The sequence below is a fragment of the Nocardia acididurans genome (assembly GCF_016741815.1).
Lineage (GTDB): Bacteria > Actinomycetota > Actinomycetes > Mycobacteriales > Mycobacteriaceae > Nocardia > Nocardia acididurans.
This window is the reverse complement of record NZ_JAERRJ010000004.1, coordinates 344,597-402,267: the sequence shown is the minus strand read 5'-3', so window position 1 is coordinate 402,267 and position 57,671 is coordinate 344,597. Positions and strand designations below refer to the sequence as shown.

Annotated in this window: 44 protein-coding genes and 2 pseudogenes (2 of these 46 running past the window's edge); 26 read left to right on the top strand and 20 right to left on the bottom strand. The window is 66.4% G+C overall.

The window, feature by feature from the left end; translation table 11 throughout:
* The 12 genes from JK358_RS12490 to JK358_RS12435 form a co-directional block, all read left to right on the top strand.
* Window positions 1–1,457, top strand: the 3' portion of a protein-coding gene (locus JK358_RS12490; protein WP_201946993.1) for a hypothetical protein. The gene continues 523 nt to the left of window position 1, outside the view; only the last 1,457 of its 1,980 coding nucleotides appear in the window; its start codon lies beyond the left edge, outside the window; it ends in the stop codon at window positions 1,455–1,457.
* Window positions 1,454–2,248, top strand: coding sequence for an ESX secretion-associated protein EspG (locus tag JK358_RS12485; RefSeq protein ID WP_201946992.1), 795 nt, complete (start codon window positions 1,454–1,456; stop codon window positions 2,246–2,248). The genes JK358_RS12490 and JK358_RS12485 overlap by 4 nt, the downstream gene beginning before the upstream one ends.
* A 216-nt stretch (window positions 2,249–2,464) precedes the next feature.
* Complete coding sequence (locus JK358_RS12480; RefSeq protein ID WP_201946991.1) at window positions 2,465–2,779, top strand: hypothetical protein; 315 nt, start codon at window positions 2,465–2,467, stop codon at window positions 2,777–2,779.
* A 9-nt stretch (window positions 2,780–2,788) separates the two neighbouring features.
* Window positions 2,789–3,277 carry a YbaB/EbfC family nucleoid-associated protein gene (locus JK358_RS12475; RefSeq protein WP_201946989.1) on the top strand — a complete coding sequence of 163 codons (489 nt, stop codon included), beginning with the start codon at window positions 2,789–2,791 and terminating at the stop codon, window positions 3,275–3,277.
* A 10-nt stretch (window positions 3,278–3,287) separates the two neighbouring features.
* A complete protein-coding gene (locus JK358_RS12470) occupies window positions 3,288–11,873 on the top strand; it encodes a WXG100-like domain-containing protein (protein WP_201946987.1) in 8,586 nt (2,861 codons plus the stop codon).
* Between the two features lie 100 nt (window positions 11,874–11,973).
* A complete protein-coding gene (locus tag JK358_RS12465; RefSeq protein WP_307817482.1) occupies window positions 11,974–12,282 on the top strand; it encodes a hypothetical protein in 309 nt (102 codons plus the stop codon).
* A gap of 4 nt (window positions 12,283–12,286) precedes the next feature.
* On the top strand, window positions 12,287–13,600 hold the full coding sequence (locus JK358_RS12460) for a hypothetical protein (protein WP_201946982.1): 1,314 nt from the start codon (window positions 12,287–12,289) through the stop codon (window positions 13,598–13,600).
* Between the two features lie 20 nt (window positions 13,601–13,620).
* Window positions 13,621–15,378 (top strand): hypothetical protein, encoded by a 1,758-nt coding sequence (locus JK358_RS12455; RefSeq protein ID WP_201946979.1) that lies wholly within the window; start codon window positions 13,621–13,623, stop codon window positions 15,376–15,378.
* A 4-nt stretch (window positions 15,379–15,382) separates the two neighbouring features.
* Window positions 15,383–16,159: an ESX secretion-associated protein EspG gene (locus JK358_RS12450; RefSeq protein WP_201946977.1), complete on the top strand. Its 777-nt coding sequence runs from the start codon at window positions 15,383–15,385 to the stop codon at window positions 16,157–16,159.
* Between the two features lie 42 nt (window positions 16,160–16,201).
* The gene (locus JK358_RS12445; RefSeq protein ID WP_201946975.1) at window positions 16,202–16,546 is read left to right on the top strand and encodes a hypothetical protein; all 345 of its coding nucleotides are present in this window, start codon (window positions 16,202–16,204) and stop codon (window positions 16,544–16,546) included.
* A gap of 67 nt (window positions 16,547–16,613) precedes the next feature.
* Window positions 16,614–16,940, top strand: a complete 327-nt coding sequence (locus tag JK358_RS12440) for a type VII secretion target (protein ID WP_201946972.1) — start codon at window positions 16,614–16,616, stop codon at window positions 16,938–16,940.
* The gene (locus JK358_RS12435) at window positions 16,940–18,172 is read left to right on the top strand and encodes a hypothetical protein (RefSeq protein WP_201946970.1); all 1,233 of its coding nucleotides are present in this window, start codon (window positions 16,940–16,942) and stop codon (window positions 18,170–18,172) included. Before JK358_RS12440 ends, JK358_RS12435 begins: the two co-directional genes overlap by 1 nt.
* Window positions 18,173–18,216: 44 nt before the next feature.
* Here the strand turns inward: JK358_RS12435 and JK358_RS12430 are convergent, their stop codons facing one another.
* The 15 genes and pseudogenes from JK358_RS12430 to JK358_RS12375 all read right to left on the bottom strand — a co-directional run bounded on the left by JK358_RS12430 (window position 18,217) and on the right by JK358_RS12375 (window position 38,820).
* The gene (locus JK358_RS12430) at window positions 18,217–18,645 is read right to left on the bottom strand and encodes a hypothetical protein (RefSeq protein WP_201946967.1); all 429 of its coding nucleotides are present in this window, start codon (window positions 18,643–18,645) and stop codon (window positions 18,217–18,219) included.
* A gap of 106 nt (window positions 18,646–18,751) precedes the next feature.
* Window positions 18,752–19,204: a TY-Chap domain-containing protein gene (locus JK358_RS12425; RefSeq protein ID WP_372440660.1), complete on the bottom strand. Its 453-nt coding sequence runs from the start codon at window positions 19,202–19,204 to the stop codon at window positions 18,752–18,754.
* A complete protein-coding gene (locus JK358_RS12420) occupies window positions 19,201–19,683 on the bottom strand; it encodes a DUF6301 family protein (RefSeq protein ID WP_201946963.1) in 483 nt (160 codons plus the stop codon). The genes JK358_RS12425 and JK358_RS12420 overlap by 4 nt, the downstream gene beginning before the upstream one ends.
* 20 nt (window positions 19,684–19,703) lie before the next feature.
* Window positions 19,704–20,465: a hypothetical protein gene (locus JK358_RS12415; protein ID WP_201946962.1), complete on the bottom strand. Its 762-nt coding sequence runs from the start codon at window positions 20,463–20,465 to the stop codon at window positions 19,704–19,706.
* 96 nt (window positions 20,466–20,561) lie between these two features.
* Entirely contained in the window at window positions 20,562–20,897 is a 336-nt protein-coding gene (locus JK358_RS12410; protein ID WP_201946960.1) for a hypothetical protein, read from the bottom strand.
* 126 nt (window positions 20,898–21,023) lie between these two features.
* On the bottom strand, window positions 21,024–21,239 hold the full coding sequence (locus JK358_RS12405; protein WP_201946957.1) for a hypothetical protein: 216 nt from the start codon (window positions 21,237–21,239) through the stop codon (window positions 21,024–21,026).
* A 150-nt stretch (window positions 21,240–21,389) separates the two neighbouring features.
* A complete protein-coding gene (locus JK358_RS12400) occupies window positions 21,390–21,788 on the bottom strand; it encodes a hypothetical protein (RefSeq protein WP_201946955.1) in 399 nt (132 codons plus the stop codon).
* Between the two features lie 151 nt (window positions 21,789–21,939).
* A complete protein-coding gene (locus JK358_RS12395) occupies window positions 21,940–22,320 on the bottom strand; it encodes a hypothetical protein (RefSeq protein ID WP_201946952.1) in 381 nt (126 codons plus the stop codon).
* 99 nt (window positions 22,321–22,419) lie between these two features.
* Complete coding sequence (locus JK358_RS12390; RefSeq protein WP_201946950.1) at window positions 22,420–22,974, bottom strand: SMI1/KNR4 family protein; 555 nt, start codon at window positions 22,972–22,974, stop codon at window positions 22,420–22,422.
* A 107-nt stretch (window positions 22,975–23,081) separates the two neighbouring features.
* Window positions 23,082–23,426, bottom strand: coding sequence for a hypothetical protein (locus JK358_RS12385; RefSeq protein ID WP_201946948.1), 345 nt, complete (start codon window positions 23,424–23,426; stop codon window positions 23,082–23,084).
* Between the two features lie 10 nt (window positions 23,427–23,436).
* Window positions 23,437–26,877 carry a DUF8616 domain-containing protein gene (locus tag JK358_RS40775; RefSeq protein WP_504739710.1) on the bottom strand — a complete coding sequence of 1,147 codons (3,441 nt, stop codon included), beginning with the start codon at window positions 26,875–26,877 and terminating at the stop codon, window positions 23,437–23,439.
* Window positions 26,878–27,501: 624 nt separating this feature from the next.
* Window positions 27,502–33,084, bottom strand: a pseudogene (locus JK358_RS40770) (toxin glutamine deamidase domain-containing protein); the annotation flags it as partial.
* Between the two features lie 842 nt (window positions 33,085–33,926).
* Window positions 33,927–34,439 carry an SUKH-4 family immunity protein gene (locus tag JK358_RS40765; protein WP_504739709.1) on the bottom strand — a complete coding sequence of 171 codons (513 nt, stop codon included), beginning with the start codon at window positions 34,437–34,439 and terminating at the stop codon, window positions 33,927–33,929.
* A 100-nt stretch (window positions 34,440–34,539) separates the two neighbouring features.
* A pseudogene (locus JK358_RS40760) lies at window positions 34,540–37,965 on the bottom strand (WXG100-like domain-containing protein); the annotation flags it as partial.
* Window positions 37,966–38,151: 186 nt separating this feature from the next.
* On the bottom strand, window positions 38,152–38,820 hold the full coding sequence (locus tag JK358_RS12375) for a hypothetical protein (protein WP_201946943.1): 669 nt from the start codon (window positions 38,818–38,820) through the stop codon (window positions 38,152–38,154).
* Between the two features lie 151 nt (window positions 38,821–38,971).
* On the opposite strand from JK358_RS12375, the gene JK358_RS12370 reads away from it, so the two are divergent.
* Window positions 38,972–39,529 carry a hypothetical protein gene (locus JK358_RS12370; RefSeq protein WP_201946941.1) on the top strand — a complete coding sequence of 186 codons (558 nt, stop codon included), beginning with the start codon at window positions 38,972–38,974 and terminating at the stop codon, window positions 39,527–39,529.
* Between the two features lie 38 nt (window positions 39,530–39,567).
* Here the strand turns inward: JK358_RS12370 and JK358_RS12365 are convergent, their stop codons facing one another.
* The 3 genes from JK358_RS12365 to JK358_RS12355 all read right to left on the bottom strand — a co-directional run bounded on the left by JK358_RS12365 (window position 39,568) and on the right by JK358_RS12355 (window position 42,180).
* Window positions 39,568–40,086, bottom strand: coding sequence for a YbaB/EbfC family nucleoid-associated protein (locus tag JK358_RS12365; RefSeq protein ID WP_201946939.1), 519 nt, complete (start codon window positions 40,084–40,086; stop codon window positions 39,568–39,570).
* 10 nt (window positions 40,087–40,096) lie between these two features.
* On the bottom strand, window positions 40,097–40,414 hold the full coding sequence (locus JK358_RS12360) for a hypothetical protein (protein WP_201946936.1): 318 nt from the start codon (window positions 40,412–40,414) through the stop codon (window positions 40,097–40,099).
* A gap of 101 nt (window positions 40,415–40,515) precedes the next feature.
* Window positions 40,516–42,180 (bottom strand): beta-propeller fold lactonase family protein, encoded by a 1,665-nt coding sequence (locus JK358_RS12355; RefSeq protein WP_201946934.1) that lies wholly within the window; start codon window positions 42,178–42,180, stop codon window positions 40,516–40,518.
* A gap of 165 nt (window positions 42,181–42,345) precedes the next feature.
* On the opposite strand from JK358_RS12355, the gene JK358_RS12350 reads away from it, so the two are divergent.
* The 12 genes from JK358_RS12350 (at window position 42,346) to eccB (ending at window position 52,108) form a co-directional block, all read left to right on the top strand.
* Window positions 42,346–44,226, top strand: a complete 1,881-nt coding sequence (locus JK358_RS12350; RefSeq protein WP_201946933.1) for a hypothetical protein — start codon at window positions 42,346–42,348, stop codon at window positions 44,224–44,226.
* A complete protein-coding gene (locus JK358_RS12345; RefSeq protein WP_201946932.1) occupies window positions 44,223–44,999 on the top strand; it encodes an ESX secretion-associated protein EspG in 777 nt (258 codons plus the stop codon). Before JK358_RS12350 ends, JK358_RS12345 begins: the two co-directional genes overlap by 4 nt.
* A gap of 139 nt (window positions 45,000–45,138) precedes the next feature.
* Window positions 45,139–45,450: a hypothetical protein gene (locus tag JK358_RS12340; protein ID WP_307817479.1), complete on the top strand. Its 312-nt coding sequence runs from the start codon at window positions 45,139–45,141 to the stop codon at window positions 45,448–45,450.
* 10 nt (window positions 45,451–45,460) lie between these two features.
* The gene (locus JK358_RS12335; protein ID WP_201946929.1) at window positions 45,461–45,760 is read left to right on the top strand and encodes a YbaB/EbfC family nucleoid-associated protein; all 300 of its coding nucleotides are present in this window, start codon (window positions 45,461–45,463) and stop codon (window positions 45,758–45,760) included.
* Window positions 45,761–45,870: 110 nt separating this feature from the next.
* Entirely contained in the window at window positions 45,871–46,185 is a 315-nt protein-coding gene (locus JK358_RS12330; RefSeq protein ID WP_232851165.1) for a hypothetical protein, read from the top strand.
* Complete coding sequence (locus JK358_RS12325; RefSeq protein ID WP_201946928.1) at window positions 46,182–47,543, top strand: hypothetical protein; 1,362 nt, start codon at window positions 46,182–46,184, stop codon at window positions 47,541–47,543. The genes JK358_RS12330 and JK358_RS12325 overlap by 4 nt, the downstream gene beginning before the upstream one ends.
* Before the next feature lie 25 nt (window positions 47,544–47,568).
* Window positions 47,569–47,889, top strand: a complete 321-nt coding sequence (locus tag JK358_RS12320) for a PE family protein (protein WP_201946927.1) — start codon at window positions 47,569–47,571, stop codon at window positions 47,887–47,889.
* A gap of 15 nt (window positions 47,890–47,904) precedes the next feature.
* Entirely contained in the window at window positions 47,905–48,936 is a 1,032-nt protein-coding gene (locus JK358_RS12315; RefSeq protein WP_201946926.1) for a PPE domain-containing protein, read from the top strand.
* Window positions 48,933–49,721, top strand: coding sequence for an ESX secretion-associated protein EspG (locus JK358_RS12310; RefSeq protein WP_201946923.1), 789 nt, complete (start codon window positions 48,933–48,935; stop codon window positions 49,719–49,721). The genes JK358_RS12315 and JK358_RS12310 overlap by 4 nt, the downstream gene beginning before the upstream one ends.
* Window positions 49,722–49,836: 115 nt before the next feature.
* Window positions 49,837–50,112, top strand: a complete 276-nt coding sequence (locus JK358_RS12305) for a WXG100 family type VII secretion target (protein WP_201946920.1) — start codon at window positions 49,837–49,839, stop codon at window positions 50,110–50,112.
* 41 nt (window positions 50,113–50,153) lie between these two features.
* On the top strand, window positions 50,154–50,486 hold the full coding sequence (locus tag JK358_RS12300) for a hypothetical protein (RefSeq protein WP_201946917.1): 333 nt from the start codon (window positions 50,154–50,156) through the stop codon (window positions 50,484–50,486).
* Window positions 50,487–50,599: 113 nt separating this feature from the next.
* The gene (gene eccB / locus JK358_RS12295) at window positions 50,600–52,108 is read left to right on the top strand and encodes a type VII secretion protein EccB (RefSeq protein ID WP_201946915.1); all 1,509 of its coding nucleotides are present in this window, start codon (window positions 50,600–50,602) and stop codon (window positions 52,106–52,108) included.
* Between the two features lie 4 nt (window positions 52,109–52,112).
* Here eccB and eccE read toward each other — a convergent pair whose 3' ends face one another.
* Both eccE and eccA read right to left on the bottom strand, forming a co-directional pair.
* On the bottom strand, window positions 52,113–53,786 hold the full coding sequence (gene eccE / locus JK358_RS12290) for a type VII secretion protein EccE (protein ID WP_232851164.1): 1,674 nt from the start codon (window positions 53,784–53,786) through the stop codon (window positions 52,113–52,115).
* Between the two features lie 502 nt (window positions 53,787–54,288).
* On the bottom strand, window positions 54,289–56,124 hold the full coding sequence (gene eccA / locus JK358_RS12285; protein ID WP_201946911.1) for a type VII secretion AAA-ATPase EccA: 1,836 nt from the start codon (window positions 56,122–56,124) through the stop codon (window positions 54,289–54,291).
* A gap of 102 nt (window positions 56,125–56,226) precedes the next feature.
* On the opposite strand from eccA, the gene eccD reads away from it, so the two are divergent.
* Window positions 56,227–57,671 carry the 5' portion of a type VII secretion integral membrane protein EccD gene (gene eccD, locus JK358_RS12280; protein WP_232851237.1) on the top strand. It continues 85 nt past the right edge of the window, so 1,445 of the gene's 1,530 nt are visible here — the first part of the coding sequence; the start codon lies at window positions 56,227–56,229; the stop codon falls past the right edge of the window.

The window sequence follows — 57,671 nt, the reverse complement described above, 5'->3', positions numbered from 1 at the left end:
AGGAATCCGTCGAGATCATCTGGGAGCCCCGGGATTCCATGCTCTGGGAGAACCTCTACTCCCTGGGGCAGGCGCTCCAGCCGGACAAGTACATGCGGGCCGCTTCCGCGTGGAACATCCTGGCCGCTTCGGTCGAGAAGCATCTCGGCACCTTCATGAACACGATCAACGGTCTCAGCAACGGCTGGCGCGGCAAGGGCATCGACGCGGCCAAGCTGGCGGCGAACACCTACTCCAAGGATCTGCGGCCGCTCATCGACACCATGAATGTCATGGGTGAACTACTCGAGTACGTCGGCAGGTGGATGAGCTCCACGAAGAACCACATGCCGAAGACGAAGAGCGATCCCAACGACTGCGAGATGACCGACACCGATCTCGAGGACTACCGCGAGCATTTCGAGAACGACTACCTCGCAGGCGGCAAGAACACCGCGACAATCCTTCCGGTCGTGCCGGGGCCGACCGCGCAACCGCAGCAGAAGCCGAAGCTGCCGACGGAGAAGGACCCTACCCAGAAGGATCCGAAGGACAAGGATCAGCGGGAGAACCCGGGCAATCAGAACCCGGGCAATCAGAATCCCGGCAACCAGAACCCCGGCAACCAGAACCCTGGTAAGCAGAACCCGGGTAACCAGAACCCGGGCAATCAGAACCCGGGCAATCAGAACCCCGGTAACCAGAACCCGGGCAATCAGAACCCCGGCAACCAGAACCCCGGCAATCAGAACCCCGGTAACCAGAATCCAGGGAGTCAGAACCCGGGCAATCAGAATCCGGGTAACCAGAACCCGGGCAATCAGAATCCAGGGAGCAACAACCCTGGCAGCCAGAACCCGAACAGCAACCAGAACAGCCAGAACTCCACGCAGCTAATCAGTGCGCTCGGCACCCTGCTCCAGGCGGCCACCACCGGCATGTCCACTCTGGCGCAGTCCCTTCCCACCGTTCTGAAACAGCTGGAAAGTCTGCTGGCGCAGGGGAACACCGAACAGCTGGCCCAGCTGCTCGGCGTCTCCGAGGAAAAGGTGCAGACAGCTTTCGCGGAGGTGCAGCAGTCGCCGGAGAAGCTCGCCCAGTTGGGTGAGCTACTGGGCCTGACAACCGGTCAGACCGAGATGGTGGTGGCCGAGGCGAGTCTGTCCGGCGAGGAAGTGTCCGCCGGTGGCGTCGCTCCGAAAGCCGGTCTGGCCGATGCGAGTTCGGTAGGGCACACGAATCTGTTCGGTGCTCGCGCCGGCGTCGACGCCGCCTTCACCGAGTCGGGATTCGGTGTGGTCGCCGGGGCGTCGGTGGGATTCGCCGACGGGGAATCGAATGGTTCCGGCACCGAGACGGTGGCTTTCGGCGCCTCGGTATCGGAGGACGGAGAGGCCGTCGGTTCGGTCGACTTCTTCCACGCCTTCACGCCTCCGGCAGCTGTCGCCGCCCCGGCCGATCCGGGGGCCGACGTATGAAGTGGGAATTCTCCGATATCGAGTTCAAAGTGCTGTGCAATCGATACCGGCAGAACCGGATACCCGCTCCGCTCGTGTACACCTGCCGGACCAGATCGGAGGTCGAGTACGAGCATCAGCTGGCGGAGGCGAATTCGCGGCTGCTGGAGCGGTTGCCCGCGGATTTCCGGACGGTCTTCGAGACCCTGGTCCGGCCGGATGTCGCCGTGTTCGCGCAGGTCTGGTGCGATCGGGAGATGAAGAACCCGGAGAAGCGCTTCCGGATCCACGGTGCCCGCCGCGGCCACCGCGCCTGCATGCTCACCCAGTCTCCCGGTGAAACCATTTGGCATACCTCGGGATTCACGCTCACCGAATGTGAACCGGATGAGCTTCCGGCGCTGCTGGTGTCGCAACTGCCGGCCGCGGAGGCGGCGAGCGGGCCCGATGTTCCGATTGTGATCGACTCCGGGCAACCCGAGGCCGACTACGCCCCGCGCCCGTCGGCGTTCGACTCCTTCGACGAGCCCGACTCCGCGCGCGGCCTGGCCTTTCTGTCCAAGCCCGCCGAGTGGACCGGTGGGTTCAAGATCCGGCAGGTGCGGTCGAAGTACGGGCCGCGCGGCATGACCGGGAAAACGTTGCTGTGGCGCGATCTTCCGGGCGACGGCCGCTATCTGATCGAGCTCGACGAGCTCGAGATGCGGGCGGCCGGGGCGAGTGCGCAGCGTATCGCGGAGCGGATCGGCGCCGGTGTGAGTCATGTGCTCGAGCACATGACGGCTCGGGGCGAGGGGGAGTTCGACGCCTAGGTCCGCGCGCGGACCGCGCGAGGTGAAGGCGGTGTGCCCGGAAGCGTTCGGGTGCACCGCCTTTGTCTTTAGGGGCCACCGGATCTCAACGGTCCGTTAATGTTCTGGCCACGGAATGGTCGCCCGCGCCTGGAAATGTCCGGCCAGGTCGGTTCCCTGATGCCGAATCGATTGCTGGAGTAGGTATTCGAACGAGGCGCTGGAGGCGACGATCCGATGAGTGGCCGGCTGGAGGCATACAAGGATCTACTTCGCACCGCGAAGTCGAGGACGACCACCGTGCAGGAGGGCCTCGAGTCCGTGCTGGCTACCCTGGAGGGCGCGCTCGGCGGCCGGGTTGCGCCGTGGGGCGACGATACGCTCGGCAACAACTTCTCCAACGGTCCGGAAGGCTATCTGGCCAGCAGGGACAATATGGTGCGAGGCGCGCGAAACATGGCCGGCACCTTCGGGAACGTGGCCGACGGGCAGGCCGACGCGCTGGAGTTGCTGTCTCGTATGGATGGCGGCAACGCCGGTGCCTACCGGTAAGCCGCCACGATGAGCAACGAGTACGCCAAGAACGACCTCCAGGACATTCTCGACGGCCTCTCGCTGCAGCTGCGCACCATCACGCAGCTGCAGCGAGAGCGGGCCGCGCTGACCGCATCGGCCACCGTGCGCAAGCGGGTCACGGTGACGGTGAACGCCGACGGCACGGTGATCGAAACCAAGTTCTCCGCCGATATCGACGATTTGGACTATCCGGAGATCGCGAAGGCGGTCACCGAGGCCGCGCAGCAGGCGGCGGCCGAGGTCGCGCGCAAGGGGCAGGCCGTGATGGCTCCGGTGTCGCGAAACCGCGATCGAATGCCCACACTGACAGATCTGATCCCCGGCATGCCCGACTTGAAGGGCGAGTTGTCGGTGCCCCCGGCGCCGCATGTGTCCACCGCGCCGCCGGGATCGACCGAACGCGGTGCCGCGCATACCGATTCCGCATCCGACGCCGAACGGCCCCGGGGCGGAGCCACGGACTCCGGGTGGTAGGGCAAGCCTCTTGGGAGACATAGAATTTCCCGAATCGCTCGAATGGGTCGGCTGGCTGGTCGGCATGGAATGGCCGGACGGCAGCGAGAGCGGTATGTGGGCGCTGGCGCAGGATTGGCACACCGCCGCCGAAGGGCTGCGGCAACTACTGCCCGCCATAGACGACGCGAAATACGCGACGCTGGCGGCCTATCCCGAGGGCAGGGGCATCGAGGAGATGTCGAAGCTGTTCGATGCCCTGCGCGGTGTCGGCGGCGGTGGCGAGGAGAGCATCTCCCTGCCCGACCTCGCGAAATACTTCGACGATCTCGGTGATTCGGCGTACTCGACCGGAACCGAGATCGAATACACGAAGCTCATGTTCTATTCGTCGCTGGCCCTGGCGGCGGCAGAGATTCTGGCGGCGTGGATCTGGCCGCCGACCGCGCCCGCGGTGCAAGCGGTGATCGTCGCCGCGACTCGCATCGCGGTGCGCATCATCGGTCGGCGCGCCGCGACGGCGATCGCGCAGCACGCGGCGCGCATGGCGGGCGCGGCGGTGGTCCGGTTCCTGTTGCGGCACGTGGCCATCGATTTCACGCTGGGCACGGCCCAGGAAATAGGTATCCAGCAGTACCAGGTCTCCACCGGCAAACGGAAGGAGATCAACTGGGACCAGGTCGCCGTCACCGCGATCAGTTCGGCGGCAGGCGGCGCGGCGGCCGGTCCCTTCGGGGACTGGCTCGGAAACAAGCTGGCGCGCAAAGGAATCGACGGTCTGCTCGGTAACGCGATCACCGGCGGTGCGGCCGGTCTGGTCGGTGCGGGAGCGGGATTCGTCGCCGGCACCGGCGCGCAGTTCGGGATCGACGTCTACCGGGACGGCTGGGACCAGGCGGTCGAAAACCTGGCCAACACCCCTCTCGACCCGCGCATGCTCACCTCGGGAGGGTTCAACGGCGCCGCATCGGGCGCGAGTCACGGTGCGGCGCGGCGGTTCTACGGTCCGGCAGGTCCGGGCGGCGGCGCTGGACCGAACGTCGACCCCGCGGGTTCCGGTGGTGACGGCACTCGGCCCGGCCCCGACACCAATGGACAGCAGCCGGGCGAAAGCCGGCCGCAAGCCGACTCGGGAGAGCCCGGCCGCGACGGTGCCACCGACCCGGCATCCTGGGCCGGCATGCCGGAAGCCGATCGGAACGCGCCGACCACACAGCCGGCCGCCGCACCGGCAGGCACGACCACGATGCACCCGCCACCCGCGAACGGACCGTCCGCCACTGCGCCGGTGTCGAGTGCGCCGGGTTCGCCTGCGCCGGTGTCGAGTGCGCCGGGTTCGCCTGCGCCGGTGTCGAGTGCGCCGGGTTCGCCTGCGCCGGTGTCGAATGCGCCGGGTTCGCCTGCGCCGGTGTCGAATGCGCCGAGTTCGTCCGCGCCGGTGTCGAATGCGCCCGCTTCGTCCACGCCGGTTTCGGGAAGCCCGAGTTCTCCTGCGTCCGCGTCGAATACGCCGAGTGCGAGCACTCCGGCATCGAATTCCCCGGGCAGCTCGCAACCCTCAGGTTCGAGCGCTACGTCGGATGCCGAGGGCGAATCCCGAGCCGGAGCGCCGACCGATGGCGCGATCCCACCGAACGCCGACGTCGGCTCGTCGGATCAGGCTCCCGGTGCCGGGCAGCCCGAGGCCCATCCACCCGCGGCGGGTATGCCCGAGCCCGCGGCGGGTATGCCCGAGTCCGACTCGGGCGCCCGCCCACACGGCGGCGTACCCGAATCCGCTTCGGGCTCGACCATGCTCGCTCCTGCATCGTTCCCGGATGCGGGTCACGTCCCGCGTGCGGACGGGATCATCGGCGGCGACCGCGACACGGCCTTCGCGGGCCTACCCGAGAGTGGACCTGTCACGCACGCCGCGAATCCCGTCAATCAACCTGCGGCAGCGGCGGATAGCCGCGGTCCGGTCACCGACTCGCGCCCCGACACCCGCGTGGGCTCGCCCTCCGCCTCCGACCTCACACGCCCGTCCGCCGGTCCCGGTCCGCGCCCGCCGCTGGGCACCGTCGTGGAACCGTCGCGGGTGGAAGGCGCCGGCCCCGCTGCCGACCACCGCGCCGGAATAGGCGACAGGACAGCGGGTCCCGGCGCGGCCGACCCGAATCCCAGTGTTCGCGCAAGCACCACCGGTGCAGAAGTCGACGCACACCAGCCCTCCGATTCCTCCGGCGACCACCGCACCCCGCACGCGACGACGCCCGACGACACCTCCGCCACACCTGTGAGGGAAGCCCCGGATGGTGCTCCCGCTGTGCCCGTGAGGGAAGCCCCGGATGGTGCTCCCGCTGTGCCCGTGAGGGAAACCTCCGATGGTGCTCCCGCTGTGCCCGTGAGGGAAACCTCCGATGGTGCTCCCGTCGTGCCCGCGAGGGAAACCCCGGACGGTGCTCCCACCACGCCTGTGCGGGAGATCCCCGACAACGCCTCGGACGCACCTGCGAAGCAGACGCCCCCGGCTACCGATCGGGGAGGGTCGCCGCGCGAACCCGCTGGCGACGAATCGGCCGCGCGCGATAGCGGCCTGCCTCCGCAGGACGCGCCGGGGAGGGCAGAAGGTCCGGCTCGGACGGATCTGCTCGCGCCCATCGTCTCGCCGCCGCCTGCCCAGGCCCCGGGACCTGCGCGGCGCGAGAACGGTCCGGCGGCACGTGCCGGACGCGGCGCGCTGCCGGACGGGTCGGCTCCGCATCCCGGCCGGGCCGGGGGCGGATCGCAGCCCGGCTCGGATTCCGGCCGGGCAGCGGGGGATCCGGAGCGACTGCTGTACGGGGGTGACGAACCACCAGCGGACGATTGGTCGGCACTGAGCCCCGAGGAAGTGGCCGACGAGCTGGAGCGGCGGTTCGCGGACCGGGAACCGCATGGCTTGCTCGTCGACGGTTTCGACGAGAGTATGCACCCCGATGTGGCTCGCGAGATCGCACGGGCCGTCGAGTTCGTGCTGTCGCAGTATCCGGAGATCGATCTGCGACGCGTGGCGATCGATCGGATCGGCGACCGGAACGTGTACGCGCACGCGGAACCGAACGCCGTGCACCCGCACACCGACCGCATCGTGTTCAACCGGCGTCACGCAACCAACCCGGTGCAATTCGCCCGGCGGGTGGCGGCCGACGAGGCCAACGGCGATCTGGTGCCGGGATCCGGTGCGCGCCCGGTGTATTCGACGATCGTGCATGAGCTCGCGCATGCCCTGGACTCCGCCGCCGATATGGTGGCCCGCGACCGCGCCTGGGATGCGCTGCTCGACCATTTCGAGGTGACCCGGGGCGTCCAGGACTGGACCGATCCGGACACCCTCCGCGAATTCGACGATTTCGTGCGGGAACTCAGCGGTTACAGCTTCGACGACAACGACATCTTCGAGCCCACGGAGGCCCTCGCGGAAGCCTTCACCGATGTCGAGATGAACGGCGAGAACGCTAGCGAAGCAGCACAGGTGCTGCACCGCGTGCTGGTCGACGCCGCGCGGGAATTCTCTGGGGGACAAAATAATTCACAGGTAGACGGCGGTCACCGTCCGTCGGAGCCGGCCGAACGCCGGGGCGCCGGCGAGCCGGAGCCGAGTCCCGGCGACGAGGGTGGCAGGGACGGCGGCGAGAACGGTCCGCCGAATCGTCCCCCCGCCACGCCGAGTCCGGACGATCCGGATGGCTGGTTCGACCGCATGCGCGCCGAGCAGGCGGACTGGGAAGCGCGGATGGATGCCGAACGCGCGCAATGGCTTCGCGGCCTCGCCGATCAGGACCCGTCCGACACTCCGGACGCGCGGACCGCGCGATTCGAGGCCGACAATGCCGAATGGCTGGCCCGGATGGCCCGTGAGCGGGCTGACTGGCTGTGGGACATGGCCGGTGGCCGGCCGGAGGGCGGCGAGCCGCTCCAACCAGCCGCGGAACCCACGCCGGATGCCGGGACCACGCCGGACAACGGGACCACACCGGATGCCGGGACCACGCCGGACAACGGAAGCACTCCGAACCCGGACGCCGACACCGATGCGGTTCGCGACCGGTACGACGAATTGCTGCAGCAGCGCAAGGAATTGGCGCGGGAACTGGAGTTCTGGCGCGCCAAACGGGACGCGCGCATCGGCCGCCTGCTCGACGGTGTGGATCCGGAAACGGCGCTGGGCACCCGGGAAGCGCTGGCGCAGACCATCCTTCGGCTCTACGACCGGCTCGGCATCCAAACGGTGGATATCTCGAGCGCGGGAGACGAAGGCGCACAGCAGGTTCGGGAATCGCTGTCGCCGGACGAATCGGCTCGCCGTCGCGAGGCGCTGCGCAAACTCGTCGACGCGGCGGAGCGAGTGCATCGACTGGACGAGCAGCTCGGCCATATCGACCGGGAGTTGCGTGCGCTGGAGCAGACCGGCGAGATCGGCCGTCGGCCACTCCCGGAGGAGGTGCGCGCAGAGCACGATCGGCTGGCGCGGGAGCGCGCCGGCGAACTGGTGGAGATCAAGCCGGTGCGACAGGAACGGGACGCCTTGGCCGCACGTTTCGGATTGGCCGATTCCGACGGCACGGTGAACGAGTCGGCGCTGAGTCCCGAACGGCTTCCGGCGACAATGGAGGAACTGCGCACGACCCATCCGGACGATCCCGCAGTGGCGGATCTGCGCCGCGCCGCCGACGAGGTCAACCTGGCGCACAACCGAATCGGGCGGCTCCAGGACGAAATGGAGCGCGTCTCAGCGGCGTACCGGCAGCTGGCCGAGGCCGAGGGCGCGCGCATGATCACCGACCGGGTGGCCATCGCGGACGGCGATCCCCGCCGGATCATCGTCTACGGGCCGCGTGACGAACTCGTGCGCGGCCCGGACGGAGCGGTGCGCCCGCGCCCGAACGCCGACCTGGATCGTGCACTGGCACAAGCCCTCGACTACAGCGCCGCGGTGGCGCAGGCCATGGTCGACCCGGCCACTCGAATCGAGTACCGGCAGGTGCACGGCGATCGCAACGGCACCCGGCACGTGGTGGACGTTCCCCCGCCCACGGTGGACCGGCTGATCTCCCCGCCGCGCAAGGGCATCCGGTTCAACAGCACCAGATGGCGTGATGGCGACGGGAATTGGCATCCGGTCGATCCCACCAGGCCGGACTGGGTCACCAACCGCGAAGGGGTGTCGACACCCAAGAAGTTCGAGGGTCGGGATCTGCCCGAAGGCGTCAGCGGCTGGGCGGTGGACCGGATTCAGGCCGCCGTGGTCGATGTTTTCGTCGATCCGGCTCCGGGACAGCCGAATACGGGTGTCAACAAGGACCTGCTGCCGCATATCCCGGGCGGCAAGGACCCCGCGACCGGCGGCGTGGACACCTACACTCTGCCGTTCGCGGACGCGGCCGGCCACATCATGCGCGTCATCCTGGAAGTCGCGAAGCTGAGCGGATTCACGTGGTACTCCGACTCGGAGCATCCGGGCCGGATCGCGCCGGGCTTCAAGGGGCATCCGATGTTCCGGTCCCGGCCGGGCGAGGTGCAGCCGATGGTGCGCGAATACCTCCCGGCCGAGCACGCCGATGACAACGGTGAATTGTCGGAGCCCTTCAAGCAGCGCCGGCAGATGGACGCCGAGCGCTGGGCTCGGGTGCAGGCGTGGGCCGACTCGGAGTACCAGCGATTCCGTGCGGACGACAGCGATATCGACGTCATCGCCGACAATCTCGCCGCTCACCGCACCGCTCAGGACGCGGGTCTGACCGACTTCATCCAGCAGGTGCGCGACGAGCTCGCGGCCCGTCCCGACGCCCACCCGGCCGATATCCTTTTGGATCTCATCTTCGCCGGCCCCGACATCACCGACGATGCCCGCGATATGCTCGCCGACCTGCGCCGCCAAATGCAGGACTTCCCTTCGGACGAGCGTGCGGCGCTGGCTCAGGCGCTGGTCGACGGCCTCGCCGCCGCGGCCGCCGACCTGATACCCCCGGAATTCACACCCGAGCAGATCGCGCAGATCAAAGACCATCTCATGCGTGACCCGCACCTGGTGCTCGATCCGGTCACCGGCGAACTCACCCGGGCCACCCTCGACGCGGTAGCCGATGTCGCCGAAGCCTGGAACCGCCTCATCGCGGGCAACCCCCTCCCTTCGGATCTGCTCCTGCTCCAGGACGCCCTCGCCGAATCGAACTTCCTGCGCGACAACCCCGACGCCACCTGGAGCGAAGCCAACGCGCATGTCGCCTCGCAGGACGGTTTCCACTGGGACGCCGCCCGCCCGCCCCTCACCGGCGACCGCGCCGGCGTCCGCTACGAGCCCGCCCCCCTGCCGCCCGACCATCCGCGACCCGTCCCCAGCTCCGGCACCGGCCCAGCCGCACTGAACCCCGCGACTCCAGTCACCGCAAACCCCGGCAGCCCTGACGCGCCCAATTCGGGTGTCCCAGATGCGGCCAACTCCGGTGCCCCGGACACAGGTGACTCACGTGCCCCGGCCGCCGTCGACTCCAGTAGCCCGGATACCGGCAAGCCCGGCGATCCGGACGCTGACGACTCCGATGACCCGGACGGCGGACCCGATGAGCCGGACGACGGTGCACCCGGCGCGCCGAGCTCCGGGCCGCCGCAGCCACCCCACCAGCCACCGGCTGCCGGCCCGGACACCTGGTTCGATCGCATGCAGGCGGAGCAGGCCGATTGGGCAGCCCGCATGGACGCCGAACGTGCAGCCTGGCTGCACCAGCTGGCCGACGAGCAGGAACCCGGTTCGGTCACTCAACAGCTGGCCCGGCTGGAAGCCGGCAACGCCGACATCCAAGCCCGCTTCTCCGCCTCCCACGCCGAGAACCTGTGGCAGCAGGTCGGCAGCCGTGCCGAGTCCCCGGCCCCTGCCCGGCCCACCGGTCCGGCCACGCCCGCCGGCCCACCCCCCACCAATCCAGCGCCGATGCAGCCGGATTCAACCAACGGTCAGCACTCCGACCCTGAACCCGAAGCGAATCTTGCTGTCGGCAAGTCCGATTCGTCCCCGCACGAACCGGCCGCGGAACTCTCACCAACCTCCGAGGACACCGGCACCCGGGAAAGTCCCGACTACTCCTCGCTCGGCGATTCCGCCATGCCGGGCGACGCCGGACGCGCAGCGCCCGAACCGGTGGTGGACCCGGCGCCGGGCGAATCGGAGACGGCCGGGCCGGTTTCGGATGAGCCGGATGCCGTTGGGCGGGTGCCACGTGCACCGGAGCCCGGGACGGGCGAGTTCGAGGACGGCCCGGCGGCCGGTGGTGATCGTGATCCGGAGCCGGATGCGGACGGGCGCGATGGTGGCGACCCGCGGGTGGATGATGAGGAGCGTCCGGGACGTTCCGGCGCGGATACCGCTGAGTGGCAATCCAACTGGCGGTCTCATATGCCGCGGGTTCCGCGCGACTTCGAGGTCGAGTTCCCCGACTACACCCCGGAGCCGCCACAGCGACCGGAGCCGTGGACCCCGCCGCCGGATCTTCGGGAGCCGCCCGGCCTCCGCGAGGAACCGGGTACTCCGTCCACGTCGGACACGCCACCTTCGCGGTCGACCGCTTCACCGGACCGCACCGCGCCGGGGCAATCCGGGCAGCGTCCGTCGAGCGGTGTCATGCCGTCCGGGCAGCCGGACCTGTCCGCTCCTCCGAACCCGTCCTCCCCGCCGGACCTCTCGAATTCGCCGGGCCGGGCGGACCCGCGTGGGGCCGGTTGGCCCGACATGCCAACGACTCCGGGGCTTTCGGATGATGCGGCGCTCCCGGGAAGCCCAGGTTCGATTGGAGGACTACCGGCTGCCGGGGGAGTGCCGGACGTCACGGACGCATCCTGCCCGACCGAACCCGCGGTCTCGGATCCGTTGTACCCCAATGAATCCAATGGGCTCGATCCGGAATCTCCGGGCGGCAGAGGCACAGCCGAGCCCCCCGGGGCGTCGAATCCGTCCGATCCGTTCTCCGGGGGCTCCCCGGTGGGCGCGCCCGCGCCGGGCGCCGGCGTCGCCTGGCCGCCTGGCGGGTCGGGCAACAGCCTGCCGGGACCGGCCGGACCGTCGCTGAACGGCAACGAAACCCGTTCTCCGGGTGGCCAGTTCGGTCCGGCGGGTATGCCGGGGATGGGTGCGCCCATGGCACCGCCGGCGGCGGGCGGGCCGGACCGGCAGGGCCGTGAGCGACAGCGCTTCCCCCGGGCCTCGGCGCCCGCCGCAGGTGGCGGCGGCGGCGTGTATCTGCGCGCGCACGCCGGGTACGGCGAGTACGCGGTTCTCGACCCGGTCACCGGGCTGTTGAGCGCGGTCCCGTCACCCGGTGCGGTGTCCGGGGTGTACGGGGACATGGATGGCGTGCCGGTGGCGTTCTATCGGGATCAGACGGGCCTCGTGGTGCGGGTCGGGCAGCAGGTGTTCGACGTGGATCGGATGGGTGCCGATTCCGTGTGGGAGGCGGGCCGGGATTTTGCGCGGTTCGTGCTGCGGGCGGGCGGAAACATACTGTGTGAGCTGCGGTATCGGCCGTTGAGCGTCGATGCCGATCTGGGCTTGCTGATTCGGGATGTGCTCGCCGATCCGCTGCGGCGGGCGGGGATCTTCGGGTGACCTCGCGGTGTGAGTTCATCCGGGACCGTGGTGCTCGCGACGGCGCGATCGCGAGGAATGTGTGATGCTGACTGGTGGCCGATGGATGAGGAGGATGGACGTGCGAGGTGGGCGCCCCAGCGAGGAGCAGTTGCGCCGCAACTTCGAAGCCGTGCTGGTGGAAGTGCGGAACGGGCACGGTGTTCGCACCGAGACCGGCCTCGATTCCCGCACCGAGCAGGCGCTGTGGGTCATCGCGCGGGCGCAGGGCGGGGGCACCGAGGAAATGATCCACAACGCGCGCACCGCCTTCGCCGGCCAGTTGGACGGCAGCAATGCCGAAGCGCGCCGTGTGGAGCTGGCTGACACCATCGCCGAGCGCGCCGCACGGCAGCGGCCGGGTAGCGAGCGGCCGGGCAGGAGACGATGACGCAGTGACCATGCCGATGGAGTCGATGGAAAACCGCAGTGAAGCAACCGAATCCGGCCGCACGGCGCGGCCGGCCGGTGAGCCTGTCGAAAATGCCGACGCCACAGCGGAATCCACGGCGAACCCCACACCGGATATCCAATTCGGAATCGATTCCCCGGATGTCGGGTTCTCGATGGAACCGCAGGAGCCCGATGCCGCGGAGAATGCTCGTAATCTCGCGCACCGCATCGCCGAGGAACTGGTGGAGCTGGGCCCGCGCGGCTGGGCTCAGGTGCGGGCTTCGTTCTCGCTCACGGTGACGGGCCAGCTCGCCCGGGTCGTGTTCACGGACCCCGAGCAGCGGCAGGCGCAGGTGCATCCGACCCCGCACATCCACGCCTTGGTCGCGGAACATCGTGTGCTGTCCGCCGAGCTCGGCGACGGCCCGTGGTGGCGGCTGGAGCTGGAGCTCACTTCCGGCGGTGAACTGGAGGTCGCCCACGACTACGGCGACGAGCCGTTCCCGGATGATCAGTTGTTCGCTCCCCAGGACTATCTCGCCGATCTCGCGGTGTATCCGCGTGCGGCGCTACCCGTCTGGCTGGCCGCCTACATCCATCACGGCAACCGGCAGGTACGCACCCCGCAGCAGGCGGCTGTGCAAGCCCGCGCCGATCGTGAATCCGGCCTGGCCCCGATGCTGTCCGAAGGCGATTTCCCGGATTTTCCGCTGCTGTGGGCGCGCTGGGCCGTTATCGCCGCCGCATTCGTGGCCATCGGATCGGAATGGGGTCCGCGCGTGCTGCCCGCTTTCGGCTGGTTCGAGGGTTCCCGTCGCTCCGGCTCCACCCTGTACTGCCTGCCCGGCGACCGGGCCGTGCTCTCCGGCGGTGTGTGGAACGCCCCGGAGCTCGACGCGGCTTACAACGGATCGGCTGATCTGCCTCGCCTGTACGCGGGCGCTCCGGAATGGGTTGCCACCCCGGTCCTGAACGCTCGTGCGGGAGGTGGGCAGCTCACCTTCTGCTACTGGTGGGAGGATGGCCGCTGGTATCGCGGTGAGTCGCCGTCCTCGGGTGAGCTGGCCGCCGCCGTCCCCGGCATGTGGACCGCCGGAACCGTGGCCGATGTGATTGCCGGTCTTGTCGCCGAAACCCCGTCATCAGCGCTGCTGAGCACCATCGAAGCCTTCGTCGAGGCCGCGGAGCGCGGCGCGGTCGATCACGGATTGCTGGCTGAAGTCTTCGGTGGCACAGCTGATTTGGATGGCGCCGCTTATCAGCTGAGCTTGGCAGGAGTCATGCGGGGCAGCCAGAATCGGCTTACTGTTCGATGAGTCGGTGATGGGAGCGGGATGTGGGTGATGAGTCCGATGGCAAATTCAGGCTCGATGGCAACCCTTGGCTCGACCTGTCCAAGCAGGCCCGTGCGGACCAGCTGAACCTCGATCCCAAGGCGGCGCTGGAGGCCGCGGGGTTCGCCGCCGATGCGGTGAATGCGATCAATCAAGCACTGATGCACCAGTACATCGTGACGACGCACAAGGGATTCAGCGACAACGGTCATCTGCAGAAGGCACTGGCGTTGGCGGGTCGTTTCGATGCGCAGGGCGGTGAGCTGAAGGGCATCCTGAAGCGCTATATCGACCTTTTGGACGCCATGGCCGACACGTTGATCGTGGCGGACAACAAATACAAGGCCAGCGAGGAGGATTCGAAGGCGGTGTTCGATCGGCTCAAGCGCGAGTCGACCGCTCGCGATCGTCCCGTGTACGGTCCGCCCGCCCCCATTCGAGGGGAGGTGCCCAAGTTCTCCGGCGATTCGCTGCCCGCCCTCGGGGGGCAGAACGGCACCGGCAATCTCGCCGACCTGAATCGCAATGCCGCGCAAGAACGCAAGCATGGCACGCTGTATCCGCCGATCGATCCGGAGACGCCGTTCCGTGACGGCAAATGGTTCTATCAGGCCGGGCAGGGCATGAATCCGCAAGCCGTGGTGGCCAATAGCGGTACATGGCTGTTGATAGCCGACAAGGTCGACAAGGCATTCGATCAGCTCAACGGTCGCCTGGAGCGGATGGAAACCTCGGGCGCGTGGACGGGAAAGGGCGCGAAAGCCGCGATCGCGGCCGCCAACCGGTTCGAGACCCAGGCCGCCGATCTCACATCCGACCTGCGTGCGATTGCCGAGAACCTGCAGCAGGTCGCCGGTTGGATCGCGCAAACCAAGGCTGAACTGCCGCCGACGTGGAATCCCAAGTGGGACAACACCAAGGAGGAGCAGAAGTGGATCACCAAGGGGGTGACCGCATTCACTTCGTGGTATATCCCCGGTCTCACACGGTCCAGCGGTCTGGTGCCGAAACTGTCCGACCCGACCGCCAAGGAGCCGGGTCTGGATCCGTCCCGCCCCACGTCACCGACCGATCCGGGCGGTACCCAGCAGCCGAGGAAGCCGGGAACTCCGCCGGGTTCGGGTAATCCGCAGCAGCCGGGGAAGGAAAGCCCGGAAAAGCCGAAGAATCCTGACGGCCCCGGGAAAGACCAACCCGGACAGCAGGATCCGGGAAACAACGATCCCGGGAAGAACCCGCCCGGGCAGGAGCAGCCGGGCCCGAACCAGTCCGGAAATCAGAACAACGACCAGAGCGCCCTGCAACAGCTGACGACCGCGTTGCAGGGCTTGCAGACCGCGCAGCAGGCGACCACCACCGAATCGGCCACCGAACAGAATCAGGTGCCGAACCTGGGTCTGGCGGGCCTGCCCACCACCGCGCTGAGCGATCTGGCCAAGGAGTTGAAGGGCGGTGGCGGCGGTGGCGGTGGTGGTGGCGCGCCCAAGGCCCCGCTCACGTCCCCGGCGAACTCGAAGCTCTTCCCCCGTGCCGCACTCGGCGCGGAAACCACCGCGACCACTGTCGCCACCGCCCGCGCGGGCATCGCCTCCGGTACGCCGATGATGGGCGGTATGCCGATGGGCGGCGGCATGGGGGCGGGTGCGCAGGGCCAGGGCGGCAAGGACCACAAGCGCGCCGACTTCCTGGATTCCACAGAGCATTTGGAGCAGGCCATGGGCGCGCCGCCGATCGTGGCCAAGCCGGTGGTGGAGGGCTGATCCGGTGTATCGATCCTGGTCGCTGACCGATCTGGAATTCCTGGTGCGGTGGGAGGAGATCAGCGGCGAATATCTGCCGAGCCCCCTGTTGTTCATGAGCCGCACCGAATCCTGGAGCGACCATCTGGAACAGGCGGCTCGTGCGCGGGCGGGCCTGCACGACCAGGGGCCAGAGCTGGCGGACGTGTTCGACGCGCTGCGGTATCCGGACGTCCGGGTGGAGGCGCATGGTTGGGACGGTCGCGATCGGCTCGCTGCTAGAGCGAGTATCCGTCTGCTGGGTGTGCGGCGCGGTGACGCCGGGTATCTGGTGATCCAGCAGCCCGGCGAAACCGTCAGGCACAGTGCGGGTTTCACCATCACCGAGTTCGACGCCACCGCGCTCGCGCCCGAAGTGGTTGCGGCGCTGCCGGATAACACCGCCGGCCGTGGCCGTGAAATCCCGCTGGCCGAACCCGGCCACGCCCAGGATGTCGACTACGACTATCACCTGTCGCCCGCGCATGAGACGCTGTCGGGCACGGTGGTCGACCAGGCCGCGGATTTCCTCACCGTGCCGGCGCCGAGTGTCGGCACCATCGATGTGGTGCAGGGTCATTCCCGCTTCGGGCCGCGCGGTATCACGCGGCACAGTATGGGGTGGCGCGATCTCGAGGATGACGGCCGCTACGTCGTCAGCGCCGCGGACCCGCCGGTGGCGACGCCCGCCGACCGCAAGGCCATGGTCGAGGCGGTGGACGCCCTCATTGCGGAGGTGATCATGGCAATCGCGGATGAATGACCCGAGTGGGGGCTTGGGGGGCGAGCGAAGGACAAATGGGCGATGAACACCGATGACATCCCGTTCCCAACCGAATTCACCGTGGCGTCACGTACCGGTGCGATCGTGGTGACCACCACCGAGGTGGGTCTGCCCGTCGCACTGGAGGTGGAACGTGATCAATTGCGCGGGGATCCCGCGCCTTTGGCGGCCGAGATCCTGCGTCTGTGCGGTCGATCGGCGAATCGGGCCGGGCTGCTGCGGCGGCAGCAGTTGCAGGCCGCCGGTCTCGCGCCCGAGCTGCTGGCGTTGACCGGTCTGCCGACGGCCGAGGAGGTGACGCGGCACGAGTACGTGCAGGAGCAGGACTACGAGACCGAGCCGGACAGCTGGCTGCGTCCCATCTGATACCGGACCGCATCGAATCCACGCTCTGTATAGTTCATTTCGAGTTGATCTTCCTGATGGGGGAATCATGACCAAGCTCATTGCGACACCCGAAATCATCCGCGAGTACGGCAACACCAATCTCGCCATGTCCACCGCCGTGGCGACTGCCGCGGCAGCCGACACCCAGGCAACCGTGGCGGCCGCGATCCCGGTCTTCGGGCTGATCGGCCAGGACTTCCTCCTGAGTTTCGTTTTCGCGCAGGGCAATCAGGTGGCCGCCACCGCCGAGCTGGCCGCCGTCTTCGCCGGGACCGCGCTCACCGCGCATCAGGCCGCCGCCTCCTATGACGCGGTGGAGGCCGACTCCAGCCACGATTTCATTTCCCTGACCGACGGTCCGGCTGGGCTCTGATGACGAATCCGCCCGGGCAGGGGCTGGACGCGTCGATCGCGGAGGTGCTGCGCGGTACCGCGCTGGGCCCGCAACTGGATCGCCCCGTCAACGACATCCTGCGTGATCTGGGGTTGCCCGCGCTGCCCCAGCTCCCGCCCGCTTCCCCGCTGCCGGAGCTCCCTCCGCTGCCGGTACTCGATCTCACCGCGCTCACCCGCCCGCTGACCGATATCGCCGCCTCCTTCGGCACCGGCAATCTGGGCCAGGGCCTGGACCCGTCGCAGGCGCTGGAAGGCATCTCGTCCGCACTGACCACGGTCATGTCGCTCGCCCAGTCGGTCATGTCGCTGGCGGCGAGCGACTGGTCGGGCGCCGGCGCGACCAGTGCGGTCGCGAAAGGCGCTGCGGCGCAATCCGACGCGGCGCAGGTCCAGGTGCAGAACGGCCAGCAGAAGTCTGTATTGACCAGCGCCGCAACCACGGTCGCCACCGGCGCGACGCAGATGACGGCGATCATCGCCAAATTCGTGACCGCCCTGACGGTCTCGGCCCCATTCCTGGTAACCCCGCCCGGTCAGGTCTTCCTGCTGTCCATGGCCGGGGAAACGGCCGCCGAAGCCATGGTCGTCGTCGCCTCCACCCGAGCCCAGCTCACCGTGCACAGCGCCGAAATGACCAAGGCTGGCGAGAAAGTAGGGGTCACCGAGGCCCCCAAGGGGGTGGACGGCCTCTCGCAGATCACAGAGATCCTCGGGGTCCTCTCCCCGCTCCTGAGCGCTGCCTCCACCGGCGCCCAATCCGCTGACCAGCTCAAATCGCTACTCACCGTCAACACAGCGGACCCGATCGCAGCCGTCACCGACGAAACACCGCTGGACACAGCCGGTTCCGGCACGAGCGCCCTCACCGCCGCAGGCGGCGCCGCTATAGGCGGCCTCGCAGCCCCCGCCACCCCATTGAGTCAATGGTCCGGAGCCCGCACCCCGCCCGCGGGCGTAGGCGCCAACCCCGCGGCAGTCACCGAACCGGTAACCACCCCCCGCACCGGCAGCACCATGGGCCCCGCCATGGTCCCGCCCATGGCCGCCGCCGGCATGGGCCACCGCGCCGGCGAAGCCGACACCGACGAGGAAGTCCGCACCAACCTGGTAACCGGCGAACACGGCGACGCCGTAGTCGGCGAACTGGGCAACACCGGCGTCCCCGTCGTAGGCGCAGTCGGCGCCACCACCGCCCACACCACCCAGTGACCAATCCGCCCATCGTCTTCCCCCGGCGATGGGCGGATTGCCGTTCAGAAGTAGGCGGTGATGGCGTCGTCGAAGAGGGGGTTGGCGACGTCGACCCCGGGGGCGGGTCGATAGGCATTCGCTCGTACGTGGGTGAGGAACTGCGGCGGGATGGTCAGGGGATAGTTGGCCAGGTAGTGGACCGAGTCGGCTCGCCAGATCCATTCGCCGTCGGAGAGCAGGGACGGGCCGCTGGGAATCGACTGTGCCGGGTTCAGCAGGTCGGTAACGTCGGCGGCTACGTCGAATATCGGGGTTGCGGAGTTCATGTACTGCGCCACCAGATCTCGGTCTTCGATGGTGGCGTCCGTGTATGAATCACGCAGGGACGGAAGGTCTGTCCGCGGCTTTCGGTACATTTCGCGGTAGATTCCAACCGGTTTCAGCTCGGAAACCGTGCTCTGTTCGCCGCTCATATCAAGCCCAATCGTCATCGAGGTCCAGCGGGATCGCCGTGGCCGGCCAGGCGAGGTTGTCTGTGCGCGTCCAGGCCGCGGCGTTGGGCTGGGGTTTCATCGTCGTCCTAGGCTCTGGTGCAGGTTATCGGGCTGAGGTGGTGTTCGGGCTCAGTCCGAGGAGCGGGAGGTCCATGCCCCGATTTCCCTGTCTTTCATTCCATGCGGTGTAGGTCAAAGCACTTGGTTCCGGAATCCGCAGCGCCTCTCGGAGCCCGGAGGTGATCATCGCGGCAAGGCGGTGACAGCCGGATGAGTCTGCAGGCCAGGGCAATTCGAACCACCAGTTCCCCATGTGGTCGGCCTGGGGAGTTCGCCAACCGGCCTCGGTGAGAAGTTCGCGGCCGAGGTTCGATTCCGATGCGAGGGGCTCCTCATCCGACAGTTCGGCAATGATCTCGGTATCCGTGCGCCGGAATTGCGCGAACCGTTGCCGGTCGGTCCACGATTCGGCCTCCGCGATGATGACCACCGCCCCGGCCGGCAGGGTGGCCAGGTGCTCGGTGAGCCCGGCCGTGAACTCCTGCCAGCTCGTCACAGCAGGCCCTGTCGTTCGAATTCCACGCCCAGGTCGTGCCTGGCCAGCCGTTCGTTGGTTGTCAGCGAAAGGCGCACTGTTGTAGGCAGATTCGTCAACGCCAGCGTCGTCTGCGGACCGGCCCACCGCACCTCCGGCGCGGATCCGGACAGGCGCGCGGTGGGTTCTCCGAGCGCCGCGGAAAGTGCCGTGGTCATCCGGGTGAACGCGGCACGCAACCGTTCGGGGTCGTTGCCGGATCGCTCGGTCACCATGACATCGATCCGGTCCGCACGCCCATCGCGTCCCTCGATTGTTCCCCCGACCAAGCCGAAGCCGGTATCCAGCATGATCGAGTTGGCCCGCGTGGACTTGACGCCCCACCCGAATTCCCGTGCCAGTTCGGCCCCGTCGGTCAACTGCCACGACCATTCGAGCGCGCGCAGCCGCCCGGCCAACTCCACGACCTCGCTATCGCTCGAGGCCCGCCATTCGGTCATCCCAGCCCTCCCTGTCTGCCTCAGAAACGGTTGATCTCACCGTTGTGGATGCGCTGCCTGCGACGCTCACCGTCGATGTCCAGGTACGGGCACTCGGCCACGCCTTCTCGGAGGGTGACGCCGGAGTCCCCGGGTGCGATCCACAGCAGTTTCCCGGACTCCAGCCACGGCCTCAGCTCGAAGTCGTACTCCCGCAGCAGCCGCCGGTGTTCACTCCAGGCTCGCCACTGCCCGCCCGTGTCGTACACATCGTACTTCTGGCTGCCCCAGGTGTTCTCCAGCGGAATGTCGGTCGGCCGGATGGTGGCGAAATAGGTTGTGGCCCAGCCGGTATGACGCCCGATCGGAACCTCCGCCACGACCGCCCGAACCTCGGGAACCTCCAGCAACTGCGGAATGACATAGGGAGCATCGGGGCCGGGCTTGCACATGAACGGGGCCGCGGTCACCGGCTCGGCCAGGCGCACTGCCCCGCCCATCGCCAGCCAGGTCCGCGGCACCGGATTCACCAGTCGCCGAGCCGGCTTGTCCCAATCCCAGAACCACCCATCGAGATCCACATCATCCAGCGGCCACCGCACCTCGACCCCGGTGAACGGGCACCGAGACACCGAAACCTCCGGCAGCTGCGCCCGATACGCGTCCTGCAGCTCATACAGCTGATACAGCGCCTCTTTCCCCGCCGCCGTATATCCGTCCCCGCGATACTTCTCCCGCAGCCGGTTCCCCTCATCGAGCAGCGCCCGCCGGTCGCGCCCCTGCCCCGCGCCGTTCTCGCCCATCTCCCACACCTTCCGAGTCACCGTCCGGTGGTGCCTCGCGCCGACACGCCGATCTTAATCAGAACCGTCGACGGGCACTCCGCTGCATTGCACGATCTATGCCGTTTCGTCGATAACGCTGCGGATCAGGGTGGCGAGTTCCCGCAGCCAGGCGGCAGCGGCTTCGTCCGAGGAGGGGGCGTCCAATACCCAGTTGCCGTCCCATGTGACCAAGTGCCGCAGGGTGTCTGGCGGCTGGGGAGTGGCGAGAAGGGTCTCGATGGCCTCGACATAGCCTCGCAGAATCCTGATCTGGAGTGAACCCATCTGCTCACGCACCTCGTGGAGTCCGTCGCAGTCGGCAACCCATGTCCCTAGGAAATCGCGAACCTGCTCGATTGCTGGTGGCGATGGTCGGTTCAGCAGTTCGCGCAGTGGTTCAGGAATCTCCATGCTCTTCAATCTCTTTGATCAAGTCCGCATCGGCGAACAACGCTCCTGCTGGATCCGTCGCTCTTGCCTGGCCTGTTCGGGATCGGCTGGTCCGACGATCGAGTTCGGTGTCCTGTTCGGCCGGGGCTAGGTCGTCGTGCCGCGTTCCCGTTCGATCCGCCGGATCTCCGACTCGCCCCACGCCTGCCAGATCTTGATCTGTTCCTCGGTGGCTGGTTTGCGGCCCTTGGCTTCCATCTCTTCCAGCATCTCCAACTTCCGGGCCCATGCGGCCCTGATCTCCGGGTCGTCGGACAGCTGACTCATGGTCGGGCCGAGCACTTCTCGTGCTATCCGTTCCATCTCTTCCGGGCTGATCGGCAAAGTCCACCCCTCGCAAATCCTCTTCGGGTGCGACCAGCATCCCGCCTTCGGTAACCCAAGCACGAACCACTGTTGCCGCTTGTCGGTCGAGCGGGCAGGTGCGGACGCGCCGGTTGTTATGGCGCTGAATCACATGTACAGATCCTTCGCCTTCAGGATTTCTATGACCTGCTTGTTGTGGGCGGCGCGGCGCTCCCGCTCTTGCCTGGCCTGTTCGGGGTCAGCGAAGTGCTGGTGCAGCAGGATGAGGTTCTCCAGCGGCGTGATCGAGCCATCCTCACGGATCCGGTAGTGCGAGGAGGTTTCCCCGTCGTTGCTCTCCTGGTAGAAGTCGAGGTAGTAGCCGGTCTCGTCGTGCTCGGCGCGGACCCGAATCCGCTCGCGTGAGGAGCCTTCCGGTGCGACCAAACCGATCCGGACCCCCAGGGGCAGCGGATCCGGGAACGCGGCGATGTGGGTGGTCCCCGGAGTCAAGGTCCTGACAAAGATGTCTCGCACCCGATCGGGCACCATGTCTTCCGACGTCATATACGGCTCTCCTCTTCCTGCTACTAATCCTGGCGTGGTAGCGGCCGACCGGTCGAGAACCGCCAGGGCGCTGTCCTTTTCGGGTGCGCTGGCGTCGGCCGGCACGTCGAAGGCGCGGATCGCTGCGATACGTCGCCGCCGGGGGCATCGCTCAAGGGCCTGTAATAACCCGCACCGCCAGATCCAAGGTGTCCTCGCCTACCTCACCAATCTGGAACTCGCGTTCGGAAATATGCCGAAGCAACTCCGGCTCCGGCGGCAGTGCGTGCTTGCGCAAGTAGTGTGGCACCGCCCCGGCCCAGATCCACACCCCGTCGGTCCGAAAGTTCAGTGGCACATCCCGATCGCCGGGCGCGAACTCGTCGGTATCGAAGCTCCGCGCCGCCAGCACCACGGGGGCCGACTCCAAGTACACGAGCACTGATTCGAGCGCCTCTGGCGGCACCTCTGCCCGCTCAGCGAACGGCCGGCCCTGTGCATCCCGTCCGTCATACACCCGGGCCAACCGCGGTGCCGCCCCCGAACCACTCACCGTGAATCCACCTTCCCGTCCTGCCCAGCCTCTACCCGATCCTAAACGTCCAACCCACCCGCATCGCTTCGTGAGCATTATCGGGTAGCTTCTGTCGGTTCATTCCCACCGGAAGTCTTCCTCACGCAGGGGATCGGGGTGCCCGCGTTCTCTCCGTCGTGCGAGGGTTGCCTTGAAACCGAGCAGGTTCTTGGCGCTGCGGTCAAACCAGTCGATCACCGAGTCAGCCACCTTCTTAACTTCGTTGCCGTCGGTTATCACCCAGACCGGAAGATTCGGCTGATGGAGGTCGGCTCCATCGATGACGAGGAAGTTCGCTTCGGCTTCGGCGATCACCAGCATTCCGTCAGGATCGCGCAGGCCGACTTCGGACTCCGCGTATTCGATTGAAATCAGAGCGACGGTCTTGTCTTCACCATCGAGAAATACTCCGAAACCCGTTCCCATGAACCAGGGAGATGATCCGCTTCCCATAATTCTGAGTACTTCCCTGAAGGCGGCGGGCACGCCTTTTGCGTTCTGTCGTGCCACCATCTGGTCGATTTCATCGTCGGTGGCCCCGCGCGCAAATTCGGCACGCCAGCCCTTGTCGACTGTGTCGTCGAGGACCTGTCGCACAAGCTCTGCAGCGCTCGCCGCGTCCGTCATGCTCATCCCAATCCCGTCGAACCATGCGCCGACCCATTTCTGCCCGGCCGGAGAACCTTGTGTACTGACGTCGGCCCTCCGGCGTAGCTAGTCGCCTTATTGATGGTGCCGGATCATGTAGTTTCGTCGAGTGTGCTGCGGATCAGTGCGGCGAGGTCGCGTAACCAGGCAGCGGCGGCCTCGTCGGAGGTGGGGTCGTCGAGCACCCAGTTGCCGTCCCAGGCGACCATGTCACGCAGGGTTCCTTGTGGTTGAGGCGTGGCGAGAAGCGTATCGATGGCCTCGGCATAGCCTCGCACGGTCCGCACCCTGATCTGAGCGAGCGATGCCATCTGCTCACGCACCTCGTGTAGTCCGTCGCAGTCGGCGACATACCCTCCCAGGAAACCACGAACCTGATCGATTGCCGGTGGCGGTGGTTGGTTCAGCCGCCTACGTAGCGGTTCAGGAATCTCCATGATGGTCAGTTTATTCGATCTTTCCGGCCGGGAACGAGGTGAGGACCATGAAAGTTGGCGGATTGCCCGGGATTAGTTTGAGAACTAGCTTGACTTGGCTGGTTTGGGCGTAATGTGACGATCTTTCCCCGAATCCGTACTGGCCTCCATTCAGGAATCCTTCCCCAGTCAAATGCCCGGCATTGAAGGTAGCCTTGTAATCACCTGCAAGTGCGAGCTCGGTGCGAATTGCTTCCCAATTGGCCTGAATGTGATCGTTGAGTGTGCGGTTCATCGTGGCTGCGTCAGTCCAACGATAAGACCAGTTTTGTGCGTTGCTCCACGGTGGGTCGCCGAAGATCCTACCTTCGACGGTCCGCTCCCCGGGTGGGGCGGAGTGCCGTTCCAACGGGATGCTCGGGCCGTGGCGTTCGAGTGTGTGCGCGCCTTGTGACTCGTGTGCAGCGTCGTTCTCGGCGAGTCTCACCCTGGGCGGGGTATCACCAAGCGCTTCGTAGGTGTCCAGGGCTGCGCGCAGTTCAGCATCCGATGCGGCGTCCCTGGACCATGCGTCGTTCGGGTCGAGATTGTGGTGGTCCTCCGGTCGGGTTCCGGGTACGAAGCCGTCTTCGGTGGCCTGGGTGGTGGTGCCGTTGGGGTGGTGGGTGTTCCAGTGGCCGTCGGGTGGGATGCGGGGGCGGCGGTTGCCGTCGGGGCCGATTTCGGTGGAGCTGGTGAAGACTCGGCCGCGGGAGTCGGTCCAGGCGGGTTTGGTGGGGGCGAGGACGTCTACGCCGAGGTGGCGGGCCAGTTGGGTGGCGGCTCCGTTGGTGGAGGCGTCGCAGCCGATGAGGCGGATGGGGGTGCGGCCGTCCCAGTTGCTGTTGCGGAGTAGGCGGGCGAATTCCTTGGGGGTGTAGACGTGGTCGCCGATGCGGAAGTTGCCGTCGGCGTCCACGTGGGCGTCGACGGAGTAGCGGTCCGGGTCGGGTTGGACCTGGCGGGCGAGCTGGGCGACGGGGTCGGTGGGGTCGGGGTGGAAGGATGCGCCGGCGGCGGTTTCCTCGGGTTGTGGGTCGGGGGTGGTCGACGGCGTATCCGTGGAGGGGCTGTCGATGTCGGCGGCAGTGTTGTCCGTGGTGGGCGGAGTATCTTCTGCTGCAATGTTTTTCGGTGGGGTGCCCGGTCCGGCTGGCGTATCGGCCGTGGTCTGGTTGTGGAGCGGGGCCAGGGTGGTGGCGTCGTCGAGTGCCGCGTTGTCGAGAGCGCTGTCATCGAGCTTCGGCGAGTCCGGAAGCGAATCGGACTGTGGGGGAGTGTCTTCGGACGTTCTCGGGTTCTCCTGGTCCTTCGGCAGCGTGGTGTCGACGGGGGCGGAGTGCTCGGGCGCGGTGGTGTCCGGTGTGGCGCTGTTGTCGGAGGGACCGTTGTCGGGTGCGGTCGGGTCGATGGGCGCCGGGAGGCCCCCGTCGTCATCGCGATCGGTGTCCGGCTCGGTCTCCGTGGTTGTCGGCACGGCTGGGTCGACGACCTGGAGTTCGATGATGTAGCCCGTGGTTCCGTCCGGTAGCACGTGCGGGGTCACACTTTCGACTCGCACGACCTGCCCGGCCGGCAGTAGCAGTTCCCGGCCGGGATTGGGCGGATCCTTGTAGTGCAACCCGTCCGCGAAGTCGGAGATGTCGTGGGCCACGCCGCCCGTGACTTTGAACAGGATGTTCTCCCCGGGCTGCTCCCACCACGTCCCGCCGACCTCACCGGCGACCGAGGTGAACGCGTTCCAGTCGATGACGGCGCCCTCCGCGTGCTTGGCGAGGAAGGCGGGCAGATCCCATGGACGGATGGACAGCGACCTGAACAGTTCGGGCACCGCGGCCGGGGGGAGCTTGCTCAGGGATTCGTTGACCGCCCGCTGCAATTCGGTGACGGAGTCGACGTCAGTGTCGTTGCGCAGTCGGCGGTTCAGTTCTTCGTAGTAGAGCTTGGTGGTGTACAGGTCGATGACGAGGACGTCGCCGTGCGGGATTCCGTACTGGCGGGCCAGGCCCTCGAGGTCGGGTAGGTAGCGCTGGCGGCTGCGGTCGTTGTGGTTGTCGACGATGTACTGCACGGCGACTTCCCTGCTGACGCCGAACTTTTCGAGGGCGCGGATCAGCGCGTCCGGCACGATCGCGTCGACTTCGGCGTAGGTGACGTCGCGGCGTGGGACCGTGTCGGGGTCGGCGTGCTCGCCGCGGAGAGGCAGTCCCTCGTTGTCGGTGCGCGGCGGCTCGGGGCGTCGCAGGCCGATGTCGTCGGCCAATGCGTCGACGTCCAGTCCGGCGGCGGTCATCATCGCTCTGCGTTGCATGGCCGGTCCGTCGTTGCGCAGGACGTCCTTGCCGTCCCGCAGCACACCCGCCTGTTCTAGCTCGGTGCGCAGCTTCGCCCGAATGGCGTCGAGGTCGGCATCCGGCTGGTTGAGCTGATCGCGGAGGCTCTCGATGCGCTCGATACGGTCGACATCGGTGCTGGAGAGTTCACTCGCCGGGCTGTCCGAGGCCAGTGCTTCACGACCATCGGTGTTGAGCCGCGCAGCATCTCGGACCTCTGCAGGATCGTGCGCCGGTGTGGCGCTGTTGTCGGTGGGGCCGTTGTCGGGGTCGGTCGGTTCGATGGGCGCCGGGAGACCTCCGTCGTCGTCGTCATCGTTGCGATCGGTGTCCGGATCGGTGTGGTCCCCAAGGGTTTCCAGCATTGCCAGGAGGTCGGCCGGGTCGGTGCCGGCGCGTGCTTCCTGGCGCAGGGTGGCGAGTTTGTGGGCAGGGGTGCCCTGCTCGGAGGGGGTGTCGAGGTTGGGGTCGAGCCAGGCGCGGTAGGCGGCGTGGTCGAAGTCGGGGTGGTTGGCCAGGTCGGTGGCCAGGTCGTGGAGGCGCTGGACGGCGGTGTCGATCTGGCGGCGCAGGTCGGCTTCGTGGCGTCCGCGTTCGTCGGGTGTGGCGTCGGGGTCGGTGCGGTCGAAGTGGTCGCGGGTCGCCTGTTCGACGTCGGACAGGGCATCGGCGCGCAGGGATGCGAGCGCGGGGCCGATGTGCCACGGGGTCATTTCGCGGTCGACGGCGTCGAGATCCTTGTCGGCCCAGCGGACTTCGGGGTCCTGCTCGGATTGGAAGCGGACCAGCGGTTCGTGCTTGGTGTTCGGGTCGGAATCGAACTGGTGATCCTTGATGATCTTTTCGAAGTTCCGTTGCCGTTGATACTCGTTGGCGGGTTCCCAGTACAGGTGCGGGCCGTGCTGGATGCCCGCGCCGGCTTCGATCAGGTTGTCCTGGTGGAACTGGAGTTCCTCGGGGGTGAGGCGGGTGCCGTCGGCGTGGCGGATGTCGAACAGGTCGTGGTCGCCGGTGATCGGTTTGTACTCGTCGCCGACGCGGCCCTCGACGATGCCCTCGTCGGTGACGCGGAAGTCGCCTTCCTCGATGAGCTCGTTCATGTGCTCTTCGTATGCGGCGTAATCCTTTTCGCGTTCGGCGAGACGGTCGCGCAGCTCCTTGATCTCCGCCTTCGTCATGCCGTCGGTGTTGGGCATCCGAAGCTGTCCGGGTGCGAACCGGCCGACGAGCCCCTTGGCGTCGGCCGGTGCGCCCAGCTTGATATCGAGGTCGTTGACCGTCTTGTCCTTGATGGGCATCGGTTTGGGCATCGCGCCGTCGCGCAGATGCCGGACCGCATCCGGATTGGTCGGTCGAACGTCGATGATCAGGCCGTGCTCGTCGGCGTAGTCCTGGATCTTGCGCTGGTTCTCCTGCGGGATGCCATATTTCGACTCGATCTCCTCCGGGGTCGCCGGAAGCGGGTCGGGTGGCACGGAGTCGTCGGGTGGTACGGAATCGTCGGGGGATTCTTGATTCGGCGGGTCGGCGGGCGGGTCCTGCCCGAGAACGTCCCAGCCGTCCCGGTTTTCGGTGTCGGAGGGCAGGACATCGGGCTGTGTGACCGGGTCGTGGGTGATCGGGGCGGGGGTGGCGCCGTCCGGTGGGGTGGGACGGAAGGTGCGCCAGGAGCCGTGGTCGGGCAGCACGGCGGGGGAGTCGGGGGAGTTTCGGACGCCGACCGCGCTGGTGGGGGCGGTGACTTCGACGCCGAGGGCGTCCGCGACCTGCTGTGCCCAGCCCATGTCGATGCCGCTGTGGCAGGACAGCAGGCGGATGGGGGTGCCGGGGATGTAGTTGGGATTGTTGCGAACGGCGTCGATGACTGCCTGGGCATCGATTTCGAAGCCGCCGTCGGCGGTGGGGCGGCCGAAGCGGTCGCCGTGCGCGATGACATCGTGGGCGCCCTCGTTGCGGACGTTGTCGAAGATGCGCCGGACTTCGGGGGAGTCGCCGAGCGCGGTCCGGTCGGGACCGTGGCGGACCGGGGGCTCGGAGGTGGGTGCCGGGTCGGGATCGGGGGTCCGGTCGTTGTCGTTGTCGGTGTCGTCAGTGCGTTCTTGGTCGAGTCGCTGTTCGGCTGCGGCGCGGAGGATCTCGGCTGCTTCGGCCCTGTCGATGCCGCCCAGGATGTCGACCGTGAATGTCTGACCGTCTCGGTCGATTTCGAAACGTGCGACAGTGACGGTGCCGTCCCGTTTGACGTGCACCTTGTTGTACTCGAAGCGGAGGGTGCCGTCGGCGTGCGCGCGCAGGATGGCTTCGCGGGCCTCGATCAGCGCCCGGCCTTCCGGGCTGTCCGGATCGATACCGCGGGCCCGCATCTCCTCCGGCGTTTCGAGCAGAAACCGGCGCAGGTTCTGATCGATCTTCAAGGTTCGTTCGAGGTACTCCGGGCTGCCCTGCTCCGCGTAGCCGTGCTCGGTGTCGGCGCCGCCGAGTCGCGCGGTCTCGCCGCCCTTGGCTTCGTTGACCACGAAGGTGGGTTCGTTCTGGTCCGGCGTGGCGTCGGGGTCGGGTACGAGAGCGCCCACGTCGATGGTGTCGCGGCCGTCGAAGGCTCCCTCGAATGGGGTGACCAGGACGGCGCCGGGCCGCTCGTCCGGGTTGGTGGCGTGGTCGATCGCGCCGAGTTCGCCCATGTCCTTGGACGTTTTGACCTTGTCGATACCCAGGTCGTTGTACTTGCGGGCGTGGTCGCGGAGATCCTCGAGCCGCTCGAGCTTCTCGAGTTTCTGGGCGTCGTCGAGGTTTTCGTCGTTCTCGATCGATTCCTGGATCTCGTCCACGCGTGCGTCGAGCTTCTCATTGCTGAGCTCGTGGATCTTCTGGATCCCGAACTCGCCCATGAGTTTCCGGACCTCGGCGGCTTCCTTCGCGCGGTCGACGTCCTGCTGGGCGGCGTCGGTTTTGTGCTGGTCCAGCTGCTGCTGGGTGTCCGAGTCGCCGACCGTGTACGGCACCGGCGGCCCGACATCGGCTTCGATATCGAACTCGACCTTGGTGAGGTGGTCCTCGATCCAGCGCTTGCCGTCGGTGAGGTTGAAGCCGGCATCGCGCTTGGTTCCCGGATCGTCGTCGTTGTGATGCCAGGTTCCGTCGGGATCGCGGTAGGAGTCCGAACGGTCGCCGGGCATATGCAGGCGACCTTCGTCGTCGCGATACATCCCAGGTGGTACCGGGTCCGATTGGTCGGTATCCGGTTGCGGCCCTTCGGTATCGGTGGGCGGGGTGTCGGTGTCGGGACTCAGTCCTGCGGCGGGCTCACCAGAATCATCCCGCGGGCGGGTCTGGTCGGGCTGGTCTGATCGATCAGCAGCGGGATCAGGCTCGGGTCCGTTTTCGAGATCAGTTGATCGATCCCGCGGATCTTGATCGGTGCTCTGGTCTGTTCGTCCAGCAGTGTCAGGGGTGTCGACAGCCGGCCCTGCAGCAGGTGGCCGACCGCTACCGCCATCAGGCCCCGTTGTTTGATCGTGAACACTTCGTTCACTCGGAACCGAATCGGTTCCGTCCCATCCTCGGAAGTTCTCTCGGAACTGTTCACCGGCCTCCTCCTCGACGGCATATGCCTCGTCCTCGCGCGCCTGCCGCGTCTCACTGCTCGGTTCGGGGTCTGCGCGGAACTGCTCCACGTGCTTGTACTCGTGCGCGAGCGTAGCGGCCAGCGTCTCATCGGTGGCGAAGGCCGCCGGGCCCAGGGATACCTCGATGGAACCGTCGATGCAGCGGGTGACCGCGGCAGCGCCCTGGTAATCCAGGTAGCGGATCTCGTCGGCGTCGGCGACCGGATCCAGGACCCGCACCTCGACATCGGAAAGATCGAAGCCGAGGATGTCGGCGACCTGCTGCACCGCCTCCATCGTCATCGGCGTATCCGTGCCGTTCTCGACCACGTCCGCATTGCTGCGCTCGGGATCTCGGGAGAACATATCGCCTTCGCGCGGCTTCGCGGCGGCCTCCAGGTCCGCCGCGGTGGGCAGCATGAAATCCAGGTTGCCGTGCAGATATTGGGCGAACGCCGGATCGAATTCGCTGAACAGCCGCCAGGGGGTTTCGGCGTTGTCCGGGTCGGTGAGGCCGAGTTCGCCGGTCAGTTCACCGGCTCGAGCGCGCAGGTCGGGGAGCTCATGCTCTCGGGCCGGGTCGTGATAGGCGTGCGCGAGATCGGTGACGTGCGTGCGGAGTTGGTCGAAGCGGTCGGACAGGTGTGGTGTGAGCGTGTCCGGCCGGTCGGGGTTCGGGGTGGCCGCAACCGGTTCGGTGTCGAGGCCGGGCAGGTCGAGGCTGGTGTCGACATCCGGCAGATCGAGGGGCTGATCGACATCGGGGAGATCGAGACTCGAATCCGGGTCGGGCAGGTCCAGACTCGTATCGAGGCCGGGCAGATCGAGTTCGGTGTCCTGTTCGGCCGGGGCTAGGTCGTCGTGCCGCGTTCCCGTTCGATCCGCTGGATCTCCGACTCGCCCCACGCCTGCCAGATCTTGATCTGTTCCTCGGTGGCTGGTTTGCGGCCCTTGGCTTCCATCTCTTCCAGCATCTCCAACTCCCGGGCCCACTCGGCCCTGATCTCCGGGTCGTCGGACAACTGACTCATCGTCGGGCCGAGCACTTCTCGTGCTATCCGCTCCATCTCTTCCGGGCTGATCGGCATCGGGCGTCCTTCCTAGATCGGTCAGCTTGATGTGGTACTTGCCATTCTTGAACGTGACGCTCTCCACCCGGAATCGGGTGCCGGGAGGGAAGACGACCTCGTCCTGCGCGGGGTTGGAGAACGAGATGTCCTTCCCGGAAATGGATTTGATGACCAGCTCGATATTGCTGTCGGGCATTGAGCTGGACTTGTCCGAGGATGCGAAGCCGGCGTCGGTCGGCGTCTTGCCCTGTGCGTAGTCGTCGAGGAATGCCTTCAGCTTCTCGGGGTCGGTGATGCTGAGCGACCGGAAGACGGTGCCCTCATGGTCGGGCAGTTTGTTGTAGGCCGAAATCAGCGTGCGGATTTCGGCGTCGAAGTTCGCGAGCGCCTCGGTGTCGCCGTTGCGGGTGGCGTCGTTCACGGCCTGGTTGAGGTTCATGAACTGGTTGCGGCGGATCGCGTCGATCTCCGCGTCCGTCAGGCGGGCGATCTCGGGATGCCGGGAGGTTTCGAGGTCGCGCGTCGCCTGAACCTGTGCCTCGTCGACCGGGTACTTGCGGGCGTACTCGGTGTCGGCGGCCGGGTCGTGGAAGCGCGGGTTGGCGTAGTACGGCTTGTCCTCGACGGGAAGCCGTGGTTTCGGAGTTGTGTTCTCCGGCTGGTTGTCCGGGGATTGCTGATCCGGATCCTGTTGTGCGGCTTCAAGATTGCGTGCCAGCCCCGGATCGTGCCCGGCCAGCAGATCCCGCACGGTGCCGGCATGGTTCGGATCGTTGAATCCGAGGTGCTCGAGGAGATCCCCCAGATCCTTGCGCAGCCTCGGAAGCTCTTCCGTGCGTGTGGAATCCAGCCGCGCTTGCGCGATTTGGTCCAGCAGTACCCGCATCTCCGCGAACCGTCCGCCGAGATGGGTGGTCATCCGGGCCGGGCGTTCGGTGACCGGGTCGATGTCGACAGCCGGATCCAGCGACAGCCTGATCTCCGCCAGCTCGTGCGCGACAGCGCGGGCTACATCCACTTCCCGCGCGCGCGGCGACACATGCACGTCGAAACCCGAACCATCCGGCCGCGCTTCGAAATCGGCGACCGCATTCCCCATGGTCGGGCCGACGGTAACGGAGACGGTGCGCCCATCGGGCAGCACGAACCGCCGCCCGAACCGATCGAAGGTGACACCCTCCGGCAGGATCTTGTCCAGATTGTCATGAATCTGATCATCGAGATCATCCCGATGCAGCCGCGTCTCGTCATCGGTCCGCGCGCTGCCGTGAAAGTCCTCGATCGGACTCGCGGTCCCACGGTCACGATCCTCGGCCGTCAGCTCTGGATCGCTCCGCCGCCCACCCAGGTCCCGTCCTGCCGGACCCGTCGAATGATCCGCCCCGCTATGCGCAGGGCCATCGAATCCTCCATCCAGTCCGCCATTCCGGCGTCCGGACCCGTTTTGCTGATCACCAGTTCCCGGTCCAGGTTCCTCTCGTCGCTCCCGAACCGGTAGGTCACTTCCGTCGGCGTTTCGGCTGTTTTCCGGTACACCACGTACAGCGCCATCGTTGTCCTGCTGTTGAACCGGGCCAGTTGTGTTGGGGTTGGTCAGTACTCCATCGTCCCGTGCGCCGGCCACGTCCCCGTCGTTCGGAACTGCCTGCGTGCCCAGGTCAGAGCCCGGGTTAGAGCCTTCGGTCCTTGGGTGATCTTCGCTCGGGATTGCAGGGTCGACTTGACGATTGTCAGCCGGTGCTCGCTGGTCGGTTTCGTGGGTTCGGTCAGTGACTCGACCGTCACCGAGTACTCGATCTCCCGGTCGTTCTCCCCTGTCAGGCGCAGGGTCACTCTCTCTTGGAGGGGATAGATCTGCATGCCCTGGATCGGTTGTCCCGTCCGGATTGCTTCGTCGTAGCTCTTCGCCAGGTCGTGTGGGTGCTGCCCGCTGCTGTGGACCGTGATCACCCCGGTCCGAGCGTTCACTATCAATCGGCCCCTGCCCAGGCTCTGTGGGCTGTAGGGGCCCTGTGCCTGTTCTTCCGGCGTCATGCGTTCCAAGCAGACCCATCCGTACTGGGTCTTGTACAGGGCCAACTCCCGGTGTCCCGAAATGACTCGGGCCTGTCGGAGGTAGCGTTCCACTTGTTCCGTGGTTTGGAGCTCCTGCACCAGTGATGCCTCCATTCGGGTCGATCGCTGTGAACCACAATGCTGCCGACCCGTCTCGCATGCCAGGGGGTGGGCTGGTAGACACCGCGCCTGATTGAGGATCCCACCACACAGGGCCGGTCGCGCCTGGCGGGAACACAATGACAGTGGCGTGGGAGTCCTCGACCACGGGTGTGCCGTCAGAGTTGAAGAGGAAGTTGCCGTTGGCGTCCACGGCGTGCCATTCATTGACCACCAGGGCGGCGGCCATCTCGCCCAGCTGGGTCATGTGGTCGTGGAGCCAATCGAACTGCTGGGCTACGGTACCTGAGTTTCCCCAGGTGAGCAGCCCTTCTCCGAGCCAGGCTTTGGCCCGGTCGAGACCGCTTTTCTCGCCGGAACGTCGGTCGATCGATCCATCGGGATTCTCGTCAGGCCATCGAGGAAGCGATACCAGCGGGCGGCCGAAGAAAGAGGACAATGCTGCCAGACTGCAGTCGAGACAGTTGTTTCCACGGCCCGGCTCGGTATCGCCGCCGTCGTTGATCAGCAGTCGGTAGAGGTGCGTGAGCGGGTTAGCGCCGACCTTGAACTCGTTGCCCTCGCGTAGGGCGTCCTCGACATCTGCCTGGTAACCAGGATCCTCCAGATCGTCCAGCTCTTGCTTCCCGATCTTGCGTGTTTCGGGCAGTCCGGTGGCGAGGTTGTCGGTGTTGGTGTTAGCGATGTCGTTGCTGATCCGGCGGATGTCGTTGTCGCTCAACGAGGGATCGGCGGGGTCGGTGGTGAGGCCGAGGTGTTCGCGGAGTTGTTGAAGGAGTTGGTCGGGGGTGGTGTCGGGGTTGTCGACGGTGGGGTTGAAGTGTGCGTCGGCGGGGTCGGTGGTGAATTCGAGTTCGAGGCGGAATTGGTCGCCGCTGAGTAGGCGGTGGCCGGTGTTGAAGGCCTGGTCTGCCGCTTTGCGGAGGTTGTTCTCGAGCTCGCTCAGTTGTGCGGGGGTGAGTTGCCCGGCGTTGTCGAGGTGGACACGCATGGTGGCCTGGGTGAGGGCGTCGGGTCCGTATTGGAACCGCCGGGTTTCGTATGCCGGTGTGGTTGTTGCGTTGTGGTCGGGGGTGACCTCGGTGGAAGTGGCGGCTTCGGTGTTCTGCTGCTGGTAGAAGTCGTCCCAGTCGTGGTGCGCCTGTGTCTGGTCGGCATCGGGTTGTACGCCGGTTACCTGGTCGATCTGCTGCTGGAGGTCTACGTCCGCACCGGGTTGCAGCGGACCGGGGTCGGCCTCCGTCGGTACCGGAATGCCGTTGTCCTGCTGGTGAACCGGAGCGGTATCGCCCGAGTCGGTTAGTAGTCCACTGTCCCGTGTTCCGGCCACGTCCCGTGGCTGCGATGACTCGTTGTCAGCCACGCCTTCGCGCGAGTCGCTTCGTGACTCGTCGGGTGATAGCTGCTGGTCTGCGGTTCGAGGGTCAGTTGGAACTGTGTTGTCGGTGCGTCCGGGTCCGTCAGTGACTGGATCTGGACCTGGTAGGTCAGTTCCGTCGGGCTTTCCGCGACCAGGTGCAGGGTCAGCCGGGTCTGGTACGGATAGATCTGGCGTCCCGGTAGGGGGCTGTTGGTTTCCATCGCCGTCTCGTACTCCCGGATCACTCGGGTGCTCGGCCAGCTCGGGAACTGTCTGATCACTCGGGTTCGGGCGTCCAGCACCATCTTCGGGGCTCCGGAGAGTGTCCGGTCCGTCGACTTCTTGCTGATGATCCACCCGTGCGGGAACTGACGTAGCTGGAGTTCCTGGTTGCCGAACACCTGGGCCAGATAGGTCCGGGCTTCCTGGGTGTTGGTGAGTGGTTCCGGCATCGTAGGGGGTCCCGTCGGGGTTCAGTGGGATGGCGTCGAGGTAGGCGCTGTCGGCGACCAGATCCGCGGGCGGGGTGGTCGTGGTTTCGCCCGACTGCGGATCCCACCACACCGGGCCATCGGCATCCAGCGGGAAAACGATAGCGGTGACGTGACCGCCGTCGGTCTCCGGTGTGCCATCCGGGTTGAACAGCGGATTGCCGTCGTCGTCGAATGCCTGGTAGGTGGACGCGACGAGCGCCGACGCCCCCGGGCCGAGCGAGGCGACAAGATCGTGCAGTGCCTGGTACTGCTCGGGGATGGTCCGCCCGCCGTCGTCGAAGTTCATCAGATCCGCGCCCAGCCACTGCTGGGCGGACTCGATGTCCTGTCCGCCCGGGTACTCCCAGGTGCCGTCGGGGCCCACTTCCGGCAGCACCGGATGCGCTACCTGCGGAATACCGTGGAACGACGACAGACCGGCGAGCACATTGTCGATGCAGTTGACGTCACGCCCGGGTACCTCGAGGCCGCCATCATTGATGAGCTGCCCGAACGGGTTGGTTCGTGGATCGGCGCCGCGGGTGAAGGTGTCGCCGTCCCGGAGCGCGTCTTCCACCGCGGTTTGATGGGCCTGGTCCTCGAGCGGACCCAGTTTGCCGGGACCGAACTCGCGGGCGGAATCGAGATCCTGGAGCGGTTGCTGCTCGGCGTCGGGTTGGTCCTGGGGCGGATCCTGTTCCGGCTCGGGCTGCGTCGAATCATCGTCCGGCGTACCGGGATCCGGCTCGGGTTCGGTCGAGATCTCCCGCTTCGCCGGGCCTTCCGTCGTGGTCGGGCCGTCGAGTCCGGCCACCGGGACGACGTATCCGCGATCATTGAGCGGCCCGCCCTCCGGGTAGACGCCCACGGGCAGGTCGAGAACGCCTTCGTCGGTGAAGAATCGGACCTGGCCGTCGCGGCTGACCACGGCTTCGACATGTGGAGTCCGCTTGTTGTCGATGTCCTTCCACATGCTGTTGGTGGTGTTGCCGAGCCGGATCTCCTCGTCGGACGGCGGCCCGGGGAGCCGATCCTCGGGGTGGGTGTGCAGGATGAACCTGTAGTCGCGGCCCAGCTCGCGCGGTATGGAGCTGGCGAATTCCGTACCGCGGAAGAGTCGCAGATCGCCGTTCTTGTTCTGCACGATGGCGTGCTCGACACCCGAGAACCGTTGCAGCTCAGCGAGATGCTTGACGTTGACCTCGCCCGGCCGGATCGGGATGTGCGCGTTCTCGGCGAGCTGGTTGACCAGCTGCTTGGCCTTGGGGGACAGGTCGCCGAAGCTGATCTGGCCGCCGGGCATCCGCGAGTTGGACTTGTAATGCTTGGCCATCTCCCGCGTGCTGTCGGCGGGGTCGGTGTCGGACGGCTGCGCCGGCGGCGGATCCACGCCGATCGCGACGACCGGCGTCACCGAGACGTCCGGATCGGTATCCGAATTCGGCTGACTCTCTTGCGGTTTCGCGTCCGAGACCGGCGCTTCGACGCCGGTGCGGGTGGCCTGCAGGGGATTGGGGTTGCCGTTGGTCGCCGGCCCGGCGAAGGTGGTGCGATCGGAAACCGAGGCGCGCGGCTCGGTGCTGGGGACGGTGGTGTCCGGCTTGGCGATGCTGCCGTCGGACGGAAGCGAAGCCCCGACGTCGCGAGCCAGGGGAGAGGTTCTCGCGGGATCGCTGGGAATTCCCGCGCGGGTGTCGGTCGTGGTGGTGGAAGTGTTGGGCGTGGCGGCGTTCGGCGTCGTGGGATGCGACGTCGTCGGGTTGGTCGTGGTCGGGTTGGACGTGGTGGGGTTGGACGTGGTGGGGTTGGCGGTCGTCGGTGCGGTGGTCGACGGTGCCGCCGTATTCATCGACGGCGTGCTGCCGACATTGGAATTGATCGGTGCGGAAGGCGATACCGCGCCGGGCTGCGTTCCCGCGACCGTGGTCGCGGGATTCGCGGTCGTGGGATTCGTGGTCGTGTCGGTGGTCGTGTTCGGCGACCCGCCGCTCAGTTCACGACCTCGGGACGCGAGTTCGTCTGTCTTCGAAGGAGATTCATCGGTCCGGACGTCCTGCCCGGTGTCCGGCGTCGTGCCGTCGTTCGCGGCGCGCACGTCCGGCTGAGCGTCGTTGCCGTTGTGCTCCGGCGCGTTCGGGTCACCTGCCCGTGTCTCGTTCGGCTGACCGCCGCGCGTGTCGGGGTCGGAGTCGCCGGGGGCGGCTTCGTCGTTCGCGGTGTCGGTTCGGCTCTCGTTCTCGGTGCCGGAATCGTTGTCTCGGGCGTCGTTGTCGGTGGCGGCGTCGTTGCCGGTGGTGGTGTCGCCGTTGGCCCGGGTCTCGCCATTGCCGGTGGTGTCGGTGTTCCCCGCGGTGTCGCCGTCGTTGGTCGTGTCCGAGTTCGCCCGGGAGTCACCGTTATTGGTGGTGTCGGTGTCGGCCGAGGGATCCGTCCCGGCCGGCGACGTCCCGTTGGGCTGCCGGTCCCCCGACGGATTGCTGTCACCGGCGTTCGGGTTGTTCGTGCTCCCGTCAGGTGAGTTCTGTCCGGGGATGTTGGGTCCGTCTGTCGGATTGTTGGTATTGCCGACGCCTTTCCAGCCGCGGACCGCGCCGGGTCCCGCGCCGGAGATGGTGCCGCCGGTCAGCGAGCGAGGGTCGAATTCGCCCCATTCCCCGGTGAACAGCTTGCTGCCCACCATGGCTCCCAGTGCGCCACCGAAACCCGCTGTGGCGCCGGTGATTCCGCCATTGAGCGCGCCCTGCCACTTCCCGGTGGGGGTGGGCAGCAGGTTCTTCATCCCGAACCCGATACCACCGCCGACGCCACCGGCGAACGCGGAGATCTTGGCGTTGTCCTTGATCGCCTGCCAGTTGTAATCGTCGATGTGGCCCTGGGTTTTCTGGATGTACTGGACCAGAAACTCCTGGCTGGTGCCCTGCGCGGTTTCCTGCAGCGCCTCCTCCAGGATCTCCCGCACCAGCTTCACCACGACCTTGTCCAGGACCGCTTTGGTGACCCCTGACGCCAGCGCCTGCGCGATGCGGATAGCGAGTTTTTTGCCCAGCATCCGGAAGACCACTCGGCCGACCGCCAGTGTGGCGGCGTGAGCCGCCCCCGCGAATGGCCCGGCGGCGAACGACATCGCCAGCTCCGCAACCAGCCAGGCGCCCGCGATATAGAAGTTCAGTTTCGCGGCCTGGAGACTGTCGCCCATCCCATCCGCGGCCGTGGCCAGGGAACGGTAGTTGTCGGCGAGCTCGCCCAGCGAGCCGGTGCCCGAATTATCGCCGTAGCGAAGCGGTTTGATCCAGTTGAGGATCTCCTCGCCGCCGGTGCCCTCCGGATAGGCGTTGCCGGTCTGTTTGATCAGCGTTTCGAGGTCGCCGAGAACCTCGTCGACCTGGCTGGCGATGTCCTCCAGTTCGCGGCCCATCTGCCACATCAGGTCTTCGTTGCCGTGCGGCCAATCCGAGCCGACAACCCATTCGAGCCATTCCAGCCATGACGGAAACTCCAGCGCCACAGCAGACCTCAGGCTTCGTTTCGACCTGAAGGATCAACGAGCCGACGCTCGCGGCACCCGCGAGCCTCCCCCCTGAGATCCATCGTTCACACCGGTCTGTCTCGAATGCTGATCTTGGCCGAGTTCGACTGTGCCACAGTCGGGTAGCGAACTCAAACGGTCGGCCGGGTGCGGGCAGCCGTTGCCTCAGGCATCTTCCAAACGTTTGGGGATGTATTCCGGGATGTATTCGCTGAAGAACCCGATGACATCCTCGGGGATCGGGCGTATCGCCGAAAGTGAGTACTCCAGCACGTATCCGGCCTTTCCGGGGCCGCCGTCCCAGAATTCGTATTCGGGCTGGAGATCGTCCACCAGATCCTGGTAGAGGTCGCGCACGTCGAGAAAATCGAGCAGTCGCGGCAGCGCCCACTTCGCGATGCCGGGCCCCGGCGCTGTGGGCAGCACTGTCATGCGACCACCGTCATCGCCTCGCACCGTTCCACCGTGACCGAGGGTTTCGGCGGCTTTCATCTTCACGAAGTGGCACGGTCCGGCCCACTCGACGAATACCCACTGGTTGAATCGCGGGTCCTCGTAGACCTGACCACTGGGCAGGTCGGCGATCCTGTCGGTGTAACCCAAACCCGGCCGGGAGATCTCGTGATCGACGCCGTCCGTTCCGCGGACCGTGAGCAGTCGCTCGGTGGTGGTCAGCCAGTCGACGATCGACTGCCGAAACTCTGATCGCCGATCGAAGGCGCGCACGCACGAGAAGTGAAAGGCCCCATTGAAGAACGTTCGTTCGCCATCCCAGGGCGCGAGGATCTCGTGATAGGGCGGAATCGATTCCGCCCACCCCTCCACCTCGAGCACGAATCGTCCGCAGAAGTGGCAGGTTCTGGGTTCGTGGAACACTGGTCGTCCTCCCGGGTCTACTCAGCGGTGTCAGTCTAGTGCGGGCTTCCCGCCGCCACGACGCGGCGCAACGGCGGTGATAGGGTCGCCGCGAACAGGAGGATTACCGTTGCCGGATGTGCTGCCGTTGGCGCGGACCAACGCCGAGGCCCGCCTCTTTGTGGATCTGCAACCGTGCCCGGGTTGTGCTCGTGGCCGGTGCGCCTTCCGCAGCTCGGTGGTGACTGTCGGCGACGTGCTCGCCAGTCGCTACAGCGGAGAGTGCGCCACCTGCGGGCAGCACCGCGAGTACGAGTTCCGCTTGCCGGAGGAGATCCTCCCCCCGCCCGCGGGCTCGGTGCGCTTCGGTGGCGACGATCCCTCTCAACTGCTGGATCCGGGTGAATGGCTCTGGTATTCGGACATCTGTGCACAGCAGCTTCCCGCTGATCTCACCACGATCGGCGATCAGGAACTCCGTGGCGCCCGGCACCGGCTGTCGACGGCCGTCGCGGCGGTCGGCGAGGCACTGAAATTCCTCGCGCCGGACGCGGAAAGCCTTGCCCCGCAGTCTTTTACCAGTGACCGAGGGCGTGCGGAGTACCAGCGGAATCCAGGCCGATTCAGTCGCGCCCGGCTGGAAGCCATACGGGACCACTACGCCCGGAGCCTGGCCGCTCTGAACTGAGAGCCGATCGCGAATCGAAGCGCCCGGCAGGGCTGTTCTCAGTCGGTGTCCATGATTCCGGAGCGGCGGCTGGCCTGCCATTCGTCGTAATCGACCACATCGGTGTAGTTCCGTTGCGATTCGACCGCGGCTTCCTGCTCACGACGTTCCCGCGAGTTCGGCGGCGCCAGGGACGCCGGATCCAGGGGCGGAACATCCGCGATATCGGGCATGTCCTCATCGAAAAGATCCGACAGCTTCGGCATTTTGGCGCGCTCGTCCTGCAGCGGCCCCATCAGCTCCTGGGTCTTCTGCGCCACCTCGGCCGCCGCCTGCTGGGCGGCGGCGGTGACAGCCTGCGCGAGCTCGCTCGGCGTGAGTTCGTCGATATCATCGGAGAATCGGGTGGCGATCACGATCCGGTCCGCGTTCACGGTGACGGTGACCCGCCCGCTCGATGTCGTCGCGCTGCCCGTGATCAGCATTCGCTTCTGCGACATCTCGGCGATGGCCCGCATCTGCTGCGTGAATTCCGCCATGATGGAGGCGGTTTCGGGATCCTGGAACTCCTTGGTCACGATCGGATCCCTACGTCCTCAGACCCTGGGTATTGCCCTGCTCCATGGCGACCATCTTCTTCGCGGTGTCCTGCAGACCGGTGCCCAGATTGCCCAGCGAGGTACCCAAGCTGCTCGTAGCGTCCGCCATATTGTCCCCGCCGGACTTGAAACCCTCACCGCCATCGGCGAACTTGCTGCCGAACTTGTCATCCCCCCACGCCGACGCGCCGGGTGAGATCGCCGTATCACAGGCGTCGGCGATGGCTTTCAGCTTCTTGCCGATCGACACGGCGGTGACCCCGGCGGCCTGAACCCACTCCGGTTCGACATCGACTTTCTTCGTCATGGTGCATCCCCTCCCGAATTCAGACTCGGCTACCGCAGTACCGGGCGCGGTGTGATCGACTGTGCCACAGGTATTCGGCCGCTAGCAACGCGAGCGGCTGATCATCGCGGGATGATGGTGACTCCTCCCCGCGCGAAGACGACGAGGTCGCCGGTGGTGGGGTCGACGGTAATGTGGTCGGGCTCCTGGACGTTCAGCGTGTCGGCCGAGCCGGTCTGCGTGTCGACGGCCAATACTTCGTCGGCCTGGTAGCCGGCGATGAAGAGCGTTCGGCCTTCGGGATCGATTGCCACAGCAGAGATTCCGATTCCGTCATTGCCGGGTTTGCTGCCCGGCCAGTCGAAGGTTCGGACGACCGAGCGGGAATCGGCGTCGACGACAGCGATTTTTCCCTCGTCGCTGACCGCGAATACCTTGCCCCGAGTGTAGGCGATCTCGTCCGCGTCGAATGCCAGGCGGATTCCGTCGATCACCCGGTTCGTAGACAGATCGATGACACCGACGGACGAGTACGCGCCGATCAAGCCGAGACCGGAGTCGGATTCGACAGCGAAGTCGTATCCGCCTTGCTCGAGCGGGACGGGGCGTTCGGCGGTGGTTGTCCCCGGTCGGATCAGCGACAGGCCGTGCTGCCCCCCGATACCGAATCTGCCCACGGCGTCGGGGTGTGAGGTGCTGAAAACGTAGGCATTGTGCGTTTTCTCGTCGACCGCGACCCGTTCCGATTCGCCCCCGATAGGGATCTGGGCGGTGATGGTGTCGGTGTCGGCGTCGATCACCGTGACCGAACTATCGTCTTTCTCACGGTTCGAGCTGCTGAGGACGTAGACGGTACGGCCGCTCGAGTCCACGGCGATATCTTGCGGGCCATCGGGCAGCGGGAGAGTGGCGGTGACGGCGTGGGTGGCCAGATCGACTACTGCCAGGGCGCTGATCCAGGTGACGGTTCCGCCGGCCTTATCGGCGTCGTGGTCGCGGTCTTCGTAGGCCACATACAGTTTTCCTGCAGCCGGATCGAAAGCCATGACGCCGTCGGCGGACTTGCTGGCGATAGATATCGTCGTGCGGCCGCCGTCGTCGTTCCGGGCTGCCACCACCCCGACCGCGAACACAACTCCGACTGCCACGCTCATCACCGCGGCGGCCGCCAGTACAGGCTTCGCCCACCGTCGACGTGGTGTACGGGCCGACTCGGCCAGTCGATCGAACGCGAAGCCCGGCACCACTTCCCGGGGCAGTGCGACACCCCGGCCGCTGTCGGTGCGAATGATGACCGCGCCGCCGAACGCCAGGAAGTCGGTGATCTGCTGGTACTCGAGCGTCGAATACCCGGTCGCCGGAGGTAATTCCATCGCGTCCTGCTGATACCGCACCCTCAGCTCGGTTCCCGCCGCGGCGTATGCCTCGATTCCGGGATTGCGCCGCAACGTGCGAATGCCGGTGGCCGCCAGACCCACCACGAGAGCGGCCGCGAACAGCATGAAATAGACACCGATCAGTTGCAGCGGTGAATCGCCGGTGTCTGCCGCGTGCCTCAGAATCTCGACGATCCGGCGGGCCATCAGCAGCAGCGGAACCGTCGCGACGAAGATCCACATCTTCGCCGATCGCCACCGTGCCCACTCGGTCGCTCGGACCAGTCGCCGCGCGGTGCGCGCATCAGCGACGTAGGCGCAGTCGACCGGGAACGCCGGTCCACCAGGCGAATTCGGCGCGGCTCCGGTCGGCATCGGATAGAACGGCGCAGGCTGGCCGGGTTGCTGCACAACTCCCCCTCGGTCGGTCGAACGAACTGCACGCTACCGCAACCGATTCGAGTCGACTCTTCGTCGAGCAGCGACCGCGCCGGTTCCGGGTAGGCTTCGGGATCGAGCACAGCGAGAGCGTGGTGGGGTCGGTGCCGGTGACCGGCCCACCGGGGAGGGAAATCGATGGCGGACAGTGTCGCAGCCGGTATCAAGAACGATGCGCGCAGTGGCGGGTTCAATCCAGACTCTTCCAAGGGTGTGTATTTCAACCCTGACGCTGCGACAACCATGGCGTCACAGTGTGCGAACATGCTGACTTATGTGAACGCAGCACTCAATTTCGTGAAATCGACGACGAACCTGGAGCCGCTGAACCAGCGGGATTCCGGTCGGGAGCTGGCAGGCAAATACAACTCTGCTGCTCAGAGGCTTGTCGAGACTGTGCTGACCGAGCATCAGACTGTTCTGACCGATCTGGGGCAGGCTTTCGTCGCCGCAGGCGCGAGCTATACCGGCATGGATTCCGCGGCGGCGGATGCCTTCAAGAGTGGCAAGGGCACCGACCAGCAGTTGAGTGCCGCCTTCAACGGTTTCGTCGGTGCTGCGGGGAATCCGACGGTTTCGTTCGAGCAAGTGGAGTTGCCGGGGTGGAAGCAATCCGGGCGCGGGGACGAATACGGATGGTCAGGAACATCCAGGACCGATTATGACAACCTGCTGACCAAGACCAGTCAATTGACCGAGCTTGGGAAGGCCCGGGAAGAGGGTGTCGAGCGTGATCCGGTCAACAAGGTCAACCCGGAACCCGGCATTCAATATCATTGGGACGATTTCTACAATCACTGGAAATATATCAACGAGCAGTCTGCTACTCTGAATCAATTGTCGACATTCGCCCAAGCCTGGCTTACTGCCAAAAGGTGCCTGGTGACCGGTGTCGATGAGTTCAGAAGTGGAGCGCAGAAGTATCTGATGCCGGGCTATCAGGGGAATACTTCCCTGTTGGAGGAAGTATGGGCATCTCCGGCCTCTGCGCAGGCCAAGCTTACCATCGAGAAGTATCTCACCTGTGCAACTGCGCTGGCCAATACGATGGATCTTATGAGTGACAATTATGCGTTTACTCACGGGTGGCTGAAGAGGCTGCAGAACTTTCTTCCGGATAAATCTATTTCGTCCTACAAGGCGGAATTTACGGGAAGGTCCAAGCTCAGCGAGCACACCATCAACGAGTATATGAAGGTATTGCGGCAGGCATGGGACAACTGGTATGTCGTAGGTGCGAATGAATCGAGCAAGAATATTCCCTTGATTCCGGACCTGAAGTCGATGGAAGTCAAAGTGCCGGCGGTCGACAATCCTCTGACCAACAACGGCAACCCTTCCACCCAGGCTCCCAACCTGACCACCGGACAGCCCAACCTCACGAACCCGGTCACCGACCAGCCCGTAACGGATCAGCCGGTGACGAACCAGCCCGTGACGAATCAGCCGGTAACCGATGACACCACCCAGGAATTGCTGAAAACACTTCTCGATCAGGGAAGCACCCTCCTGGAATCGGGAGTCGAGGCGGTGCAGCAGGCGGTGGAGCAGATCGGGACCGTCATCAGCGAGGGTTTGACGCAGCTCACCGACCAGACACTGGACGATGTTGTGGACACGACGAACGAGGATGTCCAGCCGACCGATCAGGTTCCGGTCACCAACCTCGCCGGTTTGACGGGCGGAGGCGGTGGAGGCGGTGGCGGAACGGGTGCGGGCGGCGGGACGTCGCTGCAGGTTCCGAAGACGCAGCTGTTCCCACGCGCCGCGGCGGTGACTGCGGATTCCACGGACAACACAACCACAACCACGTCCTCCACGTCGCGGGCGGGGCTTGCCTCCACATCCGGATACGGCAGCGGCACAAGCAGTCCGATGATGGGTTCACCCATGTCGGGCGCCTCGCAGGGCGGCCAGCAGAAGGAACACAAGCGGGCCGACTACCTCAACTCGGGTGAGCATCTCGATACTGCCCTCGGTGATACGCCGACGGCCGTCAACGCGGTGGCGGAGAAATGACCATGCGATGGCGGTTCAGCGAGGCCGAGTTCTACACGCTGTGGATGGATCAGGCGAAGGACGAGCTCCCGGACCCGTTCCTGTTCACTTCGGCGACTCGGACCGCCGATGAACTCGAGGCCGAACTGCGGGTGGCCAGGGAAGGGTTGAGTCGCAAGCAAGTTGGCGATTTCCACCTGCTCTTCGATGCCATGGTGAATCCCGATCTCTACCTGACTGCTTCCGGCTGGAATGAACAGGATCGGTTCGGCAAGAATTCGGTGACCAGCCTTCGCGCGACCAGAAAGGGCGCGAAGGGCTACGTGATCACCCAGCTCTCTGGTGAAACGTACTGGCACAGAGGCGGCTACACGGTTGTCGAATGTGATCCCCTGCGGCTGGCCGACGCCGTCGTCGACGCCATGCCCGCGGTGGAGTCCGGCAGGCGCGGTGCCATTGAACTGGACGCCGACGAAGACGGCCTGGACCGAGAATTCGGCAGGTCGGTCGTCTCCGCGCCGGCCGGCACTGCGATCGCCCGGGCAAGAGCATTCTTCGGAACCGAGGTGACCACCGCCGGCTCGATCGAGATCGTGCAGGGGCGGTCGATCTACGGACCTCGTGGCGTCACCCGTCACCAGGTCGGCTTCCGCGATCTCACCGACGACGGCCGCTACGTTCTCACCGAGAACCCCGCGCAGGCGCGGGGGGTGGATCGCGCCGGCTTCGTCTCCGTGCTCAACGGCTATGTCGCCGAGGTGATCCGTGTGATCAAGGATGAGCGGGGCCAGTGATTCGCCACCCCCTTTCGGAGAATATTTCCGTCCCCGTCCATACCGTATGGTGTCTGTACTGAAACAAGCTGGGAGGGATCGGTTCATGTCCGACACGGGGGTGGCGAGTTCCGGTGCGGCCGAGGGCGAATGGCCGTCGGTGACCGCGGCGAACACGACGGGTTCGATTCGGATACGGGTCACCGAGCAGGGCATTCCGCTGGCGGTGAAGGTGGATTCCGCTGAGTTGCGCCGGGATCCGGAGCAGTTGGCCGCGGAGTTGCTGCGGCTGTGCCAGCGGGCCGCCAATCGGGCCGGCCTGGCGCGGCGCCGGCAGCTCGAAGCCGCGGGTGTGAATGCCGAAACCCTGGCCGCTGCTGGCCTTCCGACCGAGGCAGAGGTTGCTCGACAGGAAATCGTCGAGGAACAGTATTACGATACCGAGCCGCAGAGCTGGCTTCGGACGGTGTGAGGAGGGGCGCGTGGTTTCGTCGATGGACGAACTCCAGGAGCGAGTTCGGCGGCAGATGTACCGGTTTCAGGATCTGGCGGATCAGATGAAAGCGGTCAGGGGACGCGAGACGTCGGAGGACGGAGCCGTCACCGCCGAGGTCGACGGGAACGGCGCGCTCAAGGATCTGCAGTTCAGTTCGGCCGTATCCCGGATGACGCCCGAGGAGTTCGAGCGAATCGTGGTGCGGACGGCGGCCGCGGCGGCTAGGCAGGCGTTCGAGCGGCGGGCCGCGGTGGTGCGGCAGTTCAACGAGGAGATGGCCGGATAGAACTGCGTCGTTCACGTAGTTCTGTGACAATATTCGCCTATTGTCGTCTGGCGCAGACAAATTCGTGATTGTAGGCTTCAGCAAGATCATTGATAGTGGGAGGGACGATCATGGCGGACCACGTAGCAGCGGAATTCGCGCCGATTCTGACGTACGGCACCGAGAAGGCAACGCAGGCAACGCAGGTCGCGGGGATGGCGGCGGCCGATGTGGTCACATCGCTCTCGCAGGCCGTTCCGGTTTTCGGATTGATCGGTCAGGATTTCCTGGCGGCATTCGCGCTCGCGCAGGGCAATTTTCTGCTGTCCTCGGCGGAGATCGCCGCCGTGCACGCCAGCGCGGCGACCGCCGCCTATGCCGCCGTGGGCGAGTACGGGTCCAATGAGGTCACCTCGGCCGTGAGCTTCCTATCCACCGTCCTGTGACGGAGCAGAACCCGACCGTACTCGAGGCGCTGCAGGCAAGTCCGGTCGCGCCGATGCTGGACATGCCGGTGGCGGATGTGCTGAGCACCGTCGGCCTGCCGCAGTTGCCGCAGTTGCCCACATTCAGCCTGCCCGACCTGTCCGGTCTGCAGATGCCGGAATTGCCGACCATCGATCTGACCACGCTGATCCAGCCCGCGGTCGATCTGCTCTCCTCGTTCGGCACCGGAACCCTGGACGCGCTGGGGGATTTCGATCCCTCAGCGATCCTGTCCGGAGTGGCGGACGTGCTGACCTCGGTGATCACGCAGAGCGAATCCTCGATCAGCAAGGTTTCCAACACGTGGATCGGCGATGCCGCGAACTCGGCGGCGCAGCAGAGTCAGCAGGTCGTCACGGACAGCGTCAACGTTGCCACGCAGGGGCAGCAGCAAAAGGTGATTCTGCTGGTCGCACAGGGCGTGGTCGCGCAGGGTTACGCCGAGGCCAGCGCTGTCATCGCGAAATTCATCGCCCAGCTGACCGCGTCGATCACCCTGCTGGCCACGCCGGCCGGACTGCCCATGCTCATCACCACCGCGACCCAGGCCATCGGCGAGGTCGCGGTGATCGCGGCCAAGACGCAGGCGCAGCTGTCGGTGCACACCGTGGAGATGATCTCCGCCGGAACCAAGCTCATGGTGGCGGGCGCGCCCATCGGTTCCAATATCGCGCAGCTGACCAATATGGTGAACGCCGCGATCCAGCCTCTGACGAGCGTGGCCCCGTCGGTCGCGACGCAGGTGCTGGAGAAGGGCGCGACCGTGGTGTCCTCCGGTACCGAAGTCGTCAGTGAGGCCGTCACGCAGGGCGGGAACGTAATCAGCAATCTGCTCAGTACCGACACGACGACCGACGACACCACGACCGACGACACCACGACCGACGACACGACCGTCACCGATGATTCGGGTCTGACGACGGTCACCGACGACACCACCGATGCCGGTGGCGGCGGCGGAGTGGTCGGGACCGGCGTGCCCGCCACCGGGGGCGGCACCGGATCCCCGGCCAGTCAGCTGGCCAGCCGGCTCCCCACCGAATCGACGGGTACGGGCAGCGGCCAGAGTGCGAGCCGCGTGAAGGAATCCAGCACTACCACCACGCGCGCCAGCTCGCCGATGATGTCGCCGATGGGCGCCGGCGCCGGCGCCGCGCGCGCGGGAGACGCCGGTGAGGCCGGAGCAGCCGATCGGGCAAACCTGGTCACCGCCGCGCACGGGGACGAAGTGGTCGGTCAGATCGACGGAGTGTCCATTCCGGTTGTCGGCGCGGCCGAACCGATAGAAGATCTACCAGACAAAGCGCTCACGCTCTGAAAACACTGGGGGACAGGAGAATTACATGAGCAACGGATTCGACGGAGTGCGCTTCGACGCCTCGAGCGCGCTGACCGCGGCCGCGCAGCTGGATGCGCTCGCCGACCGCATCGCCGCCGGCATGGACGCCGAACAGGTGAAGCTCGACATCGCACCGGCCGGTGCGGATGAGGTGTCCGTGGCCGCCGCGCAGACCTTGAACGCCGTGGCCGCGCAGTTCGCGACCGTCGGCGCCGACAGCGTCACCGAGGTTCGCCAGCTGGCCGCCGCACTACGCGCCCAGGTCGTGAGCTTCGGCCAGGCCGAGGACGACAACGCCCTCGGCTTCGGTGTGACCGCGGTCTGACCGGGTTCGATGTCGATGGTGCTGGAACCGACGAATCCGGGCTTCACGGGGACGGTGTGGGAAGCCAGGCCGCCGGAGCAACTGGCCAAGGATCTGGTGACGGGGGCGGGCGCTGTGCCCGCCGCCGAAGCCGGGCTTGCCTGGGCACGGCTGAGTGCGGGTTTCGGTTCGGCTGCCATCGATTACGAGCGGATCCTCGAAACCCTCGACAGCGCTTGGGAATCCAAGAACAGCGGCCCGTTCATCGAACGCTTGCGCGCGCTGCGGGATTGGCTGGGATCGGCCGCGGCCGCGGCGGCGGCCAACGCGGTGCAGGCCGAAAGTCACGCCGCCGCATATGAAATCGCGCGTCTGGCCATGCCGGACGCCGGTGACGTGGAGAAGCTCCAGCAATTCCGTGAGCTGCTGGAACAGGTCGGCTCGGCCCTCGGCGCGCCCATGCTGGCCAAGATCGCGCTCGCCGAAAGCGATGCCGATACCGTGAAAGCCGTTGCGTCGCGGGTGATGCGCACCTACGAGGCAGCCACCGAACATCTGGCCACCCCGTGGGAGCAGCAGTCGCCGCCGCCGATTTCCGCCGGTTTGCAGACCACCGAGAATGTCGTTTCCGCGGAGGAACCGGTCGCGAACTCCCCGCAGGGGGGTGTGCCGGGCTATTCGATGGCGCCCATCAGCATCGCTCCGGTGAAGACGGAGTTCCGCGTCCGCGGCAACACCGATTCGACCACCGCCAAGACGGAACAGGTTGTGGTGCAGCCGGTTACGACCCACCAGAGTGGCTCCGCGATGCCCATGGCGCCGGCGGCCATGGCGGGCGGCCAGTCCGATGAGGAACACACCACCCGCGAGGGCCTGGCCGGCGTCGCCCCGACCGACGCGGACCTCGGTCTGTCCTCCGGTATGCAGGTCGCTCCCGCCGTGCTCGGCGGCCTCGACCCCGCGGCCCAGCGTCCCGCCGTCGATATCCCGTTCAACGCCGGCACCACCGGTGTCGAAGCCCCGGTGTCCCGGCCCGCACCCACCACGCAGGAGGAGGTGACCGGATGACCACGCTGACCAATGACGGCGTTATCGCCCTGGCCGGCCACCTCGGCATCCAGGCTCTCCCCCTGGTCTTGTCCATCGGCCCGCAACAGGATTCCCACCGCGAATACGAGCGGGCCCAGGATCTCGCGCGCGCCGATCTGCTAGCGGCCCGCGTCATCGATTCTCACGGTGACGCCGATCCTGAGATCGCCGCAGCCCTGTTCACTCTCGCTCAGCCGGATTGCGAGCTCGCGGCGCGCATCTTCACGCCTGACACCACCCTGCGCGTCTGCGTTGCCCGCCGGGCCGACCATCATGCGGTAGCCGTGCGTCGCGGCGACGCCATCGACGTCCAGCCGCTGTGGTCCGATGGCTCCGGAGCTTCTCTGGCGCGCCCCATCCTCGACAACCTCGGCGTCTGTTCCTCCGCGGACGTCGTCGGCTTCAGCGCGCCTGCTCACGAACTGGCCGAGCGCTTCGATACCGCGACAAGTTCCGAGGACTACGCCGCCGCCGTCTACCACCTGGGCGTCCCCGATACCGATGCCGCCGCCTACGGTTTGGCCCTGTCCTCCGCCCATACCTACGCCGAAGTCGTGGCATACGCCTACACGGACGGCGTTACCGACCGATCGCCGGGAGCCGTCGTCGTCTACGACACCGATCGCGGCCGCATTCTGGCCGCCCCGTCGATCGCACCGGACCAGCAAATCTGGTCCACCGTGACACCGGGCACCGATCACCGGATCGCACAGGCGATTTCGGGGCTGATCGAATCGCTGCCTGGGGGGAGGTGGCTGCCGTGAGCCGGACTGGTTGGCTGCTGATCCACTCCGAAGCGGGTGATGCAATGCGTTTCACCTGTCGATCCAATGAAACACGAAGGTAAGAGGGAACACGATGGTTGCATCGAATACCGAAATGACAGCGGCCGCCCAATCGGGCATGGCTGAGGCGATCGATACGGTTCAGGTCATTCTGAGCAAGATCACGGATGCGGTGGAGACCGCCCGTAAGGGCTTCCAGGGAACCGCCGGTGACGCGTTCCAGGGTGCTGCCACCGCGTGGGACGGCGAGGCGCTGAAGCTGAAGAACCTGCTGTCGGAGTTCGAGGCTCAGGTCGGCGTCGGTAAGACCACGTTCGCGAACATGGACCAGGAATCCGGTGACGGATTCATGAAGCTCACGAATCTCTGACCGACCCCGGCTCACCTACCCAACACTCGAAAAGGACTGAAATGCTTTACGACGAACGCACTATGCGGGAGCTGGTCAGCAATCTCCGTCAGTACCACACCGATCTGGTGTCGGCGGCCGGCGATGGCACCACGAACAACGAGACCACCAGCGCGTTCGGTGCTGCGTCGGCCAAGCTGAAGGATGCTTGGACCAACGAGGTCACCGGCGAGCAGAACTCGTCGTGGAACAGCTTCGACGCCGTGAAGGTGCGCTGGAACGGGGAGTACTCCGACACCCTGACGACGCTCACCCGCGTGGCCAACGAGGTCGAGAACGCGATCAACAACGCGCTCAGCACGGACGGTCGGGTCGCCGGCGGTTTCGGCGGCTGAGCGTTCCGCTCGAACCGATAGGCACCCCTCCGAGTGTGGAGGGGTGCCTATGCTCTTGAACAGGTGACGCACTCGGCTGTGACGTGCTCACCCATTGGCCTGATGGAGGATTCGTGCCAGCGCAGTTGACCACGCGCGCCCAAGTCAACGGTTACCGCTTCCTGTTGCGGCGGCTCGATCACGCGTTGGTTCGGCGCGATGTGCGAATGCTGCACGATCCGATGCGCGCGCAGTTCCGATCCTTGATCTCGGGTGCGGTGCTGGCCGTTCTGGTGGTCGCGGGTGCGGCGATCATGGCGTTCATCAAGCCCCAGGGGTCGATCGGCGATGCGACGATCGTGGTGGGCAAGGAGAGCGGTGCGCTCTATGTGGTCGTCACCGATGAGGACGACGACACCAAGCAGACGTTGCACCCGGTCTTGAATCTGGCGTCCGCCCGGTTGATCGTCGATTCGAACGAAAATCCGAAGTCGGTCAAGGACAACAAGCTCAATTCGCTGCCGCGCGGGGCCATCGTGGGCATCCCCGGTGCGCCGGCGGCCTTGCCGGGCACCGGTCAGGGCGAGCGCGCCGACTGGACCCTCTGTGACACCGTCGAGTTGTCGGATGGCGGCGGTGCGGCCTCCGCAACGGGGGCGACGACAACCGTGATCTCGGGCCAGGCCGAGCTCAACGAACGTATCAAGCGCGCGGATGCCGGTGTGGCCCTGTACGTCAAGAAGGGCGACAAGTCCTATCTGATCTACGACGGCAAGCGTGCCGAGGTCGATCCGCGCGATTCGGCGATCGAGCAGTCTTTGAACCTGTCGGGTTCGAACCCGCGCCCGGTGACCACGGGCCTGCTCGATGCGGCGACCGAAGTCCCGGCGCTGGCGGTGCCGGCGATTCCGGAGGCCGGTGGGCCCGGACCGGGCAAGTTGAGCGGCGTGCCGATCGGCGGTGTCATCCGGGTGGCGCTCGGCAGCTCCGATAAGCCGGAGCTCTACGTCGTGCTGGCCAATGGCGTGCAGCGCATTTCGTCGTTCACCGCGGAACTGATCCGCAATGCGAACTCGCAGCAGATGCCCGAAATCGAGTCCGTGACACCGGATATGCTGCGTGGCGTCGCGGTGGTGCACTCGCTGCCGGTGGACGGCTTCCCCGATGAGACCCCGAAGATCATCAGCGCGGAGGACAATCCGGTCGCCTGCATCGCCTGGTCCCGGGAGCAGGGCGCCGGACTGGCCTCGGCCGACGTGGTCGAAGGACCCGCGGATCGCGCAGTGGTGAGCATGCTGATCGGCACCCGCCTGCCGATCTCCGATTCCGCCGTGCCGGTGGGACTTTCGTCCGCCGACGACACCGGTGACCGCGTGGACAGCGTGTACGTACCGCCCACCACCGGAGAATTCGTCTGGGTCACCGGTGTCGAACCGGGCAGCCCGCGACGGGGCAGCCTGTTCTACGTGGCGGACAACGGAATTCGCTACGGCATTCCGGATCTGGACACCGCGCAGACGCTCGGTCTGGGTACGACGCCCCACCTGGCGCCCTGGGCGATCATCGGTCAGCTCGTCGCCGGGCCGACCCTGTCGCGCAGCGCCGCCCTGGTGAGTTACGACACCCTGCCGAGCGGCGACTGACGCCTCACCCCACAGCGCCGATGTAATGCTGCTCGGCGGATGTGGTCACGAGCATGGCCGTGGTTCTGGTCGCCGGGGTATCCACCGTGACCGTGTGCCGGGCATCCGGATGCTGGAAGATGGTCACATCCGCCTCCGGCCGGTAGTCCGGCGGCACCGTCTCGTAGATGGTGACGACGGTGGCCGAACCCGGGGGAGCGGCGGACGGGACGCCGTCGAACACGATCACCGTGGCGGCCGGATGCGGAATCCGGCTGGTCGCGGTGGCATTGCGGCCGGTATGGGTGACCGAGGACGCCAGTGAGAGGGCGTGGGCCGCACCGATATTCGCGATCATCTGCTGCCACGCGCCCGGACGGGAGGTGTGCACCACCGCGCCCGCGCCCAGAGCGATGGCGCGCAAGATCACCTGCTGCGCCATGGACAGGTCGGCGATGATGTCGATGCGGCGGGATCCGTCTCCGATGAGCGGGACCGCGATACCACTGCCGGCGGCGTCGGCCCCGATGAGCTGGCCGCAGCCCGCCGTGGGGACCGTGATGCCGGACAGGGCGTCGAGCGGGCCACGATAGCCGCCCGGGCGGACTTCCTGAGCGCCGAAGGACAGCGTGTCGGCCAATGCCCAGAGCTGCCGCCGGGACAGCTCCCGCAGACCAAGCACCGGAGGCTCGTCGAGTTCGTGTGTGGTGTCGTAGCGGACCCGTGCGTCGACCTCGATGGTGGCCGGGTCGTCGGTGCCGTCCGGCGCGGAGCTGTTGGCGGGGCGCAGGCGGACGGTCACCGTGGTGGACAGGCAGCGCACGGCCCAGATCTTGGCCAGCCCATCGGAATTGAAGAGTTCCGGATCGATCTGGAAGCTGGTCAGATGGATTCCGTTGTATTCCAGTGACTTCGGAGTTTCGGTGAACTCTTCGAGGGGGATGCCGCGGGTCAATTCCCGCAACGCGGTCGTCATTTCGGAGGTGGTGAGCACCGAGGCTGTGATGCCGCGCGCTGCGAGCCTGTTGGCCACGCGACGGGTTGCGATGATGGCCGCACGCAACGCGCCTTCCGGCCCACCGCCGCGATTGTCGACCGCCTTGGCATTCGCCAGCGGATTCAACCGCAGTACCAGCCATACCGTGCGATGCGCGATAGCCGGTAGGGGGCCGAGGATTTCGTCGTACAGTTTGCCCAGCGGCGCGATCGTGGCCGCGTAGCCGGACAGCACGGCCTCGGTGCTGGCGGTGCGGGTGCCGGTGCTGATCACGTCGGCCGAATCCAGTTCGACATCGTATTGCCGCAGGCACGAGGCGATTTCGGTAAGCGGTAGCACCTGATCGGTGGACAACGAGCCACGCCGCAGCAGCGTGAGCGTGTCCGGTGGCGGATCGATGCGCAGCATCATCGTCAGCAGTGAGCCGTCCCACCGCAGACCGCAACTGCCGCCGTCCGGCAGCGGCACGTCCACCAGCGTCGGTTCCTCGAGGTTGCGACGGCGTGCTCGCCGTACCCGGAACGCGATCCACTGCGCCAGCCGCAATCCGATCGGGACGCCGCGGACCGGCGTGAGTCCCACGAGCGCCGGAACCACCCCCGCCAGCGCGATGCCCCACCAGGGCGCATCGAACGCGACCGAGATCACCGTAGCGATCACGACGAGGAGCGAGACCGGAATCACCAGCCGGAGCGGCATCATCCGGAACAGCCACATCTCGTCCGAACTGAGCTCGACGGCGCTTCGACTCGAATTGTCCTCGTCCGCGGGCGGTCGCGACGGCGCTGCCGGCTCATCCTGCGGTGCGCGAGAGCGCTGATTCGCGTCTTCCTGCGAGCTCCGCGGATCGGGCCGTGGAGCCGGCGGCGGTTCCGGCGGTCGGCGCCGCTGATCGTATTCGGGCGGGTGCGGGTGCTGTGGATTTCGTTGTGGCACACCGGCGTGTTCGGGTGCTCGGTGCCTCGGCTCGGCGCTGTGCCGGTGCTGTGGCGCACCATGCTGCTGTGGCGCACCATGCTGCTGTGGCGCACCATGCTGCTGTGGCGCGCGGTGGTGCCTCGGTCCGCCCTGCGGGGGCACGGGCGCGCCGTACTGCTGATGCGCTCCGCCGTGCGGCGGAGGTGCCTGGCCTGGTTGCAACGATCCCCCCGAACTGTTCCGGTTGTGTTCCGTACCGTTCTCGTAGCTGTTCATACTGCCGTTCTCAGTCGAGGGCCGACGCCAACCCCAGGGAAGTGAGGATGGTCGTCAATGCCGAGCGCATATCCGGTTCCTCGATGCGCATGAGCATCGCCTCGTCGATCGCGCCGAGATCGATGGAATCGTCGTTGGCGAGCCGGAATTCGCGCTCTTCCTCCGCGGCCTCGATCAGATTGCGGATGAAGCGGCCGTTGCCCGCCAAGTCCACGCCGCGGCGCGGCTGGCCGCTCTGGTCGGTGGATTCCATCGCGTAGAGCTTGGCGCACACTTCGACCAGGGCGGCCAGCGCGCCGTCGGACAGCTGCGAGTCGCGCCGGTTCGAGATGACCTGACCGATCTGCCCGAGCTCCTCGGCGGCGTAGGACGGAAACAGCAATCGCTTGGAGAAGCGTGAGGCGAGACCGTCGTTCGCGGCGAGGAAGCGATCGATCTCGCCGTCGTATCCGGCGATGATCACCACCAGTCGGTCGCGGTCGTTCTCCATGCGCGCCAGCAGGGTGTCCACCGCTTCGCGACCGAAAGCGTCGCCGCCGGAGAGGCCGGTCTGGATCAGCGTGTACGCCTCGTCGATGAACAGCACGCCGTCCATCGCGGAGTCGATCAGCTTGTCGGTCTTGATGGCCGTCGAACCCAGATGCTGGCCGACGAAATCGGAGCGCTTGGACTCCACCACCTTGTCGGTCTTGAGAATTCCGAGGCCGCAGTAGATCTTGGCGACCACGCGCGCGATGGTGGTCTTACCGGTTCCCGGCGGGCCGGTGAAGGCCAGATGCTGTCCACGCGCCGAGCTCGAAAGCCCTTTCTCCGCCCGGATCTTGGCCAGCTGAGCGCTCGATTGCAGCTTCGCCACCTGGGTCTTCACGGCCTCCAGGCCGATCTGCTTCTCCAGTTCGGCTCGGGCATCGGCGAGTATCTGCTTGGCGCGGTCCTCATGTTCGGCGGCCAGCTTCTCCTCCAGCGAGGGCGCGGACGCCGGATCCCACTTGTCGGTCCGAGCCTCGATCACCTCGCGAGAGGTGACGGTGATGCGGTAGGTGCGGTCCCGCATGGCGGCGGCATTGGCCTCGAAATCGGGTGTCTGCGAATACACCTTCTCGAAGAGCGACTGCGCCTCATCGGGTTTGCCCATCTCGCGCAGGCACAATCCGCGGCAGAACATGGCGGAGGTGCGAGCGGCCGGAATCGGCCCGGCCTCAGCGGCTTCCATACGGCGCACGGATTCGGTGAACAAGCCGAGCTGTGCACAGGCCGTGCCCACCATCACATGTGCGCCCGCGGCCAGATACGGGTCCTCCCACTCCGCCGAGCCGGCGAGCACGGTCATCACATCCGGCCAGCGCTGGGTGTTGTAGTGCAGAATTCCGCGCACGTACGCGATGATCCGGCTGTCGATCGCGTAGTCGGGGTCCGAAGCCCGCCCGGCCCGGTGCGTTTCGAGTTCGTCGAGTACCCGCTCCGCCTCGTCGTACTGCTTGTCGGCGATCAGATGCGCGGCGTACGCGACATGGACCTCGGTGAGACTGGCCAGCGGATAGTCGATGTAGAGGCCGGGGAGGAACCTGCCGGCAAGCACCCGGGGTTGCAGCCCGAGTCGCCGTTGCTCGCGGAAAAGCGTGGTGGCCGAGGTCTTGTAGAGATTGTGCAGCACATCGGTGGTTACCTCACCCGCCACGGCCCGCCCCAGCCAGGCGTCGCACATGGTCGGATCCCATTCCGTGGCGCGCTGAAAGGCGAGTTTCGCGTATTCGAGGTCCCGGTTCGACTCCTGGCCGTCGATGCTCAAACCCAGTGACAGCACTCCGGCATCGAACGCACGTTGGGCCTGGCGAGTGTCGATCATCTTAGGCGAACCCCGAATTCGTCGAACCTGGTTAGGCTTTCGTTCATTACTCCCCATCCGGAACGGATGCGAATCGCATCGTTGCGGATAGTCCGTTACATTATGGTCAGCCGCCCGGGGTGGGCAACTGGGAAGAGGGCAGGAGCAGTTCAAGAAGTGACCGCACCTTCGAGCAGCGGCCTAGGCGCCGCTGAACCCGAATTGTGCCGCGTGTCCGTCATCGGGGGGAACACTCAGCTCGATGTTGGTCTGCCAGCACATGTTCCGATCGCCGCGTTCATCGGCGATCTGGTGAAGCTCGTCGAATCTCGCAATCCCGAACCGGTGAGTAGCGAAGACGGAGCAACGCCGCTTCAACCACAACATTGGACACTGGCCAAGCTGGGACGAGACATGATCCCGCCCGGCCAGACACTCAGCGACGCCGAGATCTACGACGGCGAGCTGCTGGTGCTGCGCGCAGTCGCGGCCAAGGAATCGCCGGCGCTGTTCGACGATGTCATCGATGCGGTATCCCGGCTCACCGCCGAGGAGTTCCGCAGCTGGTCGCCGAATTCGGCGCGCTGGACCGGCCTCGTCGCCGGCGTCGTCGCGGTTCTCTTCGCCCTGGTGATGGGCGCTCTCTCGCGCGGTGCGGGTGACTATGTCGTCGCTCCCGCACTGTTGTTCGGCGGCGCGGCCGCCGCGCTGGTGGCGGCCGTCATCGCGGTACGCAAGTACGCCGATGAACTCACCGCCTCCGTGCTCACCCTGTGCATGCTGCTGCTGATCTTCGGTGCGGCCGCGCTCACGGTGCCGCGGACCCTCGACAGTCCGCATCTGCTGCTCGGCTGTTGCGCCACACTGCTCTTCGCGGCGATCGGCTACCGTCTCATCGGCGCCGGCGCGACCGTGGTCGCCGCCGCTGTCACGCTGTCACTGCTGGTGGGTGGCGCCGCGGCCGTGCATATCATCTGGGACGCCGGCGTGCCGAAGATCGCCGCCGGGGTCATGGTCGTCTCGATCCTGTTGCTGTCGATGGTGCCGCGGCTGTCGGCCATGCTCGCTCGCCTGCCGGTGCCTCCGGTGCCCACCGCGGGTGCGGCCATCGACCCCGCGGATCACGAACCCCGTCCCAATATCGAAGGCATCGGCGCCATCGGCGCGACCGTGCTGCCGTCCGCTGCCGGTCTCGGCCGTCGCGCCCGCACCGCCAACCAATTTCAGACCGGTATGGTCTTCGCCGCCACACTGGGCGCGGGCCTCGGCGCACTCTTCGCCGCCGAACCGCTGGGCGACCACCGCTGGCAGGGGGTGACCCTGGCCGTGGTGATCGCTGTCATCCTGTGCCTGCGGGGCCGTGCCTTCGCCGATCTGACTCAGGCGTGCACGTTGATCGCCGGTGGTGCGGCCACTTTCGTGCTGCTGATCGTGCTGCTGGGCCTGGGCGATACGACCATGTTGCTTATCTCGGCGGCGCTCCTGCTCGCGTGTGCGGTGGGAGCCATCGGGTTCGGGGTCATCGGCCCGCATATCGAGGTGACTCCGGTGACCCGGCGCCTGAACGA

What these genes read in the sequence shown, in the direction of transcription:
- JK358_RS12420 (WP_201946963.1), bottom strand. Translation starts at nt 19,683, where the DNA reads ATGACCGAATGGCGGGCCTCGAGCGATAGCGAGGTCGTGGAGTTGGCC.
- JK358_RS12385 (WP_201946948.1), bottom strand. Translation starts at nt 23,426, where the DNA reads ATGGAGATTCCTGAACCGCTACGTAGGCGGCTGAACCAACCACCGCCA.
- JK358_RS12405 (WP_201946957.1), bottom strand. Translation starts at nt 21,239, where the DNA reads ATGGAACGGATAGCACGAGAAGTGCTCGGCCCGACCATGAGTCAGCTG.
- JK358_RS12390 (WP_201946950.1), bottom strand. Translation starts at nt 22,974, where the DNA reads ATGAGCATGACGGACGCGGCGAGCGCTGCAGAGCTTGTGCGACAGGTC.
- JK358_RS12445 (WP_201946975.1), top strand. Translation starts at nt 16,202, where the DNA reads ATGAACACCGATGACATCCCGTTCCCAACCGAATTCACCGTGGCGTCA.
- JK358_RS40775 (WP_504739710.1), bottom strand. Translation starts at nt 26,877, where the DNA reads ATGAACGAGCTCATCGAGGAAGGCGACTTCCGCGTCACCGACGAGGGC.
- JK358_RS12345 (WP_201946932.1), top strand. Translation starts at nt 44,223, where the DNA reads ATGACCATGCGATGGCGGTTCAGCGAGGCCGAGTTCTACACGCTGTGG.
- JK358_RS12485 (WP_201946992.1), top strand. Translation starts at nt 1,454, where the DNA reads ATGAAGTGGGAATTCTCCGATATCGAGTTCAAAGTGCTGTGCAATCGA.
- JK358_RS12330 (WP_232851165.1), top strand. Translation starts at nt 45,871, where the DNA reads ATGGCGGACCACGTAGCAGCGGAATTCGCGCCGATTCTGACGTACGGC.
- JK358_RS12350 (WP_201946933.1), top strand. Translation starts at nt 42,346, where the DNA reads ATGGCGGACAGTGTCGCAGCCGGTATCAAGAACGATGCGCGCAGTGGC.
- eccE (WP_232851164.1), bottom strand. Translation starts at nt 53,786, where the DNA reads ATGATGCCGCTCCGGCTGGTGATTCCGGTCTCGCTCCTCGTCGTGATC.
- JK358_RS12360 (WP_201946936.1), bottom strand. Translation starts at nt 40,414, where the DNA reads ATGACGAAGAAAGTCGATGTCGAACCGGAGTGGGTTCAGGCCGCCGGG.
- JK358_RS12440 (WP_201946972.1), top strand. Translation starts at nt 16,614, where the DNA reads ATGACCAAGCTCATTGCGACACCCGAAATCATCCGCGAGTACGGCAAC.
- JK358_RS12400 (WP_201946955.1), bottom strand. Translation starts at nt 21,788, where the DNA reads ATGACGTCGGAAGACATGGTGCCCGATCGGGTGCGAGACATCTTTGTC.
- JK358_RS12415 (WP_201946962.1), bottom strand. Translation starts at nt 20,465, where the DNA reads ATGGGCGAGAACGGCGCGGGGCAGGGGCGCGACCGGCGGGCGCTGCTC.
- JK358_RS12310 (WP_201946923.1), top strand. Translation starts at nt 48,933, where the DNA reads ATGACCACGCTGACCAATGACGGCGTTATCGCCCTGGCCGGCCACCTC.
- JK358_RS12410 (WP_201946960.1), bottom strand. Translation starts at nt 20,897, where the DNA reads ATGGAGATTCCTGAACCACTGCGCGAACTGCTGAACCGACCATCGCCA.
- JK358_RS12430 (WP_201946967.1), bottom strand. Translation starts at nt 18,645, where the DNA reads ATGACGATTGGGCTTGATATGAGCGGCGAACAGAGCACGGTTTCCGAG.
- JK358_RS12435 (WP_201946970.1), top strand. Translation starts at nt 16,940, where the DNA reads ATGACGAATCCGCCCGGGCAGGGGCTGGACGCGTCGATCGCGGAGGTG.
- JK358_RS40765 (WP_504739709.1), bottom strand. Translation starts at nt 34,439, where the DNA reads ATGCCGGAACCACTCACCAACACCCAGGAAGCCCGGACCTATCTGGCC.
- JK358_RS12480 (WP_201946991.1), top strand. Translation starts at nt 2,465, where the DNA reads ATGAGTGGCCGGCTGGAGGCATACAAGGATCTACTTCGCACCGCGAAG.
- JK358_RS12475 (WP_201946989.1), top strand. Translation starts at nt 2,789, where the DNA reads ATGAGCAACGAGTACGCCAAGAACGACCTCCAGGACATTCTCGACGGC.
- eccA (WP_201946911.1), bottom strand. Translation starts at nt 56,124, where the DNA reads ATGATCGACACTCGCCAGGCCCAACGTGCGTTCGATGCCGGAGTGCTG.
- JK358_RS12315 (WP_201946926.1), top strand. Translation starts at nt 47,905, where the DNA reads ATGGTGCTGGAACCGACGAATCCGGGCTTCACGGGGACGGTGTGGGAA.
- JK358_RS12300 (WP_201946917.1), top strand. Translation starts at nt 50,154, where the DNA reads ATGCTTTACGACGAACGCACTATGCGGGAGCTGGTCAGCAATCTCCGT.
- JK358_RS12305 (WP_201946920.1), top strand. Translation starts at nt 49,837, where the DNA reads ATGACAGCGGCCGCCCAATCGGGCATGGCTGAGGCGATCGATACGGTT.
- JK358_RS12320 (WP_201946927.1), top strand. Translation starts at nt 47,569, where the DNA reads ATGAGCAACGGATTCGACGGAGTGCGCTTCGACGCCTCGAGCGCGCTG.